Source organism: Streptacidiphilus sp. MAP12-33, from assembly GCF_041261265.1.
Taxonomy (GTDB): domain Bacteria; phylum Actinomycetota; class Actinomycetes; order Streptomycetales; family Streptomycetaceae; genus Streptacidiphilus.
The window spans coordinates 55958-109304 of record NZ_JBGCCA010000007.1 but is presented as its reverse complement, the minus strand read 5'-3'; the positions used below and the strand labels follow the sequence as shown (position 1 = coordinate 109304).

Annotated in this window: 59 protein-coding genes and 2 pseudogenes (2 of these 61 cut by a window edge); 31 read left to right on the top strand and 30 right to left on the bottom strand. The window is 73.0% G+C overall.

Translation table 11 applies throughout. The annotated features are described in order from the left end of the window. A protein-coding gene (gene mshC / locus ABH931_RS09740; RefSeq protein ID WP_370111873.1) for a cysteine--1-D-myo-inosityl 2-amino-2-deoxy-alpha-D-glucopyranoside ligase crosses the window boundary here: on the top strand, positions 1-772 show its 3' portion. Its footprint begins 455 nt before the window's first position; 772 of the gene's 1227 nt are visible here — the last part of the coding sequence; its start codon lies beyond the left edge, outside the window; the stop codon is at positions 770-772. Positions 773-835: 63 nt separating this feature from the next. On the opposite strand, the gene ABH931_RS09735 is transcribed toward mshC, so the two are convergent. Together ABH931_RS09735 and ABH931_RS09730 are read right to left on the bottom strand one after the other, a co-directional pair. Beyond that, positions 836-2053 (bottom strand): glycosyltransferase, encoded by a 1218-nt coding sequence (locus ABH931_RS09735; protein ID WP_370111872.1) that lies wholly within the window; start codon positions 2051-2053, stop codon positions 836-838. A gap of 23 nt (positions 2054-2076) precedes the next feature. Next, the gene (locus ABH931_RS09730) at positions 2077-2505 is read right to left on the bottom strand and encodes a DUF4234 domain-containing protein (RefSeq protein WP_370111870.1); all 429 of its coding nucleotides are present in this window, start codon (positions 2503-2505) and stop codon (positions 2077-2079) included. 221 nt (positions 2506-2726) lie between these two features. Here ABH931_RS09730 and ABH931_RS09725 point away from each other — a divergent pair, with 221 nt between their 5' ends. Beyond that, positions 2727-3485: a glutamate racemase gene (locus ABH931_RS09725; RefSeq protein ID WP_370111868.1), complete on the top strand. Its 759-nt coding sequence runs from the start codon at positions 2727-2729 to the stop codon at positions 3483-3485. A 66-nt stretch (positions 3486-3551) separates the two neighbouring features. Here ABH931_RS09725 and ABH931_RS09720 read toward each other — a convergent pair whose 3' ends face one another. After that, entirely contained in the window at positions 3552-4004 is a 453-nt protein-coding gene (locus ABH931_RS09720) for a DUF4345 domain-containing protein (RefSeq protein WP_370111867.1), read from the bottom strand. Positions 4005-4100: 96 nt separating this feature from the next. On the opposite strand from ABH931_RS09720, the gene ABH931_RS09715 reads away from it, so the two are divergent. After that, positions 4101-4733, top strand: coding sequence for a TetR/AcrR family transcriptional regulator (locus tag ABH931_RS09715; protein ID WP_370111865.1), 633 nt, complete (start codon positions 4101-4103; stop codon positions 4731-4733). Positions 4734-4820: 87 nt separating this feature from the next. On the opposite strand, the gene ABH931_RS09710 is transcribed toward ABH931_RS09715, so the two are convergent. After that, positions 4821-5732, bottom strand: coding sequence for a polysaccharide deacetylase family protein (locus ABH931_RS09710; RefSeq protein WP_370111863.1), 912 nt, complete (start codon positions 5730-5732; stop codon positions 4821-4823). Positions 5733-5917: 185 nt separating this feature from the next. On the opposite strand from ABH931_RS09710, the gene ABH931_RS09705 reads away from it, so the two are divergent. After that, positions 5918-6865 carry a spermidine synthase gene (locus ABH931_RS09705; protein ID WP_370111861.1) on the top strand — a complete coding sequence of 316 codons (948 nt, stop codon included), beginning with the start codon at positions 5918-5920 and terminating at the stop codon, positions 6863-6865. Positions 6866-7000: 135 nt separating this feature from the next. Here the strand turns inward: ABH931_RS09705 and ABH931_RS09700 are convergent, their stop codons facing one another. Next, on the bottom strand, positions 7001-7672 hold the full coding sequence (locus ABH931_RS09700) for an O-methyltransferase (protein WP_370111859.1): 672 nt from the start codon (positions 7670-7672) through the stop codon (positions 7001-7003). Between the two features lie 95 nt (positions 7673-7767). On the opposite strand from ABH931_RS09700, the pseudogene ABH931_RS09695 reads away from it, so the two are divergent. After that, positions 7768-8244, top strand: a pseudogene (locus ABH931_RS09695) (AAA family ATPase); the annotation flags it as partial. Between the two features lie 13 nt (positions 8245-8257). On the opposite strand, the gene ABH931_RS09690 reads toward ABH931_RS09695, so the two are convergent. From ABH931_RS09690 to ABH931_RS09670, 5 genes are all read right to left on the bottom strand, one after another. Next, entirely contained in the window at positions 8258-8917 is a 660-nt protein-coding gene (locus ABH931_RS09690; RefSeq protein WP_370111858.1) for a hypothetical protein, read from the bottom strand. Positions 8918-9090: 173 nt separating this feature from the next. Further along, entirely contained in the window at positions 9091-9288 is a 198-nt protein-coding gene (locus ABH931_RS09685; RefSeq protein WP_370111856.1) for a hypothetical protein, read from the bottom strand. A gap of 296 nt (positions 9289-9584) precedes the next feature. Beyond that, positions 9585-10436 carry a helix-turn-helix domain-containing protein gene (locus ABH931_RS09680; protein WP_370111854.1) on the bottom strand — a complete coding sequence of 284 codons (852 nt, stop codon included), beginning with the start codon at positions 10434-10436 and terminating at the stop codon, positions 9585-9587. A 10-nt stretch (positions 10437-10446) separates the two neighbouring features. Continuing rightward, positions 10447-10971, bottom strand: coding sequence for a DUF6879 family protein (locus ABH931_RS09675; protein ID WP_370111852.1), 525 nt, complete (start codon positions 10969-10971; stop codon positions 10447-10449). Then, entirely contained in the window at positions 10949-11272 is a 324-nt protein-coding gene (locus ABH931_RS09670; protein ID WP_370111851.1) for a hypothetical protein, read from the bottom strand. Before ABH931_RS09670 ends, ABH931_RS09675 begins: the two co-directional genes overlap by 23 nt. A 531-nt stretch (positions 11273-11803) precedes the next feature. Here ABH931_RS09670 and ABH931_RS09665 point away from each other — a divergent pair. Beyond that, positions 11804-12376 (top strand): nucleosidase, encoded by a 573-nt coding sequence (locus ABH931_RS09665; protein ID WP_370111849.1) that lies wholly within the window; start codon positions 11804-11806, stop codon positions 12374-12376. An 84-nt stretch (positions 12377-12460) separates the two neighbouring features. Here the strand turns inward: ABH931_RS09665 and ABH931_RS09660 are convergent, their stop codons facing one another. Continuing rightward, the gene (locus ABH931_RS09660) at positions 12461-12892 is read right to left on the bottom strand and encodes a nitroreductase family deazaflavin-dependent oxidoreductase (RefSeq protein ID WP_370112018.1); all 432 of its coding nucleotides are present in this window, start codon (positions 12890-12892) and stop codon (positions 12461-12463) included. Between the two features lie 234 nt (positions 12893-13126). Here ABH931_RS09660 and ABH931_RS09655 point away from each other — a divergent pair, with 234 nt between their 5' ends. Further along, positions 13127-13825 (top strand): TetR/AcrR family transcriptional regulator, encoded by a 699-nt coding sequence (locus ABH931_RS09655; protein WP_370111847.1) that lies wholly within the window; start codon positions 13127-13129, stop codon positions 13823-13825. 8 nt (positions 13826-13833) lie between these two features. Here ABH931_RS09655 and ABH931_RS09650 read toward each other — a convergent pair whose 3' ends face one another. Then, a complete protein-coding gene (locus tag ABH931_RS09650) occupies positions 13834-14823 on the bottom strand; it encodes an O-antigen ligase family protein (RefSeq protein WP_370111845.1) in 990 nt (329 codons plus the stop codon). A gap of 184 nt (positions 14824-15007) precedes the next feature. Between ABH931_RS09650 and ABH931_RS09645 the strand changes: the two genes are divergently transcribed. Continuing rightward, positions 15008-15508, top strand: a complete 501-nt coding sequence (locus ABH931_RS09645; RefSeq protein WP_370111843.1) for an NUDIX domain-containing protein — start codon at positions 15008-15010, stop codon at positions 15506-15508. Positions 15509-15552: 44 nt separating this feature from the next. Then, positions 15553-16572, top strand: a complete 1020-nt coding sequence (locus ABH931_RS09640; protein ID WP_370111841.1) for an NAD-dependent epimerase/dehydratase family protein — start codon at positions 15553-15555, stop codon at positions 16570-16572. A 217-nt stretch (positions 16573-16789) separates the two neighbouring features. Here the strand turns inward: ABH931_RS09640 and ABH931_RS09635 are convergent, their stop codons facing one another. Further along, positions 16790-17713, bottom strand: a complete 924-nt coding sequence (locus tag ABH931_RS09635; RefSeq protein ID WP_370111839.1) for a zinc-binding alcohol dehydrogenase family protein — start codon at positions 17711-17713, stop codon at positions 16790-16792. A gap of 113 nt (positions 17714-17826) precedes the next feature. On the opposite strand from ABH931_RS09635, the gene ABH931_RS09630 reads away from it, so the two are divergent. Then, the gene (locus tag ABH931_RS09630; RefSeq protein ID WP_370111837.1) at positions 17827-18273 is read left to right on the top strand and encodes a MarR family winged helix-turn-helix transcriptional regulator; all 447 of its coding nucleotides are present in this window, start codon (positions 17827-17829) and stop codon (positions 18271-18273) included. 55 nt (positions 18274-18328) lie between these two features. Here ABH931_RS09630 and ABH931_RS09625 read toward each other — a convergent pair whose 3' ends face one another. The 3 genes from ABH931_RS09625 to ABH931_RS09615 form a co-directional block, all read right to left on the bottom strand. Beyond that, positions 18329-18850, bottom strand: coding sequence for a PTS fructose transporter subunit IIA (locus ABH931_RS09625; protein WP_370111835.1), 522 nt, complete (start codon positions 18848-18850; stop codon positions 18329-18331). Positions 18851-18948: 98 nt separating this feature from the next. Continuing rightward, positions 18949-19323: a VOC family protein gene (locus ABH931_RS09620; protein WP_370111832.1), complete on the bottom strand. Its 375-nt coding sequence runs from the start codon at positions 19321-19323 to the stop codon at positions 18949-18951. 241 nt (positions 19324-19564) lie between these two features. Continuing rightward, positions 19565-20374: a hypothetical protein gene (locus tag ABH931_RS09615; protein ID WP_370111830.1), complete on the bottom strand. Its 810-nt coding sequence runs from the start codon at positions 20372-20374 to the stop codon at positions 19565-19567. A gap of 136 nt (positions 20375-20510) precedes the next feature. Between ABH931_RS09615 and ABH931_RS09610 the strand changes: the two genes are divergently transcribed. After that, on the top strand, positions 20511-21788 hold the full coding sequence (locus ABH931_RS09610) for an MFS transporter (RefSeq protein ID WP_370111829.1): 1278 nt from the start codon (positions 20511-20513) through the stop codon (positions 21786-21788). A gap of 174 nt (positions 21789-21962) precedes the next feature. Here the strand turns inward: ABH931_RS09610 and ABH931_RS09605 are convergent, their stop codons facing one another. Then, positions 21963-22967 carry a 2-dehydropantoate 2-reductase gene (locus tag ABH931_RS09605; RefSeq protein WP_370111827.1) on the bottom strand — a complete coding sequence of 335 codons (1005 nt, stop codon included), beginning with the start codon at positions 22965-22967 and terminating at the stop codon, positions 21963-21965. A gap of 151 nt (positions 22968-23118) precedes the next feature. Here ABH931_RS09605 and ABH931_RS09600 point away from each other — a divergent pair, with 151 nt between their 5' ends. Beyond that, positions 23119-24297 carry an acyl-CoA dehydrogenase family protein gene (locus ABH931_RS09600; protein WP_370112017.1) on the top strand — a complete coding sequence of 393 codons (1179 nt, stop codon included), beginning with the start codon at positions 23119-23121 and terminating at the stop codon, positions 24295-24297. A gap of 69 nt (positions 24298-24366) precedes the next feature. Here the strand turns inward: ABH931_RS09600 and ABH931_RS09595 are convergent, their stop codons facing one another. Together ABH931_RS09595 and ABH931_RS09590 are read right to left on the bottom strand one after the other, a co-directional pair. Further along, entirely contained in the window at positions 24367-24702 is a 336-nt protein-coding gene (locus tag ABH931_RS09595) for a hypothetical protein (protein WP_370111825.1), read from the bottom strand. Then, positions 24699-25235, bottom strand: a complete 537-nt coding sequence (locus ABH931_RS09590) for a SigE family RNA polymerase sigma factor (protein ID WP_370111823.1) — start codon at positions 25233-25235, stop codon at positions 24699-24701. Before ABH931_RS09590 ends, ABH931_RS09595 begins: the two co-directional genes overlap by 4 nt. Before the next feature lie 256 nt (positions 25236-25491). Here ABH931_RS09590 and ABH931_RS09585 point away from each other — a divergent pair, with 256 nt between their 5' ends. The 8 genes from ABH931_RS09585 (at position 25492) to ABH931_RS09550 (ending at position 34323) form a co-directional block, all read left to right on the top strand. Next, positions 25492-25827: a YciI family protein gene (locus tag ABH931_RS09585; protein WP_370111821.1), complete on the top strand. Its 336-nt coding sequence runs from the start codon at positions 25492-25494 to the stop codon at positions 25825-25827. Further along, positions 25824-27230, top strand: a complete 1407-nt coding sequence (locus ABH931_RS09580) for an RNA polymerase sigma factor (protein WP_370111820.1) — start codon at positions 25824-25826, stop codon at positions 27228-27230. The genes ABH931_RS09585 and ABH931_RS09580 overlap by 4 nt, the downstream gene beginning before the upstream one ends. A gap of 79 nt (positions 27231-27309) precedes the next feature. Further along, positions 27310-29373 carry a glycosyl hydrolase family 8 gene (locus ABH931_RS09575; RefSeq protein WP_370111818.1) on the top strand — a complete coding sequence of 688 codons (2064 nt, stop codon included), beginning with the start codon at positions 27310-27312 and terminating at the stop codon, positions 29371-29373. Positions 29374-29451: 78 nt separating this feature from the next. Further along, positions 29452-30417, top strand: a complete 966-nt coding sequence (locus tag ABH931_RS09570) for a serine/threonine-protein kinase (protein ID WP_370111817.1) — start codon at positions 29452-29454, stop codon at positions 30415-30417. Further along, entirely contained in the window at positions 30414-30989 is a 576-nt protein-coding gene (locus tag ABH931_RS09565; RefSeq protein ID WP_370111815.1) for a GNAT family N-acetyltransferase, read from the top strand. Before ABH931_RS09570 ends, ABH931_RS09565 begins: the two co-directional genes overlap by 4 nt. Continuing rightward, complete coding sequence (locus ABH931_RS09560) at positions 30983-31522, top strand: hypothetical protein (RefSeq protein ID WP_370111813.1); 540 nt, start codon at positions 30983-30985, stop codon at positions 31520-31522. The genes ABH931_RS09565 and ABH931_RS09560 overlap by 7 nt, the downstream gene beginning before the upstream one ends. Positions 31523-31639: 117 nt before the next feature. Then, the gene (locus ABH931_RS09555) at positions 31640-32755 is read left to right on the top strand and encodes an NAD(P)H-dependent flavin oxidoreductase (protein ID WP_370111811.1); all 1116 of its coding nucleotides are present in this window, start codon (positions 31640-31642) and stop codon (positions 32753-32755) included. Beyond that, positions 32752-34323 (top strand): acyl-CoA synthetase, encoded by a 1572-nt coding sequence (locus ABH931_RS09550; RefSeq protein ID WP_370111809.1) that lies wholly within the window; start codon positions 32752-32754, stop codon positions 34321-34323. Before ABH931_RS09555 ends, ABH931_RS09550 begins: the two co-directional genes overlap by 4 nt. Before the next feature lie 141 nt (positions 34324-34464). On the opposite strand, the gene ABH931_RS09545 is transcribed toward ABH931_RS09550, so the two are convergent. Beyond that, positions 34465-34881, bottom strand: coding sequence for a cupin domain-containing protein (locus ABH931_RS09545; RefSeq protein ID WP_370111807.1), 417 nt, complete (start codon positions 34879-34881; stop codon positions 34465-34467). 87 nt (positions 34882-34968) lie between these two features. Next, positions 34969-35322 (bottom strand): hypothetical protein, encoded by a 354-nt coding sequence (locus tag ABH931_RS09540; protein WP_370111805.1) that lies wholly within the window; start codon positions 35320-35322, stop codon positions 34969-34971. A gap of 288 nt (positions 35323-35610) precedes the next feature. Between ABH931_RS09540 and ABH931_RS09535 the strand changes: the two genes are divergently transcribed. Further along, complete coding sequence (locus tag ABH931_RS09535; protein WP_370111803.1) at positions 35611-37101, top strand: glycoside hydrolase family 47 protein; 1491 nt, start codon at positions 35611-35613, stop codon at positions 37099-37101. Positions 37102-37113: 12 nt separating this feature from the next. Here the strand turns inward: ABH931_RS09535 and ABH931_RS09530 are convergent, their stop codons facing one another. From ABH931_RS09530 to ABH931_RS09520, 3 genes are all read right to left on the bottom strand, one after another. Beyond that, positions 37114-37443, bottom strand: coding sequence for a hypothetical protein (locus tag ABH931_RS09530; RefSeq protein WP_370111801.1), 330 nt, complete (start codon positions 37441-37443; stop codon positions 37114-37116). Positions 37444-37850: 407 nt separating this feature from the next. Then, a complete protein-coding gene (locus tag ABH931_RS09525) occupies positions 37851-38696 on the bottom strand; it encodes an N-acetylmuramoyl-L-alanine amidase (RefSeq protein WP_370111800.1) in 846 nt (281 codons plus the stop codon). A gap of 179 nt (positions 38697-38875) precedes the next feature. Then, positions 38876-39514, bottom strand: coding sequence for a TetR/AcrR family transcriptional regulator (locus ABH931_RS09520; RefSeq protein WP_370111799.1), 639 nt, complete (start codon positions 39512-39514; stop codon positions 38876-38878). A 134-nt stretch (positions 39515-39648) separates the two neighbouring features. Here ABH931_RS09520 and ABH931_RS09515 point away from each other — a divergent pair, with 134 nt between their 5' ends. Together ABH931_RS09515 and ABH931_RS09510 are read left to right on the top strand one after the other, a co-directional pair. Further along, positions 39649-40212 (top strand): NADPH-dependent FMN reductase, encoded by a 564-nt coding sequence (locus tag ABH931_RS09515; protein ID WP_370111797.1) that lies wholly within the window; start codon positions 39649-39651, stop codon positions 40210-40212. A 105-nt stretch (positions 40213-40317) separates the two neighbouring features. Next, positions 40318-41331 carry a ketopantoate reductase family protein gene (locus ABH931_RS09510; protein WP_370111795.1) on the top strand — a complete coding sequence of 338 codons (1014 nt, stop codon included), beginning with the start codon at positions 40318-40320 and terminating at the stop codon, positions 41329-41331. Here ABH931_RS09510 and ABH931_RS09505 read toward each other — a convergent pair. The 3 genes from ABH931_RS09505 to ABH931_RS09495 form a co-directional block, all read right to left on the bottom strand. Next, positions 41328-41828, bottom strand: coding sequence for a DUF2087 domain-containing protein (locus tag ABH931_RS09505; RefSeq protein WP_370111794.1), 501 nt, complete (start codon positions 41826-41828; stop codon positions 41328-41330). The genes ABH931_RS09510 and ABH931_RS09505 overlap by 4 nt on opposite strands. Positions 41829-42023: 195 nt before the next feature. Then, entirely contained in the window at positions 42024-42683 is a 660-nt protein-coding gene (locus ABH931_RS09500) for a hypothetical protein (protein ID WP_370111792.1), read from the bottom strand. Positions 42684-42851: 168 nt separating this feature from the next. Then, positions 42852-44504, bottom strand: a complete 1653-nt coding sequence (locus ABH931_RS09495) for an acyl-CoA synthetase (protein ID WP_370111791.1) — start codon at positions 44502-44504, stop codon at positions 42852-42854. 150 nt (positions 44505-44654) lie between these two features. Here ABH931_RS09495 and ABH931_RS09490 point away from each other — a divergent pair, with 150 nt between their 5' ends. From ABH931_RS09490 to ABH931_RS09465, 6 genes and pseudogenes are all read left to right on the top strand, one after another. Then, entirely contained in the window at positions 44655-45464 is an 810-nt protein-coding gene (locus ABH931_RS09490; protein WP_370111789.1) for a crotonase/enoyl-CoA hydratase family protein, read from the top strand. Positions 45465-45478: 14 nt separating this feature from the next. Beyond that, a pseudogene (locus ABH931_RS09485) lies at positions 45479-46467 on the top strand (Zn-ribbon domain-containing OB-fold protein). Continuing rightward, positions 46464-47573 carry a thiolase domain-containing protein gene (locus ABH931_RS09480; protein ID WP_370111787.1) on the top strand — a complete coding sequence of 370 codons (1110 nt, stop codon included), beginning with the start codon at positions 46464-46466 and terminating at the stop codon, positions 47571-47573. Before ABH931_RS09485 ends, ABH931_RS09480 begins: the two are co-directional and overlap by 4 nt. Next, positions 47570-48736 carry a thiolase domain-containing protein gene (locus tag ABH931_RS09475; protein WP_370111785.1) on the top strand — a complete coding sequence of 389 codons (1167 nt, stop codon included), beginning with the start codon at positions 47570-47572 and terminating at the stop codon, positions 48734-48736. Before ABH931_RS09480 ends, ABH931_RS09475 begins: the two co-directional genes overlap by 4 nt. A 178-nt stretch (positions 48737-48914) precedes the next feature. Next, positions 48915-49157 carry a DUF397 domain-containing protein gene (locus tag ABH931_RS09470; RefSeq protein WP_370112016.1) on the top strand — a complete coding sequence of 81 codons (243 nt, stop codon included), beginning with the start codon at positions 48915-48917 and terminating at the stop codon, positions 49155-49157. Positions 49158-49349: 192 nt separating this feature from the next. Beyond that, entirely contained in the window at positions 49350-50000 is a 651-nt protein-coding gene (locus ABH931_RS09465) for an HAD family hydrolase (protein WP_370111783.1), read from the top strand. A 296-nt stretch (positions 50001-50296) separates the two neighbouring features. Here ABH931_RS09465 and ABH931_RS09460 read toward each other — a convergent pair whose 3' ends face one another. Then, positions 50297-50389 (bottom strand): putative leader peptide, encoded by a 93-nt coding sequence (locus tag ABH931_RS09460; protein ID WP_370111782.1) that lies wholly within the window; start codon positions 50387-50389, stop codon positions 50297-50299. A gap of 124 nt (positions 50390-50513) precedes the next feature. On the opposite strand from ABH931_RS09460, the gene ABH931_RS09455 reads away from it, so the two are divergent. Continuing rightward, positions 50514-51008, top strand: coding sequence for a hypothetical protein (locus ABH931_RS09455; RefSeq protein ID WP_370111780.1), 495 nt, complete (start codon positions 50514-50516; stop codon positions 51006-51008). Positions 51009-51049: 41 nt separating this feature from the next. Next, entirely contained in the window at positions 51050-52174 is a 1125-nt protein-coding gene (locus ABH931_RS09450) for an acyl-CoA dehydrogenase family protein (protein ID WP_370111778.1), read from the top strand. 17 nt (positions 52175-52191) lie between these two features. Here the strand turns inward: ABH931_RS09450 and ABH931_RS09445 are convergent, their stop codons facing one another. After that, positions 52192-52986, bottom strand: a complete 795-nt coding sequence (locus ABH931_RS09445; RefSeq protein ID WP_370111777.1) for a phytanoyl-CoA dioxygenase family protein — start codon at positions 52984-52986, stop codon at positions 52192-52194. A 41-nt stretch (positions 52987-53027) separates the two neighbouring features. Beyond that, positions 53028-53347: the final stretch of an aminoglycoside phosphotransferase family protein gene (locus ABH931_RS09440; protein ID WP_370111775.1), read on the bottom strand. 787 nt of this gene lie beyond the right edge of the window; the window shows 320 of its 1107 coding nt (coding positions 788-1107); its start codon lies off the right edge, out of view; its stop codon occupies positions 53028-53030.

The following is a 53347-nucleotide window of genomic DNA, read 5'->3' as shown; positions in this document are numbered from 1 at the left end:
CGACGGTGACGTCTACTTCTCCATCGCCTCCGACAAGCACTTCGGCGAGGTCTCCGGCTACGACGCCGAGACCATGCTCCGCTACTTCGGCGAGCGCGGCGGCGACCCGGACCGTCCGGGCAAGAAGCACCGCCTCGACCCGCTGCTGTGGCTGGCTCAGCGCCCCGGTGAGCCCGGCTGGGACACGGAGCTCGGGCACGGTCGTCCCGGCTGGCACATCGAGTGCGTGGCGATCGCCCTCCAGCACCTGGGCATGGGCTTCGACCTCCAGGGCGGTGGCAGCGACCTGGTCTTCCCGCACCACGAGATGGGCGCCTCGCACGCCCAGGTGCACAGCGACTCCCACCCCTACGCCAAGTACTACGTGCACGCCGGCATGGTCGCTCTCGACGGCGAGAAGATGTCGAAGTCGCGCGGCAACCTGGTCTTCGTCTCCGCGCTGCGGCGCGACGGCGTCGACCCGGCGGCGATCCGGCTGGCGCTGCTGAACCACCACTACCGCAGCGACTGGGAGTGGACCGACGCCGACCTGCGCGGCGCGCAGGAGCGGCTGGCCCGCTGGCGCGCGGCGGTCTCCCGTCCGGACGGCCCGGACGCGAGCGCGCTGCTCGCGGAGGTCCGCGCGGCGCTCGCCGAGGACCTCGACTCCCCGCGCGCGCTCGCGGCGGTCGACGCGTGGACTGCGAAGCAGTCCACGGACGGCGGCGACGACATCGGCGCCCCGGGCCTCGTCTCCCGCCTCGTCGACGCACTCCTGGGCGTCGCGCTGTAGTTGCACTTGCACGGTCAGGGGCGCGGGGAACTGCGCGACAAGCCACCGACGAGTAGATGGTCCTCAACGAGCAGGGCCATCCGCACAGGGGGGTTGCTCGCGCAGTTCCTCGCGCTCCTGGTGTGCCGGGGCCGGGTAGGTGCGGCCCTTCCAGGCCGCGCCGCGGCCGCGCCAGTGCTGGATCGCCGAGTCCACGGTCATCAGCAGGTAGAGCGCGGCCGTGAACGGCAGCAGCAGCGCCTCGCGCGCCGGGCGGCCGTAGTAGGCGAGCATCGGCCGGTAGGTGAACGTCATCAGGGCCCAGGCCGCGAGCGCCGGGAGCGCGACACGCGGAGCGAGCGTCGCCGCGCCGACCACCGTCAGCACCGGCGGGACCAGGTAGACCAGCGTCAGTCCGAGCACCGTCCCGGCCAGCAGGAACACGTTGTGCCGCAGCTGCGCGTACGCGCTGCGGGAGACCATCCGCCACAGCTGGCCGAGCTCGGGGTAGGGGCGGACGCTGTCGACCTGGTCGGCCAGCCCCAGCCAGGTGCGGCCGCCGCCGCGCTTGACCAGCCGGGCGAGGTTCACGTCGTCGATGACCGCGCCTCGGATCGCCGCGACCCCGCCCGCGCGCGCCAGCGCCTCCCGGCGGACCAGCGTGCACCCGCCGGCCGCGGCGGCGGTGCGCGAGCCCGGCTTGTTACTCCACCGGAACGGGTAGAGCTGGGCGAAGAAGTAGACGAAGGCCGGGACGATCAGCTGCTCCCAGCGCGTGCGGACGCTCAGCCGCGCCATCTGCGAGACCAGGTCGTAGCCACCGCTGCCGTCGCTCTCCGCCGAGGCGACGAGGCGCTCCAGCGAGTCGGGCGTGTGCGCGATGTCCGCGTCGGTGAGCAGCAGGTACTCGACGTCCCCGGCCAGTTCGACGCCGTGGCGCAGGGCCCAGAGTTTGCCGGTCCAGCCGGCCGGCGGTTCGCCGGGGGAGGTGACCGTCAGCGGCAGCGAGCCCGGCACCGCGCCGAGCCGGCGGGCCAGCTCGCCCGTGCCGTCGGTGCTGCCGTCGTCGACGAGGACCACGCGGGCCTCGCCCGGGTACCGCTGCGCGAGCAGCGACGGGAGGCTGAGTGGCAGCACCTCCGCCTCGTCCCGGGCCGGGACGACGATCGCCACGGACGGCCGGGGGCCGTCCGTGGCGATCGGTGGCAGGCGCACGTCGGTGCGCCAGAAGCCGCCCTGGCAGAGGGTCAGCCACAGCCAGGCGAGCAGGGACAGGCACGCGATCAAGGTCAGCACCGTCACGCGCGCGAGTATGCCAGGTGGGCTCAGGTGGCGAGGGTGACCTGGCTGCCGGGCGCGGCGCCCTGGTAGGCGTCGACGACCAGGTTGAGCTCCTTCTGGATGTACCAGACGTTCAGGCCGAAGACGAAGGCCAGCCAGCAGCTCGCGGCCGGGCTGCAGGTGACGGGCAGGCCCGCGGCACGCTGGGCGGCGGCCACGGCCTTGCCGGTGTTGTAGTACGACACCAGCGGGGCGACGCAGGTCCAGCCGAGGAAGAGCAGCACGCAGAGGCTGCCGCCGGGGCTGAGCTGCTGGCGCTGGTCGAAGTTCTTCAGCTCCTTGTGGATCTTGAAGTACCAGACCAGGGGGTAGATGCCGAGGGTGATGATCGGAAGTCCGAGCCAGACGGCCACCGAGCCGCGGCGCTTCATCGCCAGGCCGGTGAGGGGGGTGGTCGCGGTGGCTTGCTGCACGAAGTGCTCCAGGAATAGTGGTGACGGGCGTGCCCGTGCGCCCCGAACAAGATCGTTGCGAGACGCGCCGCTCAGCGTTCCAGCTCCGTGGAGGGCCTGTGTGCGACGTTGCCCGAACGTGATCTTGGTGTGCCGGAACGGACACGTCCGCCCGGGGTGGCACGTGCCATCCTGGCAGCTCGCGAGCCGTCGAGGGTGGGGATCGGATAGGGTCGGACGCTGTGAAGATCGCACTGATGGACTCCGGAATCGGCCTGCTCCCCGCCGCGGCGGTCCTGCGCGAGCTGCGCCCGGACGTCGACATGGTGCTGTCCCAGGACCCCGACGGGATGCCCTGGGGTCCGCGCACCACCGAGGACATCGTCGCGCACGCCCTCGCCGTGGCCCGTGCCGCGGCCGAGCAGAAGCCCGACGCGCTGGTGGTCGCCTGCAACACGGCCTCCGTGCACGCGTTGGACGCGATCCGCGCGGAGCTGGAGCCGGACATCCCGGTGATCGGGACCGTCCCCGCGATCAAGCCCGCCGCCGCGGACGGCGGCTCCGTCGCGATCTGGGCCACCCCGGCCACGACGGGCAGCGCCTACCAGCGGGGTCTGATCCGCGACTTCGCCTCCGGGGCGGATGTCGCCGAGATCCCGTGCCCCGGCCTGGCCGACGCCGTCGAGTACGCCCGTTCGGAGCAGATCGCCGAGATCGTCGCGGCCGCCGCCGCGCAGACCCCGGCCGGCACCCGCGCGCTCGTGCTCGGTTGCACCCACTACGAGCTGCTCGCCGCCGAGATCGCGACCGCGCTCGCCGACTCCTGCCCGGGGCTGAGGCTCTTCGGCTCCGCCCGCGCCGTGGTCGAGCAGGCCCTGCGCCGCGCCCGCCCGCTCCGTGAGACCGGCGAGGGCACCCTGACCGTCCTGCGCAGCGGCCGCGAGGAGTCCCTCCCGGCCGAGGCCCTCTCCTACCCCGAGGGCCGCTCGCTCCTCGGCTAGGACTCGGCCGGGGCTTGGCTGCGGCTCGGCTGGGGCTCGGTCGGGGCCCGCCGGTGCGGCGTCCGATCAGGCTCCGGATCCGGTTCGGCTGACCGTCCGTGCCTGTGGGCCGGGCACCGGTCCGGCGTCGGCGGGTGCGTGCGTCGCCCGCTCGTCCGCCGCGGCGAGCCAGAAGTAGACCGGCGGGAGGGTCAGTTCGATCACCGCGAGGACGATCTGGAACCACTGTGGCCAGCCGTGCAGGGCCAGTGAGAGCACCCGGCCCAGGCCGCCGAGCAGGAAGACCCCGGCGAGCAGGCGCACCGCCGCCGCCGGGATCGGCCGTTGGCGGGCGGCCCAGAGCCAGGCCAGGCCGTAGCCGGCGAAGCTCGCGCCCATGAAGCGGCCCCAGCTGTCGACGGTGGTGCCCGCGTGGGACGCGCCCGGGATGGCCGCGTTGCCGAGCGCGACGTGGAACACGCCGATCGCGACACAGGACCAGCCCATGAGCTGAAGGAGCAATCGGAGAGTACGGGCCATGACCACCACCCCGTTCGTCGGATAAGTTGACGCGTGTCTACTAGCCGGCTCTCAGCGTGGCCCCGTAAGTAGACGCGTGTCAAGTAAGGTGGGCGCGTGCCATCCGCCTCGCCGTTGCCCCGCCGACGCCTCAGCCCCGCCGACCGCCGTGCCCAACTCCTCTCTGTCGGGGCACGCCTGTTCGCCACGCACCCCTACGAGGACGTGCAGATGGACGAGGTCGCCCAGGAGGCGGGTGTCTCGCGAGCGCTGCTCTACCGTCACTTCGCGAGCAAGCACGAACTCTTCGCCGCCGTCTACCAGGAGGCCGCCGACCGGCTGCTCGCCGAGACCCGGCTGGACCCGGCCGACTCGCTGCTCGACCAGGTCGTCCAGGGCATGGACGTGCACCTGGACTACTTCGTCGCCAACCGGCACGCCGTGCTGGCCGCCAACCGCGTCCTCGCGGGTGACCCGGTCATCCAGACGATCATGACGGGTGAACTCGACGCCCTGCGCGCGCGCCTGCTCTCCGTCCTGGACCTCGCCGACACGACCACCCGCGAGGCGGTCTCCTCCGTCCTGCGCAGCTGGCTGGTCTTCGTCCAGGTGCTCGTCGTCGACTGGCTCACCGACGAGACCTGCCCCCGGAACCAGCTGCGGGACGTCTGCGTGGGCGCACTGCTCGGCGCCCTCCGTCCGCTGCTCCCGGACGCCGTGGCCACGGCCACCGCGGACGCGGACGCGTGAGGGCTGGACGCGTCAGGGCCGGACGGTCTCAGGGCCGGCCGGCTCGTCCAGCCGCCTGACGCCTCAGGCGACTCGGAACGCCTCGGCTCAGAGCACCTCGGCGCCGCGCAGACGGCGGCGGGAGGCGGCCGGGGCCCAGGCCGCGAGGGCCGCGTCGAGGCGGGAGCGGGTCGTGCGCGTGTCGACGCGGACCCGGCTGATGCAGAGGTGGTCCGGCAGCCCGCCGGTCGGGTCGACCAGGCGGCCGTCGTTGCGGAAAGCGCTGGCGTAGCCGAGCTCGCGCAGCAGCGCGACCGCGCGCAGGTCGTGCACGTCGTCGGGGTAGGCGAAGGACGTGACCGGGACGCCCGTCAGCTTCGCCAGGCGGTCGTGGCCGCCGCGCACCTCCTCGCGCAGCGCGTAGTCGTCGCACCTGTCCAGGCGCGCGTGGTCCAGGCCGTGGTTGCCGATCACCAGGCCCGCGTCCAGCAGCAGGTGCAGGTCGGCCGTGGTGAGCTGGGGCACCGAGGGTGCCCGGTGCCGGGCCGTCACCCGCAGCTCGGCGAGGCTGCGGCGCCGGTCCGGGTCGGGCAGCGCCGCCAGCGCTGCCGCGACCGAGCCGCCCGCACGACCCGAGAGGCTGCGGGCCCAGCCGCCCTCGCCGACCAGGAACTCCGCCTCGTCCCACCAGTACGGGGTGTCGGTGTCGACGAGCCCCCCGACGACGAACGCCACCGCCGGCACGGCGCGCGCCGCCAGCACCGGCAGCGCCTGCGTGACGACGTCCCGGTGGCCGTGCTCGAAGGTGATCAGCACACTGTGCGGCGGCAGCGGCGCCCCACCGGACATCGCCCGCTGCACCTGGCCCACCGTCACCGGCGTCGCGGACTTCAGCACCCGGTCCAGCTGCGCGGTGAACGCGCCCCGGTCCCGCACCTCGCGGAAGGTCAGCACCGCGAGCCGCCGACCGGTCCGCGCACGCAGCAGCGGCACCGGTGAGGCGAGGGTCTGCTGTCGCACGGGCTTTCCTTCCGTCAGTGCGTCGGACACATGGAAGACACCCGTCGGCCCACGATGGTTGTACGCGGTGGGATGTCTTTTCGTGCTCTTTTCGTGCCGATTTCGTCGGGGCCCGGTGTGCGGAGGGTACGCGGACCTGTGCGGCCGGTTTCCGGCCCGGCTCGGCGAGCGCGGACAATGAGCCTATGAACGAGCAGGCCCAGGCGGAAGCCATGCGACAGGATCCACAGGAAGAACCGTCGGAGGTGGAGTCGCCCCAGGACTGGGCGGACGAGGACGACCCGGACGACGTGCCGCCCGTGGTGCGGCAGGTGGACCTCGGACTCGCCCGGCTGCTGCCCGACCTCGACCGCGCGCGTGCCTGGCTGCTCACCATGGACGGCACCCCGCAGTCCTACGTCGATCTGGACGACCCGCGCCACCTGGAGTTCGAGTACGTGCAGCGCCTCGCGCACGTCGCCGACCTGTGCGCCGAGCCCGGTGCGCCCGTCACCGCCCTGCACCTCGGCGGCGGGGCGCTCACGCTGCCGCGCTACCTCGCCGCGACCCGTCCCGGCTCGCGCCAGCGGGTCGCCGAGCTGGACGCGGGCCTGATCGCGCTGGTGCGCGAAGTGCTGCCGTGGGACGCGAGCGCCGACCTCACCGTCGAGGCGGCGGATGCCCGCGCCTACCTGGAGGCGGCACCGCCGGCCGGCGCCGACCTCGTGGTCACCGACGTCTTCGGTGGCGCCGGCGGCCACACCGTCCCGGCGGCGCTGACCTCCGTCGAGTACCACCGGGCCGTCTCCGCCGCGCTCCGGCCCGACGGCGTCCACGTCGCGAACCTGGCCGACGGCGCGCCCCTCACGTTCATCCGGGGCCAGGTCGCGACGGCCGCGGCGGTCTTCCCGGAGCTGGCCCTCGTCGCCGAGGCCCCGGTCCTGCGCGGGCGCCGCTACGGCAACCTCGTACTGGTCGCCTCGCACCGGCCGCTGCCCGTCGACGCCCTCACCCGGCGCACCGCGGGCGACCCCTTCCCGGCACGGGTGGTCGCGGAGGAGCGGCTCGCCGCGTTCGCCGGCCGCGCCCGCGTCGTCACCGACGCGGGCGCGGTCCCGTCGCCGCCCCCGCCGAGCGGGGCCTTCACCGTCTGACCGTGCCTGCGGCCCGCGCCTCGGGGCAGGTCGCCGCACCACTGAGGGGCGCGAGGAACCGCGCCACACGCCACGCACGTGCGGACGGTCCTCGACGAGCAGGGCCGTCCGCCTCGGGTAGGTGCCCTCGCGGGACTACTCCGGCAGCACGCGGGCGAGGGCGAAGCCGTCCCAGCCCTTGGCGCCGACGGTCTGGATCGCCGTGCCGTCCAGGCGCGGCTCCTCCGCGATCAGCGACAGGGCGGCGCGGGTGCCCTGGACGTCCGCGTTGCCGTCCGGGTCGAGGACGGCTCCGTTGCGGATCACGTTGTCGACCACGATCAGCGCGCCCGGACGCGACAGGCGCAGCGCCCAGCGGACGTAGTGCGGGTTGTTGGCCTTGTCCGCATCGATGAACGCCAGGTCGAACGGCTCGCGCCCCTCCAGCTCCAGCTGCGGCAGGGTGTCCAGGGCCTTGCCGACGCGGATCTCGACCTGCTCGGCCAGTCCCGCTGCGGCGATGTTCGCGGCCGCGACCTCCGCGTGGCGGGGGTCGTACTCGAGGGTGACGACCCGGCCGCCCTCGGCGAGGCCGCGCGCCAGGTTGATGGTGGAGTAGCCGCCGAGCGTGCCGATCTCCAGGATCCGGCGTGCCCCCTGGATCTGTGCGAGGAGCCGCAGCAGGCGGCCGGCCGGGGCCGAGACCTCGATCCGGGGGAGGCCCGCGGCCTCGCTGGCCTTGAGCGTGTTCTCGAGGGCCGGGTCCTGCAGACCGAGAGTCGAGCTGAGATAGGCGTCGACCGCTGTCCAGGTCTCATGGGTGCTCATAGCGGCCACGCTAGCCGGTGGACATGCTGTTCGGCGGGCATTTCCGGTCTCGTTAGCATGGGCTTCTAACGCTGAGTAGACATATCGCCGGGCCTGTGGGCGACCAGCGCGGTACGGGCGATGCCTCGGAGCGCATCGTCTTCCGGCGGGCGTCCACGGTCCGCTTGCGCAAGACGGACTGGCTGTGGGACACGACGCCGGCGGATGCTCTTCCGACCAGTCAGGGGCGCATCCCTAAAGACATGCTCACCGTGGCGGCCGGGCTCCCGGGCACGGGCAAGTCGCAGTTCTCGGTGTGGAAGACCGCGCGGTTGACCAAGGGTGAGCTTCCGGGCACCTTCTACGGCCAGCTGAAGAACGTCATCTACGCCGCTACCGAGGACGACTGGGAGCGGACCATCGCGCCGCGCCTGGTCGCGGCCCGTGCGGACCTGGACCGCGTGTTCCATGTGTCCGTGATGACGGTGGACTGTCGGCAGGTCAAGCTCTCCGTGCCGAAGCACACCGGGCTCTTGGGCCAGTTCGCCCAGGAGAACGATGTGGCGCTCGTGGTCCTGGACCCGCTGCTCTCCCACCTCGGCGGGCCTACCTGCCGCCCTCCACGTTCGCCGCATCCTTCTCCGCGGTGGCGAAGTCCTTCTGGAACTGGGTCACGTCCGCCTCGACCTTCGCGCGGTAGGTCGCGTCGTCGGGGCCGCCGACCCCGTCCCCGTCCATGTCGAGCTCGTTGATGTCGGAAGACAGTGTGCCGTTGTCCGCCTGCCAGTCGGTGATCGTGGAGGGCTCGTCGTCGGCGTTGAAGAACGCGTCGGCCTTCTTGAACGCGGTCATGCCCTCTTGGACGTCGCCCTGTCCGTGGGCCTGCTGCCAGGCGGCGAATGCCGGGAAGCTGTTGGGCTGTCCCCGGTCCAGGATGACGGGGACGCCATCGTTGAACACCTGCTGGTAGTAGGCATCGCTGCCTCGGAGGATCGCGGCGGCCTGGTGCCGGGCGGATGCCGGAGCCAGATAGGTCGGACCGCTGCTCGGGATGACCACGGGCGCGGAGGCGCTCGGCGTGGCCGCGTGCGTCTTCGTCGCGGACGGGCTGGGCGTGTGGCTCGGGCTGGGAACGGTGCTCGGGGTCGTGGTCGCGGCCGTCGGCGAGGACGTCGTCGAGGCCGTGGAGGCCGTCTTCTGCGGGCCGATGATCGCGCCGATGACGGCGAGGATGATGAATCCGCCGACCGCTGCCCCGACGCCCACTAGGCACCCCTTTCGGCGATCGGATCCGCTGACGGGCTGCGGGGGCTGCCAGGTGGGCGTGCTCATGCGTTCCTGCCGTTCTTGTGCTGAGACCGTGGGGGAAGAGTGTCAGAAGTGAAAGGCTGGATGCTTGGTCGTTGCCATGACGTGACAGATCGTCTGCCGACTGGTGCTCAGAGTGAGTACGCACGGGGTGTCCACGGTCCGACGTGCGGTAGGCTCCAGCCCCGCTCCTCGCAGTCCGGGCAGATGACGTTCGTCCAGCCGGCCCCGGAGTTGGTGTCCACCTCGTTGATCAGCCGCCCGAGCTTGTGGTCGCCCGCGCAGCCGATGCAGTACCCATGCACCTGCGACTCCTCCGGGCCACTCACGACGCGTTCTCCTGCGCCTGGCCCTGCTGGTGGCAGTCGCATGCACAGGGAACCTGGACGTAGCCGAGGACGCGGTCCTGGTATCCCGGCGCGTGACACATCTCGTGGAGGTCGGGCCAGCGGTCAGCGCCCGTTCGGCATTCCGGGGTCATGTAGCCACGGGGGAGAGGACCAGGCGAAGCGGGGCAGGTGGGCGTGACGCTGACAGCGGTGGAGGATGCGGTAACGGCCATGCTTCGGAAGGTAGGAGCGGCCGGATTCCGACCTCCACTGTCTTGCGAGTTCTTGCGCGGCAGTCACCCGAGCGCGTGGATGGCCGACTCGACCAGAGCGCGCGCAGGCGGCCCATACACCGCCACTTGGCCAAGAGCGCGGAACGCCCGGAGGTACGTGCCGATCTCGCTGGTCTCGGTGATCCGGATCTCGGCGGTCAGCGTCTCGACGATGACCGCCTCTTCGTCATACGCGTAAAAAGGCTCCAGGGGCCACATGTCGTGACGGTCCGTCGTGAACGGGATCACGCCGACTGCGAGCGAGGGCAGGCGCATCACCTTCAGCAGGTGGGCGAGCTGATCGGCCATCACCTCCCGTCCGCCGATGCGGTACCGCAGCACCGTCTCCTCCAGCAGCACGACGAAGCGGTGATCCCCTTCCAGGAGTGCGCGTTGCCGCTTCATGCGCGCCTCCACCGCGTCCGAGACGTCGTCCGGGGTTCCCTGGAAGCGCGTGATCGCCCCCAGCAGCGCCGTGGCGTAGCCGGGCGTCTGAAGAAACCCGGAGACCACCTTGGAGCCGTAGACGCGCTGCACGCGGGTGCGTTCGTGCAGAGGCAGTAGTTCCTCCTGGGTCTGGCGCAGCCCGGTGCGGTGCTTGCGGATCCACTGGACGTACAGGTCATCCGCGGTGCGAGTGGCTCGAATCAAATCGGCCGAGAGAGCAGGTTGTTGGCACACTGCGCACCAGGTGCGGATGTCCGCGTCCGTCGGGACGGCCTTCGCGTGCTCAATCCTGCTGGTCTTCGCGGCGTGCCAGCCGCAGCGGCGCGAGAGCTCATCCCCGGTGAGCCCGGCGTCGAGACGCAGCTCCCGTAGGCGGCGCGCGATCGACTCGCGGGCCGCCTGGGCGGTGCTTAGGGGAGACGTGGCCATCGTGGGCTGGTCAGTCGATCGGGAAGTCCTCGTGCGGGGTGGCGCGGTCCCAGACGGCCTCGAAGGCGTCCGAGCAGAGCTTGGCGACGGCCGTGTCCGTGGTGACCTCGTGCCGCACCAGCGCCCCGTTGCCAGCGAACAGGCCGAACCGGACCGTCGCGTCGTCGAACACCCAGCAGTCGTTGACCGGGACGGCCAGGTCGAACGCCTTCTCGCGCGGCAACCAGCGCACCAGCTCGCCGATGGCCAGGTTGACCACCGTCCCGGCGTGCTCGTACGCGATGTACGGCGAGACCGGCGTCGACACGATCCGAGCCCGCCGCACGACGACGCCACGGGCTACCGCGTCCCGGACGGTGGTGGCCCATGGACGCCAGTAGTCGCCGTCAGGGTCGAGGTTGTCCCGGGTGCCGGTCTTCAGCCACTGCTGGAGCGCCTGAGATTCGTGTTCGACGCCGTAGGAGTCCCGCATCTCCAGGTGCACTGCGCTGCGCTGGCAGGAGGCGAACAGTTCATCCAAGCTCTTCGGCTGCATCGAGCGCCTTCCTCAGTGCGTCGGCCATCCGGAACGGGAGCCGGACGACGGCCTCGTGGTCAGGGATCCCCGGTGCGTGATTCGGTGCCGGCGCCGCAGTCACCTGGTCGCGCAGCGCCTCGTCGGCCTTCCAGCCCTGGACGACGAACTCCCGCTTCTCCTCGTCCAGCCAAACGGTGGGCGAGTCGCCCGTCTCTGTCTCCGGGTCGATCCCGATGAACCGTAGTGCCATGGCCTTCCTCCCCTGCCCGGATTGCTCATTGACCTTGTGATCGTGGCGCGTTGGATTGTGGGCGGTCAAGGAGGTTCACCCTGGACGAGAGTTGCTGTCAGTCCTGGCCGTCATGCTGGGCGTCGTGTCGACCGCACCACCCAGTCTTTGGGGACGCGCTGACGTCGCGTTGATCTCACCGAGGCCGAGGTGGTGATGCGCGGCATCCGTCTCACGCCGAAGATCCCGTTCCCCGGGGTAGGCGCACCATGGCCCAGCACATGCGACGTGTGCGGCAAAGAAGTCACCCCGACGTTCGCGAACGTTCGAAAGGGCGCAACGCGGGGCTGCCGATACTGCGCTGGGACGCGCGCCGTTGGACGAGGAGATTGCCGAGCTGATCGTGCGGCCCGGTGGCCAGGGTAAGTTCCATGAGGTCGGCTCATCACCGGAGGCGGGACTGACCTGCTGGTTCCGACCCGCTGCGACTTGCACACGTCTCACGGAACGCGTCGGAATAGGCCGGAAGACTTCGCATCCCTCTGCACTTCGCCAGGCGCGCTACCTGCGTCTTTGTACCCAGTCGGAAGCTCATCGAGAACTGTTGCGAGAATGGGCTTCATGCGCATCGTTGGAGAGATCGACCCCACCCGCCCGCTGCTCGTCCTGGCCGTCGCCGAGGAAGCGGCGCACCTGAGTACCGACCTTCCCCTCCTGCTCACCGGTATGGGCAAGGTGAACGCGGCTACGGCGGTGGCTTCGGTGCTGGCGCGCGGGCCGCGGCCGACCGGTGTCGTCAACCTGGGGACCGCGGGGGCGCTCAAGCCGGGCCTCGGCGGGCTCACCCACGAGGTGAGCCAGGTGATCCAGCACGATCTGGACTCCGCCATGCTGGCCTCTCTCACCGGGGTGACCTACGGGGCCCCGATCGGCCTGACCGGCCGTGGGCCGGTGCTCGCCACCGGTGACCTGTTCGTGTCCGACGAGGCGGCCCGGGCCAGGCTCGCGGAGGCGGCGGACCTGGTGGACATGGAGGGCTACGCCATCGCCCAGGCGGTGCGTCAGACAGGCCTCCCGGTGCGGCTGGTGAAGCACGTCAGCGACGACGCGGGCGAGGGCGCCGCGCAGAGCTGGCGGGAGTCGGTCGACGACTGCGCGAAGGAGCTCGCGCGGTGGGTGGCCGAGAACCTCTGACGGGCGGGGGCAGCTCAGGCAGGGCAGCTCAGGCAGGGCAGCTCAGGCAGGGCAGTTCGGGCGGGGCGGCTCGGGCGGGGCGGTTCAGGCGACGGGCGCGGCGGCGATGTGGAAGACCGGGAATCCGGGGGCGATGCGGTGCAGCTCCTCCTCGGGGGAGTCGGCGTTGACGTCGCCGAAGAAGTAGCTGACCTCCCAGGCCCACTTCTTCATGTAGGCGCGCAGCACCGCCGGCTTGTCGGCGTCGGTCACCTCCGTGGCGGAGAACGGCTCGGCCTTCTTGCCGAGCCGGAGCTCGCCGCCGCCGACGGCGCGCATGTTGCGGACCCACTGGGTGTGGCCGCGGGGCGCGACGAGGTAGCGCTCGCCGTCGATGACCAGCAGGTTGACCGGGGTGGTGCGCCACTCGCCGCTCTTGCGGCCGCGCACCGCGAGGACCCGGGAGCCGTAGACGCTGACGCCGCGGTAGGTGAGCCAGGTGATGAGGTTGCGGGTGATCCGGTCCGTGGCGATCATCAGCCGGCCCTGCGGCTTGACCAGGCGCGGGGCGGCGGGGGTGGCGGCGTTCATGGGGTGCCTCCTGTGTCGATGTTCGTGGGCTTCGAGAACGGAGATCCGTTTCGAGAGCAGTGCTCTCGTTCCGTGCTTCGACTATCCCGTGATCGGTGCGCACTGTCAAGAGCACTGCTCTCGTTTCTGAGCGGCGCATGCGTCTGGGTGCACTGCTCTCCGCTGTGGCAGACTGTCGGCATGGCACCAGTCATCCGCACCGCCCGCGAACGCGCCCGCGAGGAGCTGACCCTCGAGATCAAGCGGGAAGCCCGCAAACAACTGGCCGAGGAGGGCGCCCAGCGCCTCTCCCTCCGCGCCGTCGCCCGTGAGCTCGGCATGGCGTCGTCCGCGCTCTATCGCTACTTCCCGAGCCGTGACGACCTGCTCACGGCCCTGATCCTGGACGCCTACAACGCCCTCGGCGAGCGCGCGGAGAAGGCCGTCGCGGCCGACGGCGCGGCCGAGGACCCCCGCGCCCAGTGGCGCGCGCTGTGCCGCAGCGTCCGCGACTGGGCCAAGGAGCATCCGCACGAATACGCCCTCCTGTACGGCACGCCCGTGCCCGGTTACAGCGCGCCCCAGGAGACCGTGGCCCCGGCCTCGCGGGTGATCCTCGCGCTGCTCTCCGTCCTGCGGGACGCGGCGGACCGTCTCGACCTGCCGTCCCCGGTCCGCCCGCTGCGCGGCGCGCTGGCCGAGCAGGCGAGCGCGCTCGTCCCGCTGGTCGCCCCGGAGCTCAGCGCGGGTGTGCTGTCGCGTGCGGTAGTGGTCTGGACGCAGCTCTTCGGCATGATCAGCTTTGAGCTCTTCGGTCACCTCGTCGGCTCCCTCGACCCGGCCGACGACTTCTTCGCCCACACGGTCGAGGAGATGGCCGACTTCGTCGGCCTGCCGTAGCCGGCCGGCTACGGGCGGGCGGCGCCGAGGCCGAGGAGGAGTCCGGCGCCGACGACGACCGCCGGGACGCTGAGGACCGGGCTCACCGACGCCTGGACGCCGAGGGCGGTCAGCGCGCCCGCCGCGCTGAGCACCGCGGGCGTCGGGCGCGGCGAGCGGCTCAACGCCCACAGGCACCAGACGAAGGCGGCGCCGAGCAGCGCCAGCCCGGGCCACCCCTGCTCGGCCGCCTGCTGCAACGGCGCGGAGGACGCGCTGCCCTCGGCGAAGTCGCCGGGTCCGACACCGCGCAGGGGTTGCCGTTCCACCGCGTGCAGCGCGTCGCGCCACAGGCCGAGCCGCTGCGCGGAGACCTGCGTGCCGGGCCCGCTCGCCGCGGGCGTGCCGCCGCTGCTGCCGTGGGCCAGCACCAGGACCGCGGCGACCGCCAGCAGCGCGCAGAGGGCGAGCAGGACGAGCGCGCGACGGCGGCGCCGGGCGCGGTGCGCCGATCCGGCCACGACCAGCAGCCCGGCGCAGGCGAGCGCGCCCACGGTCGCGTCCGTCAGCAGCGACTCGGCCGCGAGCAGCAGGGCGAGCAGAGCCGATCCCCGCGCGGTCCAGCGCAGGCCGCGGCTGCGGGCCGCGTACCCGGCGCAGCAGGCGGCACCGACCGCGAGGCTCAGCAGGGCCGCCACCGCGTCGTCGTCCAACACGCGCGGGCCTGCCGTGGGTGCCAGCACGGCGACCGCCACGGCCGGTCCGAGCAGGGCGGCGAGCGGCAGCACGGAGCCGGCGATCCGGCCCGTCGCGTATCCGGCCGCGACGGCGAGCAGGCCCAGCAGCACGCTCTCGGGGTGCGCCTCCCGCCCGGACGCGCAGTAGTCGGTCCAGGCGGCGCATGCCGCGAGCAGCAGGAAGCCCACCACGTCGCAGACTGTCTCGTTCTCCGCCGTCGGCCGCGAGGTGCCCCCGGGTGCGGGCACGTCGGCTCCGAGCGGCACAGCGGTGTCCGGCATCGGCGTTCCCCCCGCTCGCCCCGGTCCTGCACTGGCCGGTCAACCGTAGACCCGGAGTTGGCCGGATGTCACCGCCCGGACCCCGCCCGATGCCTCGGCCGCCGTCCCTCCCGCGCCCTGGGTCCGGCCCGGCGTGCGGCCGGCGCCGCGTGCCGCACCGGCGGCCCGTGCGTAGGGTGGGCCCATGCCCGTACCCGAGTTCGTGCGCGACCTGCGCCACCATGTCGGCCACGCCCCGCTCCCGCTGAGCGGGATCGTCGCCGTGATCCTCGACGACCACGACCGCCTCCTGCTCACCCACCGCGCCGACACCCGCCGTTGGGCGCTCCTCGGCGGCATCCTGGAGCCGGGGGAGGAGCCCGCCGACGGCGTGGTGCGGGAGGCGCTGGAGGAGACGGGGGTGCGGGTGGTCCCGGAGCGGCTGGCCGCCGTCAGGGCGTCCGAGGAGCTGACGGTCTATCCGAACGGCGACCAGGTGCGGTACTTGTCGCTGGTCTTCCGCTGCCGTTACGTCGACGGCGAGGCCCGGGTCAACGACGACGAGTCCCTGGACGTCGGCTGGTTCGCGCTCGACGAGCTCCCGGACGAGGTGACGGCGGACGAGCGCGAGAACATCCGGCTCGCGCTGGACGACACCGACCGCACCTGGTTTGCGCTGTCGGCGATCGCGCCCGGCGTGTCGTGACAGGAGGGTCGCGCCGGTGCGGTGTCGGGGGCAGGGTGAGCCGCATGGATCTTCTGATACTCGGCGGGACCGAGTTCGTGGGCCGCGCCCTGACCGAGGACGCGTCGGCGCGCGGCTGGAAGGTGACGCTGTTCCACCGCGGCAACCACGCCGCCCCGGACGGCGTCGAGGTACTGCACGGCGACCGGCTCGCACCGGACGGTCTCGCCGAGCTCGAGCGGGCTGTGGCGGACGGGCGCCGTTGGGACGCGGTCGTGGACACCTGGTCCGCCGCGCCGGTCGCGGTCCGGGACAGCGCGCGGCTGCTCGCCGCGCACGTGGACCGCTACGCCTACATCTCCAGCGGCTCGGTCTACGCCTACCCGCAACCGGCGGGCGCCGACGAGTCCGCGCCCGTGGTCGAGGCTGACCCGGACGCGACCGAGGCGCCGTATCCGCAGGCCAAGCGGGGTGCGGAGCTCGCCCTGCTGGACATCTTCGGCGACCGCGCGCTGCTGGCCCGGGCGGGCCTGATCCTCGGCCCCTGGGAGAACATCGGCCGACTGCCGTGGTGGCTGGGCCGGATCGCCCGCGGCGGCACCGTCCTCGCCCCGGGACCGCGGGAGCTGACGCTGCAGTACATCGACGCGCGTGATCTCGCGGCGTGGTTGCTGGACGGAGTGGCAGCGGGCCTGGGTGGCGCCTACAACCTGATCGGCCCGCCCGGCGCGGCGACGCTGGGCGAGCTGCTGCGGACCTGCGTCGAGGTCACCGGCTCGGACGCGCGACTGCGCTGGACGGACCCGGAGCCGATCCTCGCCGCCGGCATCGAGCCGTGGATGGACCTGCCGATCTGGCTGCCGCCCGGCGAGGACCATGACTCGCTGCTCGCCGTCTCGGTCGACAAGGCACTCGCGTCGGGCCTGCGGGTGCGCCCGCTGGCGGAGACGGTCCGCGACACGTGGGCCTGGCTCCAGTCCATCGGCGGTTCGGCCCCGCAGCGTCCCGACCGCCCGGCCCTCGGCCTCTCGCCGGAGCGGGAGACCGCCCTGCTGCGCGCGCTGGAGGCGGACACCCCGTCCTGAGCCCCGGCGCCCGGCCCCGCGCCGGTGCCGCCTCGATCCCGCGCCCGGCGACGGCGGGCGGTGCGGGGGTCCCGTCGGGTGCCGGTCCCTCGCCGGGTGGGCGCTGGTCGGGGCTGGGGCCCGCTCTCGTGGCGGTCTTCCCCCGGGTTCGCCCCGGTCGGGGCCCCGGCCCCGCATCCGGCCCCGCATCCGGCCCCGCGCCCGGCCGGAGGCCGGGTCACGGCACCAGGACCACCTTGCCGAGGTTCGCCCGCCCCTCGATCAGCGCGTGGGCGCGGGCGGCCTCCGCGAGGGGGATGGTGGCGTGGACGGAGGTGCGGATCGTGCCCGCGCGCCAGGCCGCCCACAGCTCCTCGCGCCAACGCGCGTACAGGTCCGGCTTGTTGCGGGCGATGGCCGCCATCTGGAAGCCGATCACCGACGCGCTGCGGATCAGCAGTTCGTAGGCGTCGACCGTGCCGCCGCCGGAGCTGAAGGCCACCAGGCGGCCGCCCGGCGCGAGCGCGCGCACGGCGGGTCCGAGGAGGTCGCCGCCGACGCCGTCGAGGACGACGTCGACCGGCTCGCCCCAGCCCGCGTCGTCGTAGCGGACGACCTCGTCGGCACCGAGGCAGCGCACGAGGTCGGCCTTGGCGAGGTCGCTCACGGCCGCGACGACGCGTGAGGCACCGCCGTTCCTGGCGTGTTGCAGCGCGAGCGCGCCGACTGCGCTGGCCGCCGCCGTCACCAGGACGGACTCGCCGGGCTCGGGCCGCGCGGCCTCGTAGGCGCCGCGTGCGACCAGGCCGCTGCGGACCAGCGCCACCGCGTCGAGCGCGGTCGCGCCCTGTGGCACGTGGGAGGTCATGGTCTGGTGCAGGAGCGTCAGGTCGGCGTAGCCGTCGACGAAGGCGAGCCCCGTCACGAGGTCCCCGACGGCGAAGCCGGTCACACCGGTGCCGACCGCGGCGACGACCCCGGCCACCTCGCCGCCGAGCGGCCCGGGCGTGGTGCCCTCGCGAACCTTGCGCACGGCGGGCAGGGTGACGCCGATGGCCTCGTTGCGCACGAGCAGCTCGCCCGGGCCGGGTTGGGGGACGGGCACGTCCTCGGCGAACAGGACCTCGGGGCCGCCGTTCCTCTCGTAGCGGATGCGGAGCACGGGGGCCTCCAGGGGCGATCGGGGGCAATCATTGGGAGCCCCAATGAATTCGGTGGCGCCAGCGTAGCCGGGGAATCATTGGGATGTCCAATGGTTTCGGCTAGTCTCCTCCCATGAGCGAGAGCGACCTGCCGTCCGGTGCCCTGGCGCACCTCCGGTCCCTGCCGAGCTGGCTGGCCGGGCAGGTCGCCGCGCGCGGGCGCAGTCTGGTGGCCGAGGCGATCGCCGCGGAGGGGCTCAAGCTCCAGCACCACGCGGTGCTGGCGGCCCTCGCCGACGAGGGCCCGCTGGCCCAGGCCGATCTGGTCCGCCGCCTCGGGTTCGACGCCAAGGACGTCGTGCTGATGCTCAACCACCTCGAACGGGTGGGCCTGCTGGTGCGCGAACCCGACCCGCGCGACCGCCGCAAGAACGCCGTCACGCTCACGCCCGACGGCGCGGGCACGGTGGAACGCTGCGCCGCGCTCGCCGACGCTGCCAACGAACGGCTGCTGGCGCCTCTCTCGTCCGACGAGCGGCGGGTCCTGATGTCCCTGCTGGCCCGGGTGCACGAAGGCTGAACGGCCGCGTCCCGGGCTGCGGCCGGTTGCCGGCCGGTTGGTGAGCGGTTGCCGGTCAGTTGCCGAGCAGGTGCGGCGGATGGTGCGGCGGCGTCTTGCGGGTCCGGTAGGCGTCCTCGGCGGCCTCCGCCACGGCGGCCAGGTCGCCGCCGGCGGTGGCGGTCGCGACGGCGGGGACGGCGCCCTCCACCAACGGCGCGTCACAGAACCTGATGGGGAACGGCAGTGCCAGCTCCTCCGCCCGGTCGAGCAGCTCCAGCACCGAGCGGGCGGTCTCCGGCAGGTCGCACAGCACGGCGACGCCGACCCCCTGGTCCACCTGCCGCGCCGCCGCGACCACGCCCTCCGTCGCGGCGGCCACCGCCGCGACCGGCGCGGGATCCGCCCCGGGCAGCAGCCGGACGCACTCGTCCAGCGTCGCCTGCGCCAGCGCGCGGCTGCGGCAGACCAGCACGATCCCCACCCGGTCCCGCTCGGGCAGCGTCATCACCCGCAGCGGCGCCCGCCCTGTCGCCGCGTCACCCTCAACCCCGGGCGGCCGCAGCGGCACGACGTCGGCGTTTCCGTCCTCTGACACCCAGAACCTCCGTGGCCAGCGTAATGCGGCCACCGGACGATCCGGCGACGGCACGACGCGGCCGAATCGCCGAGGCGGGCGCTGCGGCGCCGGTGCGGTTACAGATACGTACGGGTGATCAGCTCGATCGCGTGGCCCGCCGGGTCCTTGAAGTAGACCCCGCGGCCGCCGTGCTCGGTGTTGGTCTCGCCCGGACGCTGCATCTGCGGATCGGCCCAGTGCACGACGCCCTGGTCGCACAGGCGCCCGTACGCGCGGTCGAACAGCTCGTCGTCGAGCAGGAACGCGTAGTGCTGCATCTGGATCTCGACCGGCGGCTCGGCGAACTGCAGCAGCACGCCGTCGCTGAGCTGGAGGTTGGTGAACGGTCCCCAGGACGGGGCCTCCGCGAGTTCCAGCAGCTCGCGGTAGAAGCGGGCCGACGCGTGGCGGTCCGTGGAGGCGACGATGGTGTGGTTGAACGTGGCCGGCATGTGGGTGTCCTCGCTGTGGTCGGTTCGGCGGGGGAGGCGGACTCGTGGGTGCGAGAAGCCCAGGGAGGTCCGCGTGCCGAACAGACGGGGTGCGCTCGGCGCACCCGTCGAGGGGTCAGCCCTCCACCGGATCGCCGATCCGTGCGTGGCGTGAAGCCGTTCCGGTGTTCATGGCGGCGACTCTACGGCACCCTCGTCCTCCTCGTCCTCCTCGTCCTCCTCGTCCTCCTCGTCCTCTTCGTCATCGTTCCGAGGTGCGCAGGGCGTGGAGGGTCCAGCCGTGTCCGGCGGGGTCGAGCGGGCGGGTGGCGGCGACGAAGAGCTCGGCGGCGCGGCGGTAGGAGAGCCGGGCGCGGCCGGTCAGCGGGCAGCGGTCGGCGGCGGGTGTGGACGCCGGGGCGCGGCGGTCCGTCAGGAAGACCGGGCCGGAGGTGCGGCCCTGGAGCAGCAGGGTGAGCAGGTGCGCGGTCGTGTCGCTCCAGGTGAGGCGGGGGAGACCCCGGCCGTGGGCGCGGACGTGAGTGCGGCGGCGGAGGCGGTCCAGATCGGCGATGTCGAGCGCGAGCACCTCCGCGGCCGAGGCGCTGGTGTCGTGGAGCAGGTGCCACAGCGTCTGGTCGCGCAGCGTCGCCCGCAGCCCGAGCACGGCGCGCAGTTGAGTACTCGTCAAGGGCGCGGTGGTGGTGGCCGTCGCGTGCGGCGTGTCGGGCGGCGGGACGGTGAGGGGGTCGCCGTGCAGCCAGCCCTGGGCCCGCCACCACCGCACCGCACTGCGCAGCGTCGTGAGCTCCCGCTGCCGGGTGCGGGGCGAGCGCCCGTCGAGGGTGGCGCGTACCCGGGCGGCGACCGTCGGCTCGTCCAACGCGGCCAGCGGCACCACCGGCGGCCGGGCGCCCCGCCGCGCCCGGCCCGCGGGCGCGACCTCGCCGACCAGCGTCCAGGCCCAGGCGGTCAGCGCGACCCGGTACACCCGCCGCGAGCCCTCGGCCAGTGTCGCGGCGTCGAGATACCGCTCGACGGCGACGGCGAACTCCACCGGTGGTGCTGCCACTCCGACTCCTCCCGTCGCAGTAAATTCCTTTATTTACTGCGATGCAGAACGCATGGGCAAAGAATATCGGAATTTCTGCGGGAAATTCCTGGAATTCTCTTGAGCGGACCGCCGGGCTTCCCGCATGCTCGACCGCATGGACCTTGCCGCTCCGCGGCGCCGACGTCCCCGGCCTGCGCCGACGCCGCGCGGTGCCACGGGACTCGGCCGCGCCTTCCGTCGTTTCGCCTACGCCCAGGCGGCCTCCCTCACCGGCTCCGCGATGGCGAGCGTGGCGCTCGCGTACGCCGTTCTCGCCACCGGTCACGGTGGCGGGGCACTCGGTGTGGTGATGGCGGCCCGCATTCTTCCGCTCGTCCTCGTGCTGCTCGTCGGCGGCACCGCCGCCGACCGCTTCGGCAGTCGCCGGGTCATGCTCGCCGCCGATCTGCTGCGCACCGCGGCCCAGGCCTGCTTCGCCCTCGTGGTGCTCTGCGGTGTGCGCGGTCTCGGGCCGATGCTCGTGCTGGCCGCGCTCGCCGGGATCGGCGAGGCCGGGTTCGGGCCGGGCCAGTCCGCGCTCGTCCCCGGTCTGGTCCGGCCGGACGTGCTGGTGCGCGCCAACGCCACCCTCGCGCTGCTGCGCAGCGGCGCGGCCGTCCTGGGCCCGGTGCTGGCCGGGGCCGTCCTGACCACGTTCGGCCGCTCCGGGCCGGTGCCGGTGGGCGCGGCGGCGGTGCTGTTCGCGGACGCCGCGACCTTCGGCGTCAGCGTGCTCGCCCTGTGGGGCCTGGTCCTGCCGCCCCCCGAACCGGATGCGGGCGGGCGGCCGACCTTTCGCGCCGAACTGCGGGCCGGATGGGCGGAGTTCCGCGCGCGGAGCTGGCTGTGGGCGACGACGCTGCACATGGCCGCGTTCAACCTGCTGCTCTGGGGGCCCTATCTGGTACTCGGTCCGCTCCTGGTACTGCGCGGCGTCGGGGGCGCGGGCGTGTGGGGTGCGGTCATGGCCGCGTACGGCGCCGGCGCGCTGCTCGGCGCGGCGGTCCTGCGGTGGTGGCGTCCCGCTCGCCCGCTGTCGACCGCCGTCCTGGCCACGGCGCTCTTCGCGGGCGCTCCCGCCGCACTCGCGCTGTCGGCGCCGTTGGCGGCCGTCTGCGCCGGAGGCGTGGTCTCGGGCGTCGGCTCCTCGGTCTGCGGAACGCTCTTCGCCTCCGTCAACCAGCGGCTCGTTCCGCCCGAACTGCGCGGTCGCATGGCCGCGTTCGGAGCATTCGGCTCTTTCGTCGCGGGCCCGGCCGGCCTCGCGGCGGCGGGCCCGGTCTCGGCGGCCGTAGGGGCGCGGACGGTGCTGGGGGTGGGCGTGGTCTGGCTGCTGGTGAGCGTCGGCGTGTTGCTGACGCTCCCGACGATCCGCAGGAGCCGGGCCGCCTGACCCGCCGGCACTACCCGGGCGCTCCGCGCCCACGGGCACGGTGGCGGCCGCCCGCGCCCCCGGTGGGCTCTGTCCTTCGGCCGGTTGCCGGACGCCCCTTGGACCGGCCGGCGCGTCGGTCCGGCGCACTCGCGGCCGGCGGGGTTCGACGCCCAGGAGCCGGCCGGCCGCCGCTCACGCGCGGAGTTCGGCGAGCAACTCCTGGCCCGGCCAGGTCCGGCGGCCGCCGGACTCGGCCGCGTGGACGAGCTCCACCAGGCGGGCGTTGGCCGGGGCGTCGAGGCCGTGCCGGGTCGCCAGGGCGACGATCTCGCCCTGGAGGGAGTCCACCTCGGTGCGGCGGCCGCGCTGGAGGTCCTCCCACATCGAGGACCGAGCGGTCGCGTCGATCGCCAGCATCGCCTTGGCCGCGCGGGTGAAGACCGCGTCCGGCAGGCGGAGCAGGAGCGGGGTGAGAGCCGGTCGCACCGCACCGAGTTGGGCGGGGGTGATGCCCGCCGCGCGGTAGGCGGCGAGGGCCTCGCGCTGGCAGAGGGCGAGGCAGGTGCGGTAGGCGCGGTCGCCGAGCTCCGCGCGCAACGGGACGCCGGAGAGGGCGTTCACCGCGTTGTTGAGGTTCATCAGCAGCTTGGCGTACTGGACCTCGCGCATGTCCGCCCGCGCCTGCACGCGCAGGCCCGACGCCGCGAGCGCGGCGACCAGCGGAGCGCCGGACGCGTCGTCGTCCAGCATCAGCGCGCCGCCGGTGCCCTGGTGGAAGCGGCCGGGTTCGGTCTGCAGGACGTTGTAGGGGACCATGCCGGTCAGCACGGTCTGCTGCGGCAGTTCCTCCCGCAGGGCCTCGGCGTTGTGCAGGCCGTTCTGGAAGCTGACGACGACCGCGCCGGGCGCGAGATGCGGCGCCAGCTCGCGGGCCGCCGTCCGCGTCGCGTCGGACTTCACCGTGACCAGTACGACGTCCACGCCGACCGCGCCCGACGCGTCGGTGGCCAGGGTCAGCGAGTCGGGGTCGAGATGCAGCGGGCCGCGGCGGCCGCTGGTGAGGGTCAGCCCCTGCTTTTCGAGGACGGCCATCGCCGCAGGGCGGCCGATCAGCGTCACCGGGACGTCGGGCTGCTGGGCCAGGTGCCCGCCCAGATGGCAGCCGATGCTTCCGGCACCCATGACGGCGATGCGCATCCGTGAACCTCCCAGGCGTGTCCGAGTGGCTGCACCCTACCGGCGGGTCGCCGGGCGCACCCAGTCGCGCCTCTTCCAGATTTATGGAACACGTTCTAGTCTGCGCAGCGAGGCAGCAGCGACAGCAGTGATCGAGCCATCTGGAGGCGTCGTGCACCTGGACTACACCCCGGAGCAGCACCGGCTCCGCGCCGAACTGCGGGCCTACTTCGCCGAGCTGATGCCGCCCGAGGCGCACGGACGCCTCAACGACCCGCGCGAGCAGAAGAAGTTCTACCGGGCCGTCAACCGTCGTCTGGGCCAGGACGGCTGGCTCGGCGTGGGCTGGCCGGTCGAGTACGGCGGGCGCGGCATGGCCGCGTTCGAGCAGTTCATCTTCTTCGACGAGGCCGCCCAGGCGGGCGTGCCGCTGCCGATCATGGCGCTGAACACCGTCGGCCCCTCGATCATGAAGTTCGGCACGCCCGAGCAGAAGGCGTTCTTCCTGCCGAAGATCCTCGCGGGCGAGATCGACATCGCCATCGGCTACTCCGAGCCGGACGCCGGCACCGACCTCGCCGCGCTGAAGACCCGCGCGGTCCGCGAGGGGGACCACTACCTGGTCAACGGCCAGAAGATCTGGACCACCAACGGCGACACCGCCGACTGGGTCTGGCTCGCCACCCGTACCGACCCGGACGCGCCGCCGCACAAGGGCATCACCATGCTGATGGTCGACACCACCGACCCCGGCTACTCCACCACCGTCATCCGCACCCTCGCCGGCCACGACACCACGGCCAGCTACTACCAGGACATCCGCGTCCCGGTCTCGATGCGCGTGGGAGAGGAGAACGCGGGCTGGCGCCTGATCACCAACCAGCTCAACCACGAACGCGTCACCCTCGCCGCCCACGCCACCATGGCCAACCGCGCCCTCGCCGAGGTGCAGCAGTGGGCGCGCGAGACCGAACTCGCCCACGGCAAGCGGGTCATCGACCTGCCCTGGGTGCGTCAGCGTCTCTCCCGCGCGCACAGCCGCCTGGACGCGGTGAAGCTGCTCAACTGGCAGATGGTCGACGCCGTCCACCGCAACATCCTGACCCCGCAGGACGCCTCCGCGGTCAAGGTCTACGGCAGCGAGGCCCGCCGCGACGCCTACGCCTGGCTGATGGAGGTCGTCGGCGCCGCCGGCCCGCTCAAGGAGGGCTCCTCCGGCGAGGTCCTGCGCGGCAACCTGGAACGCGGCTACCGCAGCGCGGTCATCTTCACCTTCGGGGGCGGCAACAACGAGATCCAGCGCGAGATCATCAGCTGGATCGGCCTCGGCATGCCCCGCGTCCGCCGCTGACGCGCGCCGCCCGCACGCACGGGAGCGGCCCGGCCGGAGGCCGGGCCACTCGTGCGATCCGCGACGCGGTCAGTGCGGCTGGTTCTCGAAGAGGACGAGGTTCGGACGGAGGATGACCAGGACCCTGCCGTGGGCGTCGTAGACGGCGATGGTGAACTCCGGACCCGGGTACTTCACCTGCGGAGGCAGCCAGAGGACGCCGACGGCCGAGCCGGGGTGACCGGCCAGCGCGTAGACGGTGGCGGCGCGGGTGACGCCACCGGTGGTGATCGACATCCGGGCGGGGACGCCCGGACCGCTGAAGTGGGCGAAGTAGAACGTGCCGGCGGGGCGCCACCACAGGAGCGGCGCAGCCACGTCTGCCCTGCGCACCATGTTCTCGACCTCCTCGGCCATCGAGCTCACCCCTCCCGCTCCTGCCGGACGGCGTCGCCGCCCGCGTAGTCCGCCAGCGCCGGGTGGGCGCGCACCTTCGCCAGCCCCCGGCTCGCCTGGCTCTTCACGTTGCCCACCGAGCAGCCCAGGACCGTCGCGACCTCCTGCTCGCTCAGGTCCTCCCAGTAGCGCAGCACCACCACGACCCGCATCCGCAGCGGCAGCCCGTCCAGTGCCTGCCGCAGCAGCGACCGCTGCTCCACTCGGGCCGCCTCGGAGGGCAACGCCCGATCGGGAACCCAGGGCATCAGCAACTGCCGTGCCCGGCGCCGCCGATGGCGGGTGAGGCTGTTGTTGACCAGGGCCCGGTGCAGGTACGCGTCGGGAGAGTCCAGCCGCCTGATCCGGTTCCAGTGCGGGTAGGCCTTGGCCAGCGTCAGCTGGACCAGGTCCTCCGCCTCGTGGTGGTCGCCGGTCAGCAGGTGCGCCGTGCGCACCAGCCGCCGCCAGCGCGCGGACGCGAAGGCGTCGAAGTCGGCGGGGACGTCCGCCTCCCCCCGCACACCCGCACCCAGACCCGCACCGGACCCGTACCACGTTCCCCTGCGCGCAGCGCCGCAGGTGTCACCATGGCTCCCCCCTGTCGCCGTACCGGTGTTCCCACCCTGATTCACCGCGCCGGTCCCGTTCACGTTGCACCCCGGAACTTCTTCGGGGAAATTTCGCGCGAACCTGTCCGGTCGCGCGGATCCCGTTCGTCACACGGGTGACACTGGCCGTCGCCGGGGTTGCCCCGGGCGGGATCGAGGAGAGTTCGCGATGAAGTACATGATGTTCGTCTGCACCGACACCCAGCCGGACACCGACCCGGCCCCCGAGCCCGACATCGACGCGTGGGTCGAGGAGAACGACGCCAAGGGCCGTCGCCTCCAGGGCATGGTGCTCGCGCCGAAGGCCGCCGCGACGACGGTGCGGGTGCGGAACGGGCAGACGCTGATCACCGACGGCCCGTTCGCCGAGACCAAGGAGGTGATCTGCGGCTTCGACCTGATCGAGTGCGCCGACCTGGACGAGGCCATCGAGGTCGCCCGGACCCACCCGATGGCGCGCGGCGGGCGCATCGAGATCCGTCCGCTGGCCGACTTCGAGCAGTGACACCACCCGAAGCGGTCCAGCCCGACCCGGCCGACGCGGCCGAGGCGACGCGGGTCGCCGAGGCCGCGGCGCGGGAGGCGTACCCGCGGATCGTCGCCGCGCTGATCCGCGTCACCGGCGACTGGACGCTCGCGGAGGACTGCGCGCAGGAGGCGCTGGTCGCCGCGCTCGACCGGTGGCCGGCCGACGGCGTGCCGGACAACCCCGGCGGATGGCTGATGACGGTCGCCCGCAACCGGGCCCTGGACGTGCTGCGGCGGGCCGCGATCGAGCGCCGCAAACTGCGCGAGCTCGCCGTCCAGGCGCTCACCGCCGCGACCGACGACGTCACCGCCGAGGCGGCGGGGGAGCGGACCGGCTGGGTGGACGACCGGCTACGCCTGGTCTTCACCTGCTGCCACCCGGCGCTGGCGCTGCCCGCGCAGGTCGCCCTGACGCTGCGGGTCGTCTGCGCGGTGCCGACGGAGCGGATCGCGCGGGCGTTCCTGGTGAGCGAGGCGACGATGACCAGGCGGCTGACCCGCGCGAAGACGAAGATCGCGGCCGCCGGCATCCCCTTCCGCGCGCCGAGCGGGGACGCACTCGGGGAGCGGTTGCCGGGGGTGCTGGCCGTCGTCTACCTGCTCTTCACCCACGGTTACAACCCGGACGGCGAACCCGCTTTCGCGGACGAGGCGATCCGGCTGGCCCGGCTGCTGGCCGGTCTGCTGCCGGAGCAGGACGGGCCGCGCGCGCTGCTCGCGCTCACGCTGCTCCAGCACTCGCGCCGCGCGGCGCGCCGCGACGCCGAGGGGGAGCTGGTCCCGCTCGACCGTCAGGACCGCGCCCGATGGGACCGCGCGGCGATCGGCGAGGCACTGCGTCTGCTGAGCGAGCCGGATCCGGGCGGATCGCATCCGGGCGGATCGGACTTGGGCGGACCGGATCCGGGCGGATCGGACGTGGGCGAACTGGAGTCGCGCGGGCCGGACGTGGGCCGAGCCGGCCCGGACCGGCCGGTCCCGGAGGCCGGCGGACCGTACGCGTGGCAGGCGCGGATCGCGGCGTGCCACGCGACCGCCGTGTCCGTGGCGGCGACCGACTGGCGCCGGATCGCCGCGTGCTACGACCGGCTGGCCGCTCTCGAACCGTCTCCGGTCGTCGAGTTGAACCGTGCCGTCGCGCACGGCTACGCCCACGGGCCCGCCGCCGGGCTCGCGCTGCTGGCCCGGGCCCGTGAGGGCGGCGCGCTGGACGGCTACCCGCTTGCCGTCGCGGCGGAGGCGGACCTGACCGCGAAGGCGGGCGACCACGCCCGCGCCGCCGAGCTGTTCCGGGAGGCGGCGGCGCAGGCGGGGAGCGAGGTCGAGCGGCGGGCGCTGCTCAGGCGTGCGGCCGAATCCAGTATCTGCGAGGAGTCTTGACGGTCTGAATGTTCACACTCTACGGTGCGCTGGGGCGTTAGTTAGGAAACTTTCCTTACGAGAAAGGGAGAGCAACGCCGTGAGAGAGCGCATCGTGCGCGTGCTCGGACTCGGTGTGGCACTGACCACGCTGACCAGCGGTGTGGTGGCGCTGACCGCCGCCGTGCCGGCCCAGGCCGCGACCCCCAGCCACGCGTTCCCGTCCCACCAGACCTATCAGGTCGGTGTGATGCCGTCCGCCTCGCAGGCGACCCGTGACGCCGCCGTCGAGAAGCAGTACGACTCCTGGAAGGCCACCTACCTCGTCCACGGGTGCGCGAGTAACGAGTACTACGTCTCCACCAAGGGCGACGGGGACGCGACCAACAACGGTCCGGTCTCCGAGGGCCAGGGCTACGGCATGAACATCGTGCCGCTGATGGCCGGTTACGACGCCAACGCGCAGACCGAGTTCAACGGGCTGTGGCAGCTGGTCAAGGACCACGAGGACCAGTACGGCCTGATGCAGTGGCAGTTGGACGGCAAGACCTGCAAGTACTACAGCTCCGGCACCCCCGACGGCGCCACCGACGGCGATCTGGACATCGGCTACGGCCTGATCCTCGCCGACAAGCAGTGGGGTGGTTACTCCAGCGACGCGATGACGTGGCTGAACAACTTCTGGAACCACGACGTCGCCCCCGACGGCCACCTCAAGTGCGAGGACGACGGCCCGAACACCGACACCCGCCCGTCCGACCACATGATCGACCACCTGCGGGCCTTCGCCGCCTACGACACCTCGCACGACTGGAACAAGGTCGTGCAGCGCACCGAGGCCGTGGACTCGGCGCTGGCGAGCAAGTACTCCTCCGCCAACGGCCTGCTCTCCGACTTCGTCGTGGGCGCCGACACCTCCAGCCCCTCGCCGGCCCCGGCCAACTACCAGGAGAGCCAGCCGGACAACATCGTCGGCTACAACTCCATCCGCGTGCCGTGGCACATGGGCACCGACGCGCTGCTCAACGGCGCCACCACCTCCGCCTTCGAGCTGGGCGAGGCGCAGAAGTGGTCGGCCTGTGCCAAGAAGGTCTCCGGCGACAACCCGGCGAACGTCTACCCGCACCTCAATCTCAACTGCACGGCCTACAGCACCAGTGACACGGCCGAGGAGGCGGGCGACTCGATCGGCCCGTCCGCGATGGCGGCGGGCGACCAGGCCTGGACCGACAAGATCTGGAGCTTCCTGCAGACCAACCCCTACGGCGACGGCTACTACGGCGAGACCATCAAGACCCTCGTCATGATCGTCATGGCGGGCGACTACTGGAGCCCGGCCTCGTCGAGCACCCCGGCCAACGACTTCTCCGTCGCCGACGCGCCCGCCTCGGGCTCGGTCGTCGCGGGGTCCTCGGCCACGACGACGGTCTCGACCGCGGTCACCTCGGGCTCGGCGCAGTCCGTCACACTCGCCGCCTCCGGTCTGCCGAGCGGCGCCTCGGCCTCGTTCAGCCCGGCCTCGGTGACGGCCGGCGGCAGCAGCACGCTGACCGTCACCACCTCCGCCTCCACCCCGGCCGGCAGCTACCCGGTCACGGTCACCGGCACGGCGGCCTCGGGGTCGCACACGGCCACCTACACCCTCACCGTGACGGCGTCGTCCGGCGGCGGCTGCACGGCCGCCCAGTTGCTCGCCAACCCCGGCTTCGAGTCCGGGGCGACGGGCTGGACGCAGTCCTCGACGCTCGGCTTCACCCCGATCACGCAGGCCACGTCGGCCGAGCCCGCGCACTCCGGCACCTGGGTGGCCTGGTTCAACGGCAACTCCAGCAAGGACACGGACACCGTCGCCCAGTCGGTCACCATCCCGTCCGGGTGCGCCGCGACGCTGACCTACTGGCTGCACGTGGACTCGACCGAGAACACCACCACGGCGAAGCCCGACACCTTCACCGTGCAGGTGCTGAACTCCGCCGGCACCGTCCTCGGCACCCTCGGCTCGTTCTCCAACCTGGACAAGGCCACCGGCTACACCCAGCGCACGGCGGCCCTGTCCGCCTGGGCAGGGCAGACCGTCACGCTGAAGTTCACCGGCTCGGAGACCGACACCAACGGCGGCACGACCGACTTCGTCGTCGACGACACGGCGCTCAACACCCAGTGAGTCCCGTGCGGTGAGCACGGGTGGATTCGGTGCGGGGTCCGTCACCACAGCCGGTGGCGGGCCCCGCATACTGGTCCGGTGCAGAAGGACACGCTGGTCCAGGGGAGATACCGGCTGCAGCGCCGGATCGGGCGCGGCGGAGCGGGGGAGGTCTGGCAGGCCGAGGACGAGGCGCTCGGCCGGCTCGTCGCCGTGAAGTGCCTGGTGGCCGAGGGGCGGGACGACGTCGAGCTGATGCGCGAGCGGTTCCGCCGTGAGGCGCGCCTCGCGGCCGGGTTGCAGCACTCCGGCATCACCGTCGTGCACGACTTCGGCGAGTGGTCGGGCGTGCTGTTCCTGGTCATGGAGCTGCTCCACGGCGAGGACCTGGGCCGCCTGCTGGACGCAGCGCGCGGACGGCGGCTGCGCCCGAGTGAGGCGATCGCGATAGGCCGCCAGATCGCCGAGGCGCTCGCCTACACCCACGAGCGCGGGGTCATCCACCGCGACCTCAAGCCCGGCAACCTGATCCGGACGGTCGACGGTACCGTCAAGATCTGCGACTTCGGCATCGCCCGGCTCGGCAGCGACCAGAGCTTCACGGCCCGGCTCGGCGGCAACACCTTCGCCGTCGGCACCCCGTACTACATGTCGCCGGAGCAGATCGAGGGTGCCGGCCTGGACGAACGGGCCGACCTGTACTCCTTCGGCTGCGTCCTGTACGAACTGCTGCTCGGCCACCCGCCGTTCTTCAAGGGCGACCCGCTGGTGGTGCTCCTCGACCACCGCGACGCGGTCCCCCCGCCGCCGCGCGCCGAACGGCCGGAGATCCCCGAGCCCCTGGAGCGGCTGGTGCTCGACCTGCTCGCCAAGGACCCCGACGCCCGCCCGGCCACCGCCCGCGACGTGCTTAAGCGCCTCGGCGAGTCCGCCCTCGCGGCCCCGCCACCGCGCGGCGCGCTCCCGGCCTGGGCGCGGGGCATCGGCCCGGTCCCGGTCTCCCTGGTCCGCAAGAGCTCCGAGCCTCGCGCCCTCGCCGCGCTGACCCGTCGGTGGACGGCGTGAGCGCCGACCGTTCGAACGGTGTCCGGCCGGCCGCCGTCCAGCTGCGACCCTGGCGGCACGACGACGTTCCCGCGCTGGTGGCTGCGCACCGCGACCCGTCCCTGCGCCGCTGGCTGCGGACGCACCTGGAGGACGCGCGCCAGGCGGGCGCCTGGGTCGACCGCGAGGCATCGGACCGCGAGGCGGGGGTCCGCCTCAGCTTCGCCGTGCTCGTCGAGGAGTTCGCCGAACCGGTGGGTCACGTCGTCCTCGGCCGCCTTGCGCCGAGCGGGGACACGGCGGAGGTGGGGTACTGGACCGCGCCTGCGGCCCGCGGCCGCGGCGTCGCGGCCGCCGCCCTGGGAGCGGTGCTGGTGGAGGCCGCCGCACTGGAGCGGGCCGTGCCGCTGCGCCGCTTCGACCTGCGGCACAGGGTGGGCAACGACGCGTCCTGCCGCGTGGCGCAGAAGGCGGGCTTCGCCCTGGCCCGGGTGCTCCCCGCCGATCCCTCGGGGTCCGCGACGGAGGCTCATCTGCACCGCCTGAGCCGGCCCGGACCGGACGCGGCTGTGCCAGACTCCTCCCGGTGCTGACCCATGTGATCATCCGTCGCGTCCGCCGACGCCGACCCCGCTGGAGCCGGGCCGCGGCGGCCGCGCTGTCGGCCCTCGCCCTCGGCCTCACCGCGGCCGGCTGTGGCGGTGGCCCGCGGCCTCCGCAGCCGGTCGGCGATCCGGACCCGGGACACCGACGGGCGGCGGTCCTGAACCCGGTGCTCACGGCGGTCCCCTTGGGCGCGGGCGTCACCGGCCGTCAGAGCGCGCAGACCAGGTGGGACTCCTGCGACGGCGTCCTGTCGACCTTCGGCTGGGACCCGCTGACCGCTCAGGCCGAGTTCGCCGGGGGCGGGTCCGCGCCCGCGGTCGTGGCCCACGTCCAGGAGGCGTTGCGGACGCTGGGCTGGTCCTACGACGGATCGCCGACGCAGGGCCAGTACCAGTGGCACCGGGCGGTGCCGGGAGGGGCCGGTGCGCAGGCGGAACTGTACGGCCCTGGAGTCCCGGACGGCGGCTGGATGCTGCAGGCGTCGGCGCCACCCGCAACCCATCCCTCCGACGGCTGCTGAGCGGCTCGCGGAGCAGCTTATCTGACGCTGTGTCAGAAAATCTCTTCCGCTCTCCAGCGGCTTGCGCCATGCTGCCCGCAGCAGCACGAGGATGCGAGCGCAGCCATGGGAGCCGCGATGAGAACCCCCCTCAGCGACCGACTCGGCATCGAGCACGCGGTGTTCGGCTTCACGCCGTTCCCCGCCGTCGCCGCCGCGATCTCGCGGGCCGGCGGGCTCGGGGTGCTGGGCGCCGTCCGCTACGGCGACGCCGAGGACCTGGCCAAGGATCTCGACTGGATGGACGCGCAGTGCGGCGGCAAGCCGTACGGCGTGGACGTGGTGATGCCGGCCAAGAAGGTCGAGGGCGTCACCGTCGAGCAGGTCGAGGCGATGATCCCCGAGGGACACCGCGCCTTCGTGCGAGCCCAGTTGGCCAAGCACGGCGTGCCCGCGCTGCCCGAGGGCGAGCGCGGCGGCTGGCGGATCACCGGCTGGATGGAAGAGGTCGCCCGCTCCCACGTCGACGTCGCCCTGGACCATCCGATCAAGCTGCTCGCCAGCGCCCTCGGCTCCCCGCCGCCCGACGTGATCGAACGCGCCCACGCCGCGGGCGTGCTCGTCGCCGCGCTGGCCGGCAGCGCCCGCCACGCGCGGCGGCACGCGGAGGCCGGGATCGACGTCGTCGTCGCCCAGGGCTACGAGGCCGGCGGGCACACCGGGGAGATCGGCACCATGGTGCTGGTCCCGGAGATCGCCGAGGCCGTCCACCCGCTGCCGGTGCTCGCCGCGGGCGGCATCGGCACCGGCGCCCAGGCCGCCGCCGGGCTCGCCCTCGGCGCGCAGGGCGTCTGGCTCGGCTCGATCTGGCTCACCGTCACCGAGTCCGACCTCCACTCGCCCGTGCTGCGCCGCAAGCTGCTCGCCGCGACCAGCAGCGACACGGTCCGCTCGCGCGCGCTCACCGGCAAGCCCGCGCGTCAGCTGCGCACCGAGTGGACCGACGCCTGGGAGGGCGAGGAGAGCCCCGGCACGCTGCCGATGCCGCTCCAGGGCCTGCTCGTGGCCGACGCGCTGAGCCGGATCCAGACCTACGAGACGCCCGAACTGATCGGCACGCCCATCGGCCAGATCGTCGGCCGGATGAACGAGGAGCGCCCGGTCGCCGACGTCATGGACGAGCTGACCCGCGGCTTCGAGCGGGCCGTCGCCCGACTGAACCGGATCGCCTCCGAGGAAGGGGAGCAGGCATGAACCAGTCGCCCTCGCACGCCGACGCGCTGCCCGTCGGGTTCTGGGCCCAGGCCCAGGCCGACCCGGACCGCGTCGTGATGTACGCCCCCGACGGCACGGCCTGGACGGCGGCCCGCCTCCACGCCGTCGCCAACCAGCTGGTGCACGGCCTGCGCGAGGCCGGGCTCGGTGTCGGCGACTCGTTCGCCGTCGTGCTGCCCAACGGCGTCGAGCTCTTCACCGCCTACCTCGCCGCGACCCAGGCGGGCTTCTACCTGGTGCCGGTCAACCACCACCTGGTCGGCCCGGAGATCGCCTGGATCGTCTCCGACAGCGGCGCCAAGGTACTGATCGCCCACGAGCGCTTCGCGGACGCGGCGACCGCCGCCGCGGACGAGGCCGGGATGCCCAAGGAGCGCCGCTACGCCGTCGGCGAGCTGCCCGGCTTCCGTCCCTACGCCGACCTGCTCGACGGCCGCGACGCCACGCCGCCGGAGGAGCGGACGACCGGCTGGGTGATGAACTACACCTCCGGCACGACCGGCCGCCCACGCGGCATCCGCCGCCCCCTCATCGGCCGGCCCCCGGAGGCGACCCCGCTCGGCGGCTTCCTCGGCATCTTCGGCATCCGCGGCGGCCACGAGGACGTCCACCTGGTCTGCTCGCCGCTCTACCACACGGCCGTCCTCCAGTTCGCCGCCGCGTCGTTGCACCTGGGCCACCAGGTCGTGCTGATGGACCGGTGGACGCCGGAGGAGATGCTGCGGCTGATCGACACCCACGGCGCCACCCACACCCACATGGTGCCGACCCAGTTCCACCGGCTGCTGGCCCTGCCGGGGGAGGTGCGCGCCCAGTACGACGTCAGCTCCATGCGCCACGCGATCCACGGGGCCGCCCCCTGCCCCGACCACGTCAAGCGGGCGATGATCGAGTGGTGGGGCGAGTGCGTCGAGGAGTACTACGCCGCGAGCGAGGGCGGCGGCACCCACGCCACCGCGCGGGAGTGGCTGGAGCGCCCCGGCACGGTCGGCAAGGCCTGGCCGATCAGCGAGGTCGCCGTCCTGGACGACGCGGGCGCGCCGGTCCCGGCGGGTGAACTCGGCACCGTCTACCTGAAGATGAACACCGGCGGCTTCGCCTACCACAAGGACGAGGCGAAGACCCGGGCCAACCGGGTGGGTAACTTCTTCACCGTCGGGGATCTGGGCCTGCTCGACGCGGACGGCTACCTGTTCCTGCGGGACCGCAAGATCGACATGATCATCTCCGGGGGCGTGAACATCTATCCCGCGGAGATCGAGTCGGCGCTGCTCGGCCACCCGGCGGTGGCGGACGCGGCCGCGTTCGGCATCCCCCACGACGACTGGGGCGAGGAGGTCAAGGCGGTCATCGAACCCGCCCCGGGCCACACCCCCGGTCCGGAACTCGCCGCGGACATCCTCGCCCACTGCGAGCGCGTCCTGGCCGCCTACAAGCGGCCCCGCTCGGTCGACTTCGTCGCGGAACTGCCGCGCGACCCCAACGGCAAGCTCTACAAGCGGCGGCTGCGCGACCCGTACTGGGAGGGCCGGACCCGGCAGGTCTGAACCGGGTCCCGGCCTGGTCGTGGCCCTGCCTGGTAGTGGCCCTGCCTGGCCCTGGCCGGGCCTGGTCCCGGCTCTGCCTCGTCCCGGCCCTGCCTGGCCGTGGTCCTGCCTGGTCCTGGTCCTGCCTGGTCCCGGCCGGGCCTAAGCCGGGCGGGTGGCGGCGAGGGCCGCGGCGTACTGTTCCGCGGTGACGGGCTCCAGCCAGGTGGTGTCCTCGCCGCTGCCGTCGCCGACGACCATGGCGACGTGGGCCATGAGCGTGGTGTCGGTGCCGCCGTGCCAGTGCTCCTCGCCGGCCGCGCACTTCACCGTCTGGCCCGCCTGCACGCGCACGACCTGCCCGTCCCTGGTGGCGACCAGGCCGACGCCGTCGGTGATGTAGAGGGTCTGCCCGGTGGTGTGGGAGTGCCAGTGCGTGCGCGCGCCCGGGGTGAACCGGACCAGCGCGGCGGTCAGGCGGGCGGGCTCGGCCCCGGAGTCGATGAGGTTGAGGTAGACGTCGCCAGTGAACCGCTCGGCCGGACCCTTGCCGGTCGGGGTCGAGGTGATGTGTTCCATGGGGCCTCTCCTTGGCGCTCCTGAGCTCTCCTGAGCAGGTTGGCCGGGGTCCCGGCCCGCGGCCACTCCGGACGGCCGAACGGCTGGCTACGCCGTCAGGTCGACCTCGGCCAGGACGCGGGTGTCGCGGTCGCGGATCTCGACGCGGCGCGGCAGGGTGCGCTCGCGGACCTCCGTGCCGTCCGGGCCGACCGGGTGGCGGTGCTGGAGGGCACCGCGGACCGCTGCGGCGATTGAACCGTCCCGCAGGGGCGCGTCCAGTGCGGAGGTGTCCTCGCGGAGCCAGTGCAGCACCAGGACCCAGCCCCGCCGCGTCTCCGACGCGGTCCGCGGCTGCGTCGGCTCGGCGGAGAGGCCGATCGCGCCCAGGGCCTCGATCAGCGCCTCGACGTCCTCGCCGTCGAGATGCCGGAAGTTCTCCTCGATCAGGAGCTGAGCCATGCCTGTTCCTTCCCCCGTGGGCCGGGCGGTGTTCCTTGAGGGAACGTGCGACCGCCGCTGCGACATTCCAGCGCGGCACGGCCGCGTCCGCCAGCGGTTTTGACGTGGCTTGAACGCGTCCCGCCGCGATCTTGATGCCCCGTTGACCCCCACCCGAACCCTGCCCTCGAACCGTGCTGTCCAAGGCGGCTGACGCTGCGTCGATCGGCCGCACCCGCGCAACCCGATCGGGCGAGGCACGCGGCGTGGAGATCATCGGATGAACGGCTGCTGTGGCCTTCTCGTCCCATGACCGCCCCCCATCTGCCGCTGCCGCTCCGCGGCCGCACCGCGCGCTCCTCCCGGCGGGCCGTGCTGACCGGGGTGAGCGGCGCCGTCGCCGCGCTGGTGCTCGGCACGGCCGCGACCGGCCGCTCGGCGGTGCGGGCCGCCACGAGCGGGGTGAGCCGGGCGGGCAACGCGGCCGACGCGCAGGTGGCGGCCGAGGTGAAGGCGGAGTTCCTGCACGGCTGGCGCGGCTACCAGGCGGTGGCCTGGGGCCACGACGAGGCACGGCCGATCAGCCGCACCCGCAACGACTTCTTCGCACCCGGCCACACCTTCGGGCTGTCGATCGTCGAGGCCCTCGACACGCTCTACCTGATGGACGAGAACGCGGAGGTGGCTCGCTGCTGCGACTGGATCGAGCAGCACCTCGATCCCGTCCAGGACGCCCCGATCCAGGTCTTCGAGGCGGTGATCCGCCTGGTCGGCGGGATGCTGGCGGGCTATCAGGCCACCGGCCGCCCCGCCCTGCTGGGCCGGGCGCGGGAACTCGCCGACCGGCTCTTGCCCGCCTTCACCGCCTCGCCCACAGGCCTGCCCTACACCCACGTCAACCTGCGCACCGGTGCCGTCCACGGCGACGTCGCCACGCTGGCCGAGATCGGCAGCAACGCGATGGAGTTCGGCCTGCTCAGCAGGCTGACCGGCGACGCGCGCTACTACGACGCCAGCGTCCGCGCCTACCGCGCGGCCCTCTCCCGGCGCAGCGCGCTGGACCTGCTCGGCACCTCGCTGGAGGTGGAGACCGGACGCTGGGCCGACTGCGCCTCGGTCGCTCCCGACGCGCCCGTCGACTCGTTCTACGAGTACCTGTGGGCGGCGGGCACCCAGCTCCGCGACTCCACCCTGACCGCGTGGTACCGCACCTTGACCGCCGCGATCCTGCGCCACCAGGCCGTCCGGCTCGGCGGTCGGCTCTGGTTCCGCGCCGTCGACTTCCGCACCGGCCGACCGCACGGCCGCGTCCAGCAGCAGGAGCTCGGCGCCTTCTACGCAGGCCTCCTCGCCAAGGGCGGCGCGCCGAGCCAGGGCGCGGCCTACTTCGACGCGTGGACGGCGGTCCTGGACCGCCACCCGGTGCTGCCCGAGACCGTCGACTGCACGACCCTGAAACCGGTCGACTGCCGCGGACTGCTGCGGCCCGAGTACGCCAACGCCGCCTTCGACCTGTGGCGCGTCACCGGCCAGGAGCGCTACCGCACCGCCGCGTACCGCTGGTTCACGGCCATGCGCGAGCGGCAGCGGGTCCCCGGCGGCTACTCCACGCTCCGCGACGTCACCGCGCCGGCCGGCGCCGCGCACACGTACGCCGACCTCACGCCCGGTTACTGGTTCGCGGAGAACCTCAAGTACCTGTGGCTGATGTTCGCCGCGACGCCACGCTTCGACTACCAGGCCGGCCTGCTGTCGACCGAGGGCAAGGCGCTGGTGGGCCTGCGGCCCGCATGGGTGTGAGGCGTCGCCCCGTCAACCGATGCCGCGGACAGCCCGGACTGTCTGGACCGTCTGGATCGGCTCGACGGCGGCGGGCGCGGTCGACGTGCCCGCCGCCGTCGGCGGCGTGCTCGGCAGGAGCTCGCAGTACCGTCGGCGGCACTCCTGGCACAGGCGCTCGGGGAACACGTCGCGCAGCGCCAGCGCGGAGCGGGTCCTGCTCTCCGCGGTCATGGCCCGGTCGCACAGGGCCAGGCTGCTCCCCTCGCGGACCAGGTGCCACAGGTGGATCTCGGCGTCCTCGGACGCGAAACCGTATTCGGCCTTCAGCTCGAAGATCACGGCCATCACCTCGTTCACCATCCTGCACCCGCGGCTCCCCGATCGCCGGGAGGCGGGGCCGGAGAGCTTCGGCCGAACGGCCGGTTTTGCCATCCCGATCGGCGGTTAGCCACAGTGTCGTTGTTCACCACGCTGGGCCTGGCGGGCTGTCCCGCCCCAGCGGCCCTGGCCCCGCTGTCCGGGCGCCCCGGGCTGGACTGCCCCGGTCGACTGTCCGGCCCCACCGGCTCGTTGCCGAGCCGTCTCGGCCGAATCTGTCGGCCGGCCCGTGCCTGATCTTCCTGGCCGAAGCCGCGGGCGGGGTCGCGCGGGTGCGGATCCGTGGGGGTCGGCCTCCGCGGGAGGCTTCCGTGAGTGACCTCGCATGGGGCCGCGCGGCGGAGCTGCCGGGCTGTGCCGGGGAAGCCCCGCCGGGGCCAGGTCGCGGGTCAGTCCGAGGGGTCGGCGGCGAGGGAGGCCGGGAGGTCCGCGGTGGTTCGGCCGGTGAGGAAGCGGGTGAGGCCGAGGGCGATGCCGTGCGCGGCGAGCTCGCGCCAGCCGGGGGAGGAGAGGCGGGCGGCGTCAGCCGCGTTGCGCATGTTGCCGCACTCGATGAAGACCGCCGGGACTCGCGACAGATTGAGACCGCCGAGGTCGGAGCGGACCATGAGGCCGGTGCCGCCGCCCAGGTACGTCGCGAAGGGCTCGCCGGTGACGGTCGTGAACGCGTTCCGGAGCGTCACGCCGAGGCGGCGCGAGGGGCCGACGATGCGTCGGGTGTCCGCCGCTCCGGCGACCACCGTGGCGGGCAGGATCACGTGGAAGCCGTGGCCGGAGGCCGCCGCGCCGTCGGCGTGGATGGCCACGACCGCGTTGGCGTGAGCCCGGTTGCCGATCGCCGCGCGCTCGGTGACGCACGGACCCCACGGCACGTTGCCGTCCTGGGTCATCACGACGTGAGCGCCTTCGGCCAGGAGCAGCTGCCGCACCCGCCGGGCCACGTCCAGGGTGAACGCGGCCTCGGTGTAACCGGCGTTGGTCTCCGTGCCGGTGGTGTTGCAGGCCTTCCAGCCGTTCCCGACGTTGACCAGCCGGTTGATCTCGCGCGGGTGGCGGAAGTTGCCGGGGTTGTGGCCGGGGTCGAGCACGACCGTGAGACCGGCCAGGGGGAGTGGTTTCCGCTGGGTGGCCGGGGCGGCGCTTCTGCCCTGCCCCGGGGGAGTCGTCGCGCCGAGCAACGAGAGAACGGCGAGCAGTACGACCGCCGAGACCGCCGAGAACCGTCCTGCGCGCACAGCCGTACCTCCCCGTGGCCCGCCGCGTCCGGTGGCCGCGGTCGTGACTTCCGTGCTCCCGTGCCTGCCTACGTGCCTACGTGCCTACGTGCTTCCCGCACGATGATGGCGGGGCGGCGCCGTGCACGCCAGAGCGCCGCACCGGACGGTGCCCGGTGCGGCGGGCCGGGTTCACCCGGTCAGCAGCGGTGGGTGATCCGGGCCACCAGATCGCGCCAGGCGGCCTCGAGCTCGTCGACGGTGCGCCCGCGCTCGGTGAGCAGGTGATGCACGGGAGCGGGGTCGAGGGTGGCGAGCAGGGCGCCGGCCAGCAGCTCCAGGTCGCCCTGGACACCGGCGGACCGCAGCAGCACCTCGATGTGCCGGGCCCGGACCCTGCGGGGCGCGGCGTTGTAACGGGCGGAGGCCTGCTGGTCGGACTCCAGGTAGACGTCCATGTTGGCGTGCAGCTGGCGCAGGGCGGCGCCGCCGAAGGCCTCGAGCCGGACCACCGGATCCACGCCGGGGCCGAGCGGGGGCGGCCCGAACATGAAGGCCTGCTGGAACTCCTGCTCGGTCTGGTCGAGGACGGCGAAGAGCAGGCCGAGCCGGTCGCCGAAGCGCCGGAAGACGGTGCCCTTGCCGACGCAGGCCGCGGCGGCGACCGCGTCCATGGTCAGGTGTTCGGCGCCCTGCTGCTGGATGAGTTCGGCGGCCGCCTCCAGCAGCCTGGCGCGGTTGCGCGCGGCGTCGGCGCGCTCGGAGGGTGCCTGGTCCACGAGCCGGAGGGCGGGTCGCGCCGGCGGGGAGAGCGGGGAGGGCTCGGACGGCGGGGTCATGGGGCCAGCGTAGCGCTCCGGGAGCAAAAGTGGACCGCAGTCCGGTTGTCGTGCTACACATGACACGTCAACCAAACGGACTGCGGTCCGTTAGGCCTTCGTGAACTTCGCGTCGCATCCTCTCGGGAGATCCCATGTCCGTCCGCATCGTCGCCCTGGTCGGCAGCCTCCGCGCCGGCTCGCACAACCGCCAGCTGGCCGAGGCCGCCGTCAAGCTGGCGCCGGAGGGCACCGAGGTGTCCATCCTCGAGGGCCTGGCCGACGTCCCCTTCTACAACGAGGACATCGACGTCGAGGGCAGTGTCCCGGCCGCCGCCGTGGCCCTGCGTGAGGCCGTTGCCGGCGCCGACGCGCTGCTCGTCTTCTCGCCCGAGTACAACGGCACCATGCCGGCCGTCCTGAAGAACGCCATCGACTGGCTGTCCCGCCCGTTCGGTGCCGGCGCGCTCTCCGCCAAGCCGGTCTCGGTTCTGGGCACCGCCTACGGCCAGTACGGCGGCGTGTGGGCGCAGGACGAGGCCCGCAAGGCCCTCGGTATCGCCGGCGCCAAGGTCCTCGAGGACGTCAAGCTCTCCGTCCCCGGCTCCGTGGTCCGCTTCGCCGAGACCCACCCGGTCGACGACGCCGAGGTCGCCTCCGACCTGTCCGCGGTCGTCAAGCAGGTCGTCGCGGCTGCCGAGCTGGCCGCCTCCGCCTGATCTCCCCGCGTTCCGCTCCGGCCCCACCCCGTTCGGGGTGGGGCCGGAGCGCTTTCGGGCGGCGAAATCCACCGTTCCGCCGGGAGGCCGCGTTAGGGTCGGTCCATGCGCTATGTGATCGTCGGGGCGGGCGCCGTGGGTGGCGCGATCGGTGGGCGGCTGGCCCAGAGCGGGCGCGAGGTCGCACTGGTGGCGCGCGGCGCGCATCTCGACGCGCTGCGCACGGACGGGCTGCGCCTGGTCACCCCGGAGGGCACCGAAAGCCTGCGCATCCCCGCCTACGCCCACCACGAGGACCTCGGCCCGCTGCGCCGCGACGACGTTTTGGTGCTCGCGGTCAAGTCCCAGGACACCGAGGCCGTGCTGCGCGACTGGGCGGGTGCCGCCGTCGCGGGCGGCGGCACGGCGGGCGAGATCCTGCCTGTGATCTGCGCGCAGAACGGCGTGGCCAACGAACGCACCGCGCTGCGGTGGTTCGCCGACGTGGTCGGCATGTGCGTCTGGCTGCCCGCCACCCACCTGCAACCCGGCACCGTCGTCGCGCACTGCGCTCCGCTCTCGGGAATCCTGACGCTGGGAGGCTTCACGAGTACGGCGGACGGCTCGACCAGCTCGCTCGCGCAGGACCTGAACGCGAGCCGCTTCGACGCCCCCGTGGTGCCGGACGTGATGCGCTGGAAGTACGGCAAGCTGCTCAACAACCTCGGCAACGCGCTGGAGGCGCTGGTCGGCCGCGACGGCATGCCGGAGGCGGCCGACCTGTGGCAGCGGACGCGCGCCGAGGGCGTCGCGGTGCTGGACGCCGCCGGCATCGCCTACTCGACCGAGGACGAGCGCCGGGCCGTCCAGGGCGACCGGATGGGCGTCGTGCCCATGCCGGACGTGGTCCGGGCCGGCGGCTCGACCTGGCAGAGCCTGACCCGGGGCGGCAGCGTCGAGGTGGACTTCCTCAACGGCGAGATCAGCATGCTGGGCCGCCTCCACGGCGTGCCGACTCCGGCCAACGACCTGTTGCGCCGCGAGGTGGCCCGCCTCGCGGCGGAGGGGCTGGCGCCCGGCAGCACCGACGCGGACCGTCTGCGCGCCCACCTCGCGAGCGCCTCGGCGCCCGGGCACTAGGCGGCGCCGGGCCGGCCCTCCGCGACGCGGTAGGCGGCGCCGTCCGCGGAGCGGACCAGGAAGCCGTTCTGGATCAGATAGCGGCGCAGCGCGGCGTAGTCGTCCCAGTACTGCTTGAGCGCGATGTTGACCTCGGGCTCGGAGTAGGCGACGCCGCGCTCGAAGGCCCGCTCGGTGAGATGGGCGAGCAGCGCGAGCCGCCGGGCCGGCTTGACCGGCATCTCGGTCAGCCGGCCGTCCTTGAACAGCTGAGCGACCTCCGAGCCCTCCGGCCGGGCCGGTGACCGCAGAGCGTCGGCGAAGGCCTCGGTCCGGGCTTGGGCGCGTCCCTCCCGCACCGTGACCAACCCGGCCCGCTCCAGCCGTGCCCGCTCGGAGCCGAGCTCCGCGGCGTCCAGACCGCCCTCCCCGGCGAGGACGACGCGGGCGAAGACCCGCAGGCGGTCGGGGTCGGACAGAGCGGACGCAAGGGGCGCGAGCAGGGCGATGTCAGGCATGGCGCCAGGCTACGAAGTCGGGGCGGGCGGCTGCGACTGCTTTTCCGCGCATGACCCGAGCTGGGCATCTGCCTGCGCGAACGCTCGTGCCACGACTGCGTGCTACGCCCGCGTGTGCCGCGGCCGTGCCGGCGTCGGCGCGTTCGTGCGGCCCGGAGGGGGCAACGCCCGGGGGCTGGGCTCGACGGGCGTTGCTCAGCGGGCGTTGGTCTCGCCGCTGGGGCGGCGTATGCGGTCCACGAAACCGAGGACCTCGTCGGCCGTGGGCCAGCGGCCGGTGGTGAGGCGACCGGGCTCGGGGCGCCGCGCGCCGGGAGCGTCCTCCGCCTGGGCCGGCCGGCTCCAGTGGCGCAGGGCGTCGGCCTCTTGGCTGCACTCGTCGCTGAGGCGGGACAGCTCCTCCTCGGAGAAGCGGTGCTGGCGGTCCTCGACCGCCCAGCGCAGCTCCTCGGCCGCGTGCATGATCCGCTCGGCGCGGGTCCGCAGCTCCGGTAGCTTGGCGTCGACGCGGGTGGCCTCCGGCTCCCGCTCCAGGACGCGCAACTGCGCGTCCAGTTCGGCCGCGTGCCCCTCCAGGCGCCGTAGCAGTTGGAGGGAGTCGCCCACCTGCGCGTCCTGGTCGGCGGCGGCCTCCAGCGCCTGCCGGGTGCCCTCCAGCGCGCCGCGCAGGCGCAGCCGGACGGAGGCGATCCGCCCCGGCGCACCGGGGTTGGTGTAGGCGCGGGCCTTGAGTGCCACGTTCTCGGCCTTCGCGCTCACCGCGCGGGCAGCCTTGACCGTGCCCACCACGACGAGCGCGCCGATGGCGGCCACCACGCACAGGACCAGCAACATCAGGATTCCCACGGGCTCCATCGCCGGTCAGCCTCCTCGCTCCCGCCCGACCAGAGAACTCCACGGTAGCCGCTGGATCCGACGGTGAGCTCGTCCACAGGGACGAGACCGGGCAACATCGGGGATCACTCCGGGACGTGTGGGGGTGAACCCTGAGGTCAACCCTGAGATGTGGACCCCGTGTCGCGTTCAGCCCGCGGCGACGTCCTTGGCCCAGCGCATGTCGGGCTTGCCGGTCGGTGTGCGCTCGATGACGGGCACCAGGTGCAGGCGGCGCGGCACCTTGTAGCCGGCGACATGGCCGCGGCAGTGCGCCTGCAGGGCGTCCAGGGTCAGTTCGGCCTCACCCTCGCGCTGGTGGACCAGGGCCACCACGGTCTCGCCCCAGCGCTCGTCGGGTGCGCCGACGACGACCGTGTCGTAGACCGCGGGGTGCGACTTGATCGCGGACTCCACCTCCTCGGGGAAGACCTTCTCGCCCCCGGTGTTGATGCACGACGAACCGCGCCCGAGCAGGGTGATCCGGCCGTCCTCCTCGCGGCGCGCCCAGTCGCCGGGCACGGCGTAGCGGGTGCCGTCCGGCGCGGTGCGGAAGACCTCGGCGCTCTTGACCGGGTCGCCCAGGTAGTGCACCGGGATGTTGCCGCGCCGGGCCAGTCGCCCGACGATCCCGGGCGGGAGCGGGTTGAGGTCGTCGTCGACGACCTCCGAGTCGCCGATGGGACGGGTGGTGACCGTCCCCTGGCCGCCCTGGTCGTCCGGGCTCCAGTGGGCGACGCCGCCCGCGCCGCCCTCGGAGGAACCGACGGCGTCGCTGAGGTAGAGGTTCGGGAAGCGTTCGAGGAAGCGCAGCTTGACCGGGGTGGAGAACAGCGCCGCGCTGCTGACCAGCCCGAACATGGAGCTCACGTCGTACGGCGCGGTTCCGGTTCCGGCTCCGTGGCCGGTTCCGGTGGGCGAGGTGTCCAGCGCTTCGACGAGCGGGCGGCCCATCGCGTCGCCCGTGATCATCACGACGTTGATCTTCTCGCTGCCGACCAGCTCCCAGACGCGCTCGGGCACGAACCGGTCGATCAGTACCGCGCGGTTGCCCTTGAACAACTGCTGCATCAGCCCCCACTGGGTGGCGCCGTGCATCAGCGGTGCGATCGGGAAGAAGGTGATCGGGCTGGCGTAGCCGGTCGTCACGATCTCCTCGGGGGTCGCCATCCGGTGGCCGTTGGTGACGTCGATGCCGCCACCGAGGGCGAAGAAGACGTCCTCCTGCCGCCAGACCACGCCCTTGGGCAGGCCGGTCGTCCCGCCCGTGAAGAGCAGGTAGTGGTCGTCCGGGGAGCGGGGCGCGAAGTCCCGTTGCGGGCCGCCGGAGGCGAGGGCCTTCTCGTACGGGACGGCCTGGAGGGCCGGGCCGCCGGAGGCGGGCGTGCCGTCGTCGATGACGATCAGGTGCCGCAGGCCCGGCAGCCCGGGGACCACCTCGGCCACACGGTCCGCGTAGTGCTCCTGGTAGATCAGCGCGGCCGGTTCGGCCATGCCCAGCAGATAGGTCAGCTCATCCGTCACGTAGCGGTAGTTGACGTTGACGCAGACCGCGCGGACCTTGCAGATCGCGAGCAGGGACTCGACCCATTCCGCGCAGTTCAGCGCGTACACGCCGACGCGGTCGCCGGGGCCGAGGCCGGCCTCCTGCAGGTGGTGGGCCAGGCGGTTGGCCCGCTCGTCCAGTTCGGCGAAGGTGCGCCGCTGGACGGCGGTCCCGTCGGCGGAGGCGCAGCTGACCGCCTCGCGCCCGGGGTAGTGGTCAACCGCTTGCTCGAACAGATCGGCCAGGTTGAATTCCATGGCCGGAGCGTAGGAGCGGTTCCAGGAGAACTCCAGGGTTCCGACGTCTTGAACTTGTTCTTGGAACGGCACTTGAAAAGCCGTCAGCAAGACTGCAACCTGTTCTAGATCTGAGCGGGATTCGGTCGGCGCGGCATGCGGAGGCGGCCCATGGCAGGCACAGAACATCTGATAGTCGAGCGGCAGGGCGCCACTCTCGTCCTGACGCTCAACCGGCCCGAGGCCAAGAACGCGTTCTCGATTCCGATGCTCGTCGGATTGCACGACGCGTGGATCGAGGCCGACGCCGACGACGACATCCGGTCCATTGTGGTGACCGGTGCCGGTGGCGCCTTCTGTGCCGGAATGGACCTCAAGGCACTGGCCGGCCAAGGCGGTGGATTCGCGGAGGACAATCCCCACCGCGCGCGCCTCGCCGCCGATCCGGAGCTGCACTGGAAGGCGATGCTGCGCCACCACCGTCCGCGCAAGCCCGTCATCGCCGCCGTCGAAGGCGTCTGCGTCGCGGGCGGCACGGAGATGCTCCAGGGCACGGACATCCGTGTCGCCGGGGAGTCGGCGAGCTTCGGCCTGTTCGAGGTCCGCCGCGGACTCTTCCCGATCGGCGGCTCCACGGTCCGCCTCACCCGGCAGATCGCCCACACGCACGCGCTGGAGATGCTGCTCACCGGCCGTCGCTACACCGCGACCGAGGCACGCGACATCGGCCTCGTCGGCAGCGTCGTCCCTGACGGCACCGCGCTCAAGCGCGCGCTGGAGCTCGCCGAGGCCGTCAACGAGGCCGCGCCGTTGGCCGTCGAGGCCGTCAAACGCTCCGTCTACGAGACCGCCGCGATGACCGAGGCGGACGGCCTCAAGCGCGAACTGGAGCTCGGCTGGCCCGTCTTCGCCACCGAGGACGCCAAGGAGGGCCCCCGCGCCTTCGCCGAGAAGCGCCCGCCCGTCTACCGCCGCCACTGAAAGGAACGAACGCCATGCCCCCCGAGGTGCTCAGCGCACCGCTGATCGTCGAGTTCCCCTTCACCCGTTCCACCGGGCCCGTGCTCGGCGCGTTCCTCACCGGGTTGCGCGAGCGGGTCGTGCTTGGGGCGCGCGGCAGCGACGGGCGGGTGCTGTGTCCACCCGCCGAGTACGACCCGGTCACCGCCGAGGAGTTGACCGAACTGGTGCCACTCGGCCAGACCGGCACCGTGACCACCTGGGCATGGAACGAGCGGCCCCGGCCCTACCAGCCGCTGGACACGCCCTTCGCCTGGGTGCTCGTGCGGCTCGACGGAGCGGACACCGCGCTGCTGCACGCGCTCGACGCCCCGCGCCACGCCGTGCGCACCGGCATGCGCGTCGCCGTCCGCTGGGCCGACGAGCGCAGCGGCGCCATCACCGACATCGCCTGCTTCGAGCCGGCGCCCGACCCAGCGGAGGGCCCCGCCGCATGACCACGGCCGCCGAACTCCTCGCCGCCATCCCGGAACTCGCGGGCGTCGAACCCGTGACCCGGGTCACCATCCCGGCCCGCCTGGAGTACACCCACAGCCCCGGCAGCGCGCAGACGCGCTTCCTCAACGCGCTGCCCGACAAGCGCCTGGTCGCCGAGCGCTGCCCGCAGTGCACCCGCGTCTACGTGCCGCCCCGCGGCGCCTGCCCCACCTGCGGCATCGCCACCAGCGAGCAGCTGGAACTGCCGCACACCGGCACCGTCACCACCTTCTGCATCGTCAACATCGCCGCCAGGGGCCTGAACATCGAGGTGCCCTACTGCTACGCGTACGTGCTCCTCGACGGCGCGCACGTCGGTCTGCACGCCCGCGTCGGCGACACCGCCTACGCGGACGTCCACATCGGGCAGCGCGTCGAGGCCGTCTGGGACGAGACGCGCCTCGGCCCCAGCCTCGCCTCGATCAGCCACTTCCGGCCGACGGGCGAACCCGACGCCGACCCCGAGAGCTACCGGAGGTGGATGTGAGCAGCAGCCGTCGCGGCGACCGCGACGTCGCCGTCGTCGCGTTCGCGCAGAGCAACCACACCCGGCACACCGACCAGCTCTCCGAGGTCGAGCTCGTCATGCCCGTCCTGCACGACGTACTCAAGCAGACGGGACTGACAGCCAACCGGATCGGCTTCACCTGCTCCGGCAGCAGCGACTACCTGGCCGGGCGCGCCTTCTCCTTCACCATGGCGCTCGACGGCGTCGGGGCGTGGCCGCCGATCTCCGAGTCGCACGTGGAGATGGACGGCGCCTGGGCCCTGTACGAGGCGTGGGTCAAGCTGCGCACCGGAGAGGCCGACACCGCCCTCGTCTACTCCTACGGCAAGTCCTCGCCCGGCAGTGTCCGCGACGTGCTCACCCGGCAGCTCGACCCCTACACGCTCGCCCCGCTGTGGCCGGACTCCATCGCGCTGGCCGCGCTCCAGGCGCAGGCGCTGGTCGACGCCGGACTCACCGACGAGCCGCGGCTGGCCGCGACCGCCGTGCGCAGCCGCCGGGCCGCCACCGGCAACCCGCACGCCCAACTGCGCGGCAGCGCCGACGCGGACGAGCTGCTGCGCGAGCCCTACGAGGTCGAGCCGCTGCGCCGCCACGACTGCCCTCCGATCAGCGACGGCGTCGCCGCCGTGATCCTCGCCGCCGGTGACACGGCCCGGCAACTGCATGCCAACCCGGCCTGGATCCGCGGCATCGACCACCGGATCGAGGCCCACCAGCCCGGCGTTCGCGACCTCACCGAGTCGCCGTCCACCCGGCTCGCTGCCGTCGCCGCCGGTGCGTTCGACGCGCCGCTGGACGCGGCCGAGCTGCACGCGCCGTTCACCGCGCAGGAGGTGGTGCTGCGGCGGGCCCTCGACCTGGACGACCGGGTGCCGGTCAACCCCTCCGGCGGGCCGCTCGCGGCGAACCCGGTCATGGCGGCGGGGCTGATCCGCATCGGCGAGGCGGCCGCGCTGATCCACCGCGGTGAGGCCCACCGGGTCCTCGCCCACGCCACCTCCGGCCCGTGCCTGCAGCAGAACCTGGTGGCGGTCCTCGAAAGCAGCGAAGGTCCCCACGGCACCCGCGGAGGTGCGCGATGAGCAAGCAGCCCGTGGCCGTCGTCGGCGTCGGCCAGACCAAGCACGTCGCCGCCCGGCAGGACGTCTCCATCGCCGGGCTGGTCCGCGAGGCCGCCGTGCGTGCCCTGGAGGACGCGGAGTTGGGCTGGGCGGACGTCGACGCCGTGGTGATCGGCAAGGCGCCGGACTTCTTCGAGGGCGTGATGATGCCCGAGCTGTACCTCGCCGAGGCGCTCGGCGCGGTGGGCAAGCCGATGCTCCGCGTCCACACGGCAGGATCGGTCGGCGGCTCCACCGCGCTGGTCGCCGCGAACCTCGTCGCGGCCGGCGTGCACGGCACGGTGCTGACCGTCGCCTTCGAGAAGCAGTCCGAGTCCAACGCCATGTGGGGGCTGTCGCTGCCGGTCCCGTTCCAGCAGCCGCTGACCGCCGGCGCGGGCGGCTTCTTCGCCCCCCACGTGCGCGCCTACATGCGCCGCACCGGCGCGCCCGACACCGTCGGCTCGCTGGTGGCGTTCAAGGACCGCCGCAACGCGCTCAAGAACCCCTACGCGCACCTGCACGAGCGTGAGCTGACACTGGAGCAGGTGCAGTCCTCGCCGATGCTGTGGGACCCGATCCGCTACTCGGAGACCTGTCCCTCCTCGGACGGCGCCTGCGCGCTGGTGCTGACCGGGGACCGCGGCGCCGCCCGCGCGCCGCGCCCGCCCGCGTGGGTCCACGGCGGGGCGATGCGCAGCGAGCCGACGATCTTCGCGGGCAAGGACTACGTCAGCCCGCAGGCCGGGCGCGACTGCGCGGCCGACGTCTACCGGCAGGCGGGGATCACCGACCCGAGGCGCCAGATCGACCTGGCCGAGATCTACGTGCCCTTCTCCTGGTACGAGCCGATGTGGCTGGAGAACCTCGGCTTCGCCGACCAGGGCGAGGGCTGGAAGCTGGTCGAGGCGGGCGTCACCGAGATGGACGGCGACCTCCCGGTCAACCCCTCGGGCGGGGTGCTCTCCTCCAACCCGATCGGCGCCTCCGGCATGATCCGGTTCGCCGAGGCGGCGCTGCAGGTCCGCGGACTCGCCGGGGAGCACCAGATCGACGGCGCCCGCCGGGCGCTGGGCCACGCCTACGGCGGCGGCGCGCAGTTCTTCTCGATGTGGCTCGTGGGAAGCGAACGGCCGGACCACTGAACCACTGCCCACAGGACGGTTCCTAGCAGGCCGATCCGCCCGTTGTCACCCGCACGGGCGGATCGTGTCGAAGCCCTCCACCGCAGGCTGTCGCGGAGATTACAGTGGGATCAACTGACGGCGGGAGGAGCTCCACGTGGCAAGCGACGCATTCTTCGACGTGACCGCGGAGACCGGTGTGGTCACCCAGCGGGGCCCGATCGGGGTTGGCGTTCAGGAGAGGAAACCCGAGCTCGATCTGAACAGCGCGGAGTGGCTGTCCAGCAGCCAGGGCGTGGGTGACGTGCAGATCGCCTTCGTCGACGGCTACATCGCCATGCGCGACGGCCGCAGCCCGGAGGGACCGTCGCTGATCTTCACCCCGGCGGAGTGGAACGCCTTCGTCCTCGGCGCGCGCGACGGCGAGTTCGATCTGACCTGATCCGCGCCGGGCAGACGCAACGCGAGCATCGGCAGGCGGCCCGCCTCTCACCCGGACGAGTGAGAGGCGGGCCACCAGCTGTCCCGGCGACGCCTCAGCCGCAGCCGTTGACGGAGCCCGCCGGACGTGATCAGCAGCGCCGGCGGCCGGCGATGGTCGCAAGAACCGCCGGACGGACCGTAGGGTGCCGGGATGATCAAGCCGATGGAACTCGTCATCTTCGACTGCGACGGCGTGCTGGTCGACAGTGAGCGCATCGCCGTGCGGGTGCAGGTGGCACTCGGGGCCGAGCTGGGGTGGGCGCTGACCGAGAGCGAGGTCGTGGAGCGGTTCATCGGGCGTTCGCACGCGGCCATTCGGGAGCAGGTGGCGGAAAGGCTCGGCGAGGAGACGGCGGCCGCGTGGTCGGAGCGGTTCGAGCTGCTGCATCGCGAGGCCGTGGACGCCGAACTCGCGCCGGTCGACGGCCTGCCGGAGGCGCTCGACGCCATCGGCCTGCCGACCTGCGTCGCATCCAGCGGTTCCCACGAGAAGATGCGCCACACGCTGGGCCGCACCGGGCTCTTCGACCACTTCGAGGGCCGTATCTACAGCGCCACCGAGGTCGCCCACGGCAAGCCCGCGCCCGACCTGTTCCTGCACGCCGCCCGCAGCATGGGGGTCGAGCCCGAGGCCTGCGTCGTGGTCGAGGACAGCAACCCGGGTGTCCGCGCCGCCCGTGCCGCCGGTATGCGATCGCTCGGGTACGCCGGTGGGCTCACCCCGGCTGTCCTTCTCGAGGGCCCCGGCACCGTCGTCTTCCACGACATGCGCGAACTGCCGAAGCTCCTCGCGCAGCTGTAGTCGCCGGGGCCGGGAGGACGGGAGCAGAGCTGACGGGCGCCGCGTCGACCACCCCCACGGGGTCGACGCGGCGCCCAGCCCGCTCGCACACGCCCCCACGCGGTGCCAAGCGGGCCCGCCCGCCACAGCCGATCGGGCCGGGCAGGCGAGATTCCAGGGGTGTTACGTGGCTGTTCCGGATCTCGGTTTCGGGGTCCAGGTTCGCAGAAGGAGCACACGGTCCGCAGGCGCACAGCCGATCTCGGGCCGGTGCCCTCGGGTGAGCCGTGGTGGGGTTCTGCGGATCCGCCGAGGCGTCAACGGCTCGGACGGCAGGCGCGACATGCGGCAGACGCCACGCGCATGAGGTCGATGTGACCCCTGCTCACCAGATGCGGCGATCTCTGCATGTCGCCGAACGTAATCGGAACGTGATCCGTTCGTCAACCTGGTCTCGGAGCCTGGAACACGACCTGTGTCCGTTCAGCGACCGGTCACGCGTTCGTCACGCGCACGGGCACGTACGATGGCCCCATGGCTTTCCTTCGCCGCCGCTCCGGCACTCCCGCAGGCCCGGACTTCGACATTCTCGCCATGGATCCGGGCGACTGGCCCGGCGACTTCGGGGCCGTGCTGCTCAGTGACCCGGAGGACGGCACCTGCCACGGAGTGCTGCTGCGCTACGACCTGATGGGCGGCCGCGGCCCCTCCATGATCATCGGCAATCTGCGGGCCGGCTCGGCCGCCCGAGACCCCGAGGACGGGGTGCCGCTGGAGGTCCACCAGATGCTGGCGATCGTCGGCAGCGAGGAGCAGGTCGAGGTCCTGGACAGCGAGGACTTCCCGGTCATGCTCGACGACGGCCTGCTGATCGTGAAGAAGTACAAGCTCAGCGAGGGGCGCCTGGCCGCCGTGCAGTTCGGCCGCAGCGACGACGTGCTGGTCACCGTCGTCACCTGGGACCGCCCGGTCAGCGAGGACCTGTACAAGCTGCTGAAGCCGCTTCCTGCGGACATGTTCCAGGTCTGACCAGGATTACCGGAGTTCCGAGCAGGACGGCAGCGCAGACGATGTCCTTTCCGCAGGCCGACGAGGCCATGGCCCGGCTCCCTCGCGTCGTCGACCTGCTCGCGGCCCGCGCCGACGAGCACGACCGCGAGGGCGCGTTCCCGTACCAGGGGATCGAGGAGGCCCACGCCGCCGGGCTGCTCACCCTCACGGTCGCCCAGGAGTACGGCGGCGCCGGCGCGGGTCTGACCGAGACCGTCCACCTGGTCGCCGCGCTCGGCAGCGGCGATCCGACCGTGGCCCTGCTGGCGGGGGAGACCCTGCTGGCCCACGAGGCGCAGGCGCGTACCGGGCGCTGGCCCGCCACCTCCTACCGCCACCTGCTCGCCGACTCCCGCCGCGGCCCGGCGCTGGTCGGCATGCTGCCGCCCGGCGGCCCGGGCGCCGGCTCCGGAGCCGAGGTGACGGCGCGGCAGACACCCGACGGGTGGCAACTGGCCGGTCGTGAGCACGGCGTGCCGGGCGCGGACGCACTGGCCTGGTTGCTCGTCACGGCCGCCCAGGATCCGGCCGGGGCCGACGGCGCGGAGACGGAGCCGACCGCGGCCGCCGAGGACCGAGGGCCCAGGGGCGGCGGCGTCTTCGGCCTCGCAGTCTTCCTGCTCCCGGGCGACACGCCCGGTCTGCTCGTCGAGCCCGGCTCGGAGCAACTCGGCCTGCGCGCGGGCGCCCATCAGGACGTGCACTTCGACGCGGTGCTGCTCGACGAGCCCTCTCACCTGCCGCCGCCGGACGCCCGCGACGAGGCGGGCCGCCGGCTCACGGTCGCGGCCATCTGTCTCGGCATCGGCCGGGCCGCCCGGGCCTGGCTGGTTCGCCACGTCAAGGGGCTGTCCGAACTCGACCGCGGTGCGTTGGAGCTCGAACTCATCGCGGCCGAGGAGTTGTTGACGGGTCTGGCCGTCGCACTGGACGCGTCCCGCCCGGGCGCGGAGCGCCGTGCCGCGCTGCTTGCCCCGCGCGTCGCGGACCTCGCGCTCGCCGTCGTGCACCGCTCCGTCGCCCTGGCGGGCCCGGTGGGCCTGCACCGCACCGTTCCGCTCGAACGCCACCTGCGCGACGCCCTCACCACCCGCGCTCTCCTCCCCACCGGTGCCCCGCTGCTGCGCGCGGCGGCGGAGGAGTAGCAGGCGCCGTATTGGCCTCAGCGGTCCCGGCCGAGGCCGAGACGGACGGCGCGCTCGACCGGGGAGTAGGCGCCGTCGGGGCGTTCGAGCTCCAGCAGGCCGGCCGGCATCAGCGGCGGCTGGGCGATGAACCGGGGCACCGTACCGTGGTGGGGCTGCGCGGCGTGGACCAGGAACGGGTGGCACAGGTAGACGTCACCGGCCTGCCCGGTGGCCAGGGTGAGCGGACGGTCGGATGCGTCGAGCCGGCCCGCCTTGTCCATGGTCCCGCACAGGTCGAACAGGTTCAGCCCGGCCTCACCGGCCGGCTCGAGGAAGGCGGGGACATCGAGGTGCGAACCCACCTTGATCCGCGTCGGGGCGTTCTCCTCGTCCACGTCGGAGAAGAGGAAGAGCATCAGCAGTGCGCGCCCTTGCGAGCGGAGGTTGACCCAGTACCCCGACTCTCCGGCCGGGGTGAAACTGCCGTCCATGTGCCAGCCGGCGTCACCCGGATCGGCGGCGTGCGGGAAGCGGATGGGAAAGGTGCCGAGGCCGTCGCGCGGCACCCAACGGCCCGGGCCGACGAGCTGGTCGAAGGCATCGTGCAGGCGCTGCGTCGTGGCCGCGCGCCGGAACGGTTCGCTGCCGTAGCCGTTGAGCCGGACCACCGGCTCGGTCCAGGTGGCCGGGTCCTCGGGGTCCAGCCCGGTCTCCCGCCACAGGGACTCCCGGCACTCGTCCGCCAGCGCCCGCGGAAAGGCCTCGGGAAGCCGGACGAATCCTTCCGTGACGAACCGGTCGACCTGGTCGGAGCTGAGGGGGAGATCCATGCGCCCGATTCTCGGGACAGTCCGGGGGTCGGGCAAGCGAGTTATCGGGTGCCGACGGCGGCGCGGACGGCACGGCGGGCCAGCGCGGCGTCCTCGTGCAGGCGACGGATCAGGATGCGCTGCTCCTCGCCCGCGCCCGGGACGTCGTGGAGACGGATCTCCCGCATCAGCACCAGGATCAGGTTGATGAGGAAGGCGTCGCGGCCCAGCGTGCCCGTCGACTGCGCGATCTGGCTCAACTGGCGGCGCGCGCCGGTGTCGCCCGCCAGGACCGCCCACAACAGCGCGAGGTCGTAGCCGGGCAGGTACCAGCCGGCCTGCTCCCAGTCGACCAGGACCGGGCCGGAGGGCGCCAGCAGGA

What these genes read in the sequence shown, in the direction of transcription:
- ABH931_RS09510 (WP_370111795.1), top strand. Translation starts at nt 40,318, where the DNA reads ATGCGCTATGTGATCGTCGGGGCGGGCGCCGTGGGTGGCGCGATCGGT.
- ABH931_RS09675 (WP_370111852.1), bottom strand. Translation starts at nt 10,971, where the DNA reads ATGCAGCCGAAGAGCTTGGATGAACTGTTCGCCTCCTGCCAGCGCAGC.
- ABH931_RS09535 (WP_370111803.1), top strand. Translation starts at nt 35,611, where the DNA reads ATGACCGCCCCCCATCTGCCGCTGCCGCTCCGCGGCCGCACCGCGCGC.
- ABH931_RS09520 (WP_370111799.1), bottom strand. Translation starts at nt 39,514, where the DNA reads ATGACCCCGCCGTCCGAGCCCTCCCCGCTCTCCCCGCCGGCGCGACCC.
- ABH931_RS09445 (WP_370111777.1), bottom strand. Translation starts at nt 52,986, where the DNA reads ATGGATCTCCCCCTCAGCTCCGACCAGGTCGACCGGTTCGTCACGGAA.
- ABH931_RS09460 (WP_370111782.1), bottom strand. Translation starts at nt 50,389, where the DNA reads ATGCAGAGATCGCCGCATCTGGTGAGCAGGGGTCACATCGACCTCATG.
- ABH931_RS09640 (WP_370111841.1), top strand. Translation starts at nt 15,553, where the DNA reads ATGGATCTTCTGATACTCGGCGGGACCGAGTTCGTGGGCCGCGCCCTG.
- ABH931_RS09500 (WP_370111792.1), bottom strand. Translation starts at nt 42,683, where the DNA reads ATGGAGCCCGTGGGAATCCTGATGTTGCTGGTCCTGTGCGTGGTGGCC.
- ABH931_RS09665 (WP_370111849.1), top strand. Translation starts at nt 11,804, where the DNA reads ATGCGCATCGTTGGAGAGATCGACCCCACCCGCCCGCTGCTCGTCCTG.
- ABH931_RS09550 (WP_370111809.1), top strand. Translation starts at nt 32,752, where the DNA reads ATGAACCAGTCGCCCTCGCACGCCGACGCGCTGCCCGTCGGGTTCTGG.
- ABH931_RS09605 (WP_370111827.1), bottom strand. Translation starts at nt 22,967, where the DNA reads ATGCGCATCGCCGTCATGGGTGCCGGAAGCATCGGCTGCCATCTGGGC.
- ABH931_RS09465 (WP_370111783.1), top strand. Translation starts at nt 49,350, where the DNA reads ATGATCAAGCCGATGGAACTCGTCATCTTCGACTGCGACGGCGTGCTG.
- ABH931_RS09505 (WP_370111794.1), bottom strand. Translation starts at nt 41,828, where the DNA reads ATGCCTGACATCGCCCTGCTCGCGCCCCTTGCGTCCGCTCTGTCCGAC.
- ABH931_RS09705 (WP_370111861.1), top strand. Translation starts at nt 5,918, where the DNA reads ATGAACGAGCAGGCCCAGGCGGAAGCCATGCGACAGGATCCACAGGAA.
- ABH931_RS09555 (WP_370111811.1), top strand. Translation starts at nt 31,640, where the DNA reads ATGAGAACCCCCCTCAGCGACCGACTCGGCATCGAGCACGCGGTGTTC.
- ABH931_RS09475 (WP_370111785.1), top strand. Translation starts at nt 47,570, where the DNA reads ATGAGCAAGCAGCCCGTGGCCGTCGTCGGCGTCGGCCAGACCAAGCAC.
- ABH931_RS09455 (WP_370111780.1), top strand. Translation starts at nt 50,514, where the DNA reads ATGGCTTTCCTTCGCCGCCGCTCCGGCACTCCCGCAGGCCCGGACTTC.
- ABH931_RS09530 (WP_370111801.1), bottom strand. Translation starts at nt 37,443, where the DNA reads ATGGTGAACGAGGTGATGGCCGTGATCTTCGAGCTGAAGGCCGAATAC.
- ABH931_RS09450 (WP_370111778.1), top strand. Translation starts at nt 51,050, where the DNA reads ATGTCCTTTCCGCAGGCCGACGAGGCCATGGCCCGGCTCCCTCGCGTC.
- ABH931_RS09545 (WP_370111807.1), bottom strand. Translation starts at nt 34,881, where the DNA reads ATGGAACACATCACCTCGACCCCGACCGGCAAGGGTCCGGCCGAGCGG.
- ABH931_RS09630 (WP_370111837.1), top strand. Translation starts at nt 17,827, where the DNA reads ATGAGCGAGAGCGACCTGCCGTCCGGTGCCCTGGCGCACCTCCGGTCC.
- ABH931_RS09495 (WP_370111791.1), bottom strand. Translation starts at nt 44,504, where the DNA reads ATGGAATTCAACCTGGCCGATCTGTTCGAGCAAGCGGTTGACCACTAC.
- ABH931_RS09620 (WP_370111832.1), bottom strand. Translation starts at nt 19,323, where the DNA reads ATGCCGGCCACGTTCAACCACACCATCGTCGCCTCCACGGACCGCCAC.
- ABH931_RS09650 (WP_370111845.1), bottom strand. Translation starts at nt 14,823, where the DNA reads ATGCCGGACACCGCTGTGCCGCTCGGAGCCGACGTGCCCGCACCCGGG.
- ABH931_RS09655 (WP_370111847.1), top strand. Translation starts at nt 13,127, where the DNA reads ATGGCACCAGTCATCCGCACCGCCCGCGAACGCGCCCGCGAGGAGCTG.
- ABH931_RS09585 (WP_370111821.1), top strand. Translation starts at nt 25,492, where the DNA reads ATGAAGTACATGATGTTCGTCTGCACCGACACCCAGCCGGACACCGAC.
- ABH931_RS09660 (WP_370112018.1), bottom strand. Translation starts at nt 12,892, where the DNA reads ATGATCGCCACGGACCGGATCACCCGCAACCTCATCACCTGGCTCACC.
- ABH931_RS09540 (WP_370111805.1), bottom strand. Translation starts at nt 35,322, where the DNA reads ATGGCTCAGCTCCTGATCGAGGAGAACTTCCGGCATCTCGACGGCGAG.
- ABH931_RS09645 (WP_370111843.1), top strand. Translation starts at nt 15,008, where the DNA reads ATGCCCGTACCCGAGTTCGTGCGCGACCTGCGCCACCATGTCGGCCAC.
- ABH931_RS09720 (WP_370111867.1), bottom strand. Translation starts at nt 4,004, where the DNA reads ATGGCCCGTACTCTCCGATTGCTCCTTCAGCTCATGGGCTGGTCCTGT.
- ABH931_RS09490 (WP_370111789.1), top strand. Translation starts at nt 44,655, where the DNA reads ATGGCAGGCACAGAACATCTGATAGTCGAGCGGCAGGGCGCCACTCTC.
- ABH931_RS09515 (WP_370111797.1), top strand. Translation starts at nt 39,649, where the DNA reads ATGTCCGTCCGCATCGTCGCCCTGGTCGGCAGCCTCCGCGCCGGCTCG.
- ABH931_RS09700 (WP_370111859.1), bottom strand. Translation starts at nt 7,672, where the DNA reads ATGAGCACCCATGAGACCTGGACAGCGGTCGACGCCTATCTCAGCTCG.
- ABH931_RS09680 (WP_370111854.1), bottom strand. Translation starts at nt 10,436, where the DNA reads ATGGCCACGTCTCCCCTAAGCACCGCCCAGGCGGCCCGCGAGTCGATC.
- ABH931_RS09610 (WP_370111829.1), top strand. Translation starts at nt 20,511, where the DNA reads ATGGACCTTGCCGCTCCGCGGCGCCGACGTCCCCGGCCTGCGCCGACG.